Genomic DNA, 56,032 nt, shown 5'->3' with positions numbered 1-56,032 from the left:
GGCATGATCGACGACTCAATCATACGAAGCTTGAGAGCGCCGTCAGGTACCAACGATTTGAAGTTGACGATGCCCTGTAAATGGCAGAACGAACCGAGATGTGCCCATGAATAGCTGCGGTCGAAGTCGGACCGTAGCTATTCGCCGTGTTGCAACCAGTCAGCCGGGCAAAATGATCCGACCCTTTTATTTTCCGAGCGCGTTACTGTGGAAAACTCAGGAATGCTCAATAATCAATATCAGCTGTTTAGCCGGATCAGGCTAGCTGGGTTGGGCCGCTAGGCTATTACTGACGTTACGCCCCAGTACAAGCACTATAACAAAACCACAGCCAACCAAAATCGTAGCCAGACTCAACAACACCGAGCTGCCCAGATGATCGACGATCTGCCCGCCGAAGAACGAGCCCAGCGCAATAATTACCTGGAACAAGGCGACAAATAGTGGCATGCCGCGTTCGACATCCTTGGGCGCTACGACAAACATCCAAATGCTGGAGCAGGCCGGGAAGGCGCCGAAGGCAAAGCCCCAGAGCGCGATCAGCATCGCCGCGCCGGTCATGCCGGTGGCGAAATAGGGGAAAAGGGCGGTGCTGCTGCCGATCATCAATGCGACCAGTAACAGGGTGTACCGCACGCTACGGTTGGCGGCGAAACCGGCGAAAATATTACCCATAACCCCTGCCACGCCATAGAGCAGCAGCAGTGAGCCAATAGTCGGCCCATCGAAGCCAGCACTATGTTTAAAGAAGGGGGCAACGTAGGTGTACGCGGCAAAGTGCGCCAGGCCAATCAGCAATACAGCGATCAAGCCAACCCGAGCTTGTGGATTGATAAACAAGGCTGGGAGGTCACTGATGCGAATGGCCTTGTCCGGGTTGAGCCGCGGTAGCAGGAAGATCTGCGCCAGTAGCACTGGTACGCCCACCAGCGCGGTTACCAGGAAGGTCATGCGCCAGCCCATCAGGCCACTCAGCCAAGTACCTACCGGCACGCCCAGTACGGTGGCCAAGGTCACACCGACCATGATGATTGAGGTAGCCTGGGCTACGCCAACTCCCCTGGGGGCCAAGCGGCCGCTGAGGGCAATGGCAGTCGCCCAAAAACCGCCGATACTGATGCCCAGTAGTACGCGACCGAACAGCAGCAGGCTGAAGTCGCTGGCGAAGGCCACCACCGAGTTGGCGATGATCATCAGCAGCGTAAGGCCGATAAGCAGATAGCGACGGTCGGAGGCACCAATGCCCACAGACAGCAAGGGGGCGGCGAGGGCAGCCGCTATGCCGGGCAGGGTAACCATCAGACCGGCGTGGCCTGCACTGATACCGAGGTCGCTGGCGACATCGTTGAGTACGCCCACCGGGAGAAACTCGCTGGTAACCAAGGCGAAGGCACCCACGGCGACTGAGAGAATCGCCAGCCACTGCTGTTTGACACTCTGTTGATTATGTTCGGGTAGGCCGTGATGGGCCGGGCTGGCGCTTGGCATAGTGCTGGGTTCCAAGGAGGAGTGTCGCCTGAGGACAGGCGGGGGAAGCGGGGAGAAATCGGAGGCGATTATATGGGCCAGTTTGGCAACCAAACAGGCGGGCCTTTCGATAGTAATCATCAGCGCAATCGATGAGCGGCCCTGAAGAGAGCGCTATCTTTTGGCCGTTTTCTGCCTGTGGTGGCCGGCTGAAAACGACCCAAAGCTGCCGTTGACCAAAGGCAGATATCGGCCAAAAGCTGCTTTTCACATTAGCGCTGAATCAGTGTGTCTAGTCGTGATCTCATAGAGTTGTCGTAGCAATCCTATGCAAGCCATCAAGTGGAGGGATCGTCTACCGTAATTCTATTTTTCTTTTAATTACAATGACTTACGATATTTTACGAGCGGACATGGGGTGCTAGGGGCGAGTGTTCGAATCACTCCGTCCTGACCATATTCTGTAAGGGAGTCAATGGTTTAGGCCTTTGATTCCCTTTCTCGTTTTTGCCTTGTGCAAAATGGGCGCAAACTAACCAGTAATTTCGCTGATATTCAGGTCCGGAATCGCATCCGACCGAATCACATCGGTGTGGTCTTTCTGGTGGTTTTTGGTCATGGCCGCGCTGGCATGTCCCGCGATGGATTGGCCATCTTTATCGGCTCTTTTGTACAGGTGCAGCAATAACGCGCGCACTTCGTGCAAGCCTGGCATTTCCTCTTCTTTCCAATTCGCATAACAGCCAGCAAGTTCCCGCGCCTCTTTGGAACCAGCTCTGGTTTCGTAGGAGAGAACAGCGACCGTTTTTCGTTGGCCAAAGCCAAAATCTCCCTGGAGCTGTGCGGCCCCACTTTGAAGCGTGGAGCCGAAAGGCCGACGAACGCTTGCTGCAGACCCTCAAGCAAGAGATGAACTACGAGCTGCAGAAATACTTGAAAGGGATGCGCCGTGTCTGAGCCAATATTCAGTCTCGATCTGTTATATCAGGCCATCGAACAGCACATCCAACGGAAATACGCCCAACCACAAACATTGAGTGACCGAATATATCGATGACCGACCGAGGGGCCGGTACTTGAAATAGACGGTCACTGACCTGTGTGCTGAGGAAATCGCTTAAAGCTGCTTTAGGGTTTCCTGAGTAATGGCTTCAAGGCCGGCTTCGGTAATTGTCTTCCAGTCGGTATTAGTAGCCACTTTCACCTTCTTGCTGACCAGCGTTTTTACGGAGTGTTCAGGCGTACCAGGGGCTTTTATCTGCAATAACGATTTGTTGCTTAGTGCCTTATCGAGCACCCCCTCTGTTGAAGACCATGACCAGAACTCAATGATTTTCACTTTCACTTCACTGATATCACGGGCACCGGGAGTACTAACTACTTCGTAGCCAGCCTGCCGGTAAGCGCTGGCAACGGCATCACCCACCAGCTTTGAAACGGTTTTCCCTTCAGGCAACAGCACGTCGCCGATCGCCATGTTGTAGTTATTGCGCTTACGCGCGATCGCCCGCTCGGTAATCGGCTTATCGTCGATCTCGTCGTACTTCAGTGAAGGTATATCGAAGCTGGAAGGTTTTATCTCAAAAACTCGGTCATCAACGGCGCTGATATAAACCTTCTTGCCATTGCTGGGGGCAGGTGTCTGAGTATTGCCAGGCGGCAAAACATCTACATCCACTTCTGCTCTGTTGGTGGCACAACCGGCTAACAGCACTAATGCCGCAATTGCCAAAATTCTGCGAACCATCTTCGTTCCTCCCTTTTATATTTTGCCTTCACAGGCATGTCCAAAAGCTGGCCGGAAAAGAGTATAGAAGACAAAACGCAGCTCAACCGCTCGACTGCAACCGTGCGATTGGAGATGCCCGGGCGTACCGACCTGTTTGCCGAACGCTCAATCAATGCCTTGGGGTTCAAGTCTGGACTCGATGGCGAGTATCTGATGGATTCGGTGGAACAAGTTTTCACCCAGAGTGGCTGGAGTACCAGTGTCGAATGCAATGCCGGCAAGAACGGCAAAGCCAAGGCCAAAGGCAAAAAGCCCGCGAAGACCCTGGAAGCCATTCAGCTTTGATCCACTTTTCGCATCCCGGCTGGTGCGCTTTTTACACCGGATATTTTTTTTGGGGGGGCAGCCTCTCGTCACTATCTTGAAACAGTTCTATGGTCAGATAAAAACAATACGACTAAGGAGTGATCCCCATGCCTAGCATTTCAAGAGTTGCAATATACATGACGGTTTTATTTGCCCTGATGTGCGCATGGGTGGTGTCTTCTGGCTGGGAGCGACAGGTGATGAGCTCGCTGTAGATTAATTATTCCGGCGAAGCTCCAAGTCATAGCCAAGCAATACAATTCAATCCCGGTCAGTTCGGGGTTTTCTTGGCTTGGAGCCTGAAGAAGAGAAATCCATTCACATTGCCTCCATCCGAAATGACCGAGCACCAACTAACAACTCGAATAGCCCGCCACTGAGCGGGTATTTTTTCGCCCGGAGAAACTAATGACCATCACGGCGCAGCAGTTGATGCAGGTCTTTCCAAACGCCGGCCCATCAGCCGGCGTTTTTGTGTCCGCATTAAACACCGCTATGAACCACGACCCAATCGTTGGCCTGCACTGCGTAGCGGCCTTCATCGCTCAGATCGGACATGAGTCTGGCCAGCTCATGTGTGTGAGAGACATTTGGGGTCTAACCAACGCTCAGGCCAAATACGAGGGTAGAGCAGGCCTGGGCAATACCCTTCAGGGTGAAGGCTCCAAGTACCGTGGTGAGGTGTCATGGGTAGTGGGCCAGCGTTGCGTCGGCGTGTGGGTCAGATCTGGATCAGCAGACAGATGCGCGAACTCAGAGACCACGACAAAACCAGCGTTTCTAGCGGGTAAATCGGCCTTTTCAATATAGCTTGAATGCAGTCGCTTATTCCATAAAGCCAGTACAAACTATTTTTATAGTGCGTTTTAATCTATTCAGTGTTTTTGAATCGATTGGAGCTCGTATCTGTGAAAACTCAGGCGCTTTTACCTTTTAGTCTGGCATTGCTGGCTACCTGCTCGACGGCTTTCGCGGGTGCCACGCTGGATCGTGTGACCAGCAGCGGGGAGCTGACCGGCGTTCTGATGGAAAGCTATCCGCCGTTCTCCTTTCTCAATGAACAGAACCAGCTGGACGGTTTTGACGTGGATGTCGCCAAGGCCGTTGCGCAGCGGCTAGGGGTGAAGCTGAAGCTGCAAACACCTTCTTGGGATGTCATCGCGGCCGGGCACTGGAACGGACGGTATGACATCTGCGTCTGCTCGATGACGCCGAGCAAGGCGCGGGCTGAGGTGTTCGATTTTCCGGTGGCGTATTACCAGTCACCGGCGGTGATCGTGGTGAATGCCAAAGACAAGGACATTGCCACGGGCAAGGATCTGTCCGGTAAAAAAGTCGGTGTGATCAGTGCGTCGACCTATGAAGCCTATTTGAACAAGGCTCTGGTGATCGAGGGCGCTGAGGACAAGCCGTTGAGTTATCCATTCGACAGCGTCCAGGTCGCGCCGTACGACAACGAAACGGTCGCGTTCCAGGATCTGGCCTTGGGTGCGGGCGTGCGTCTCGATGCCATGGTCACCAACCTAATCACGGCTCGCGAACGTATCGCCTAGGATCCGCGTTTTAAAATCGCCGGCGATACGCTGTACGCGGAGCCCAACGTGGTCGCGATCGAAAAGGGTGATCCGCAATGGAACGCCAAAGTCACTGAGGTCGTCACGCAACTCAAGGCCGATGGCACGTTAAGCCGGATTTCACAGAAGTGGATCGGTGCCGATATCAGCCAATGACAGCCCTTAACCCATACCCTGCCAAGGCGGCTGCCGCCTCCGAAACTGAGCCGCATCGATTCAGCCCGCTATTGGGTTTTCGCACTCGCCTGTATTTGACCTGGGCGGTGCTGTTCGGCCTGTGTGTCACGTTTTTCATGAGCTTCGATCTGAAGTTCTCGATCATTTTGCAGAAGTTGCCCAATCTGGTCGGTCTGCACCTGGGGCCTGACGGTTTCTTGCAAGGTGCCGCGCTGACGCTGTTCTTGTGTTTCTGCTCGATCTGGTTTTCGTTGCTCCTTGGCTTCGTGACGGCGCTGGCACGGCTGTCTCGCAGTGCGGTAGCGTTCGGTATTGCCAGTTTCTATGCGTCCTTTTTCCGCGGTACTCCACTGCTGATTCAGATCCTGTTGATCTACTTGGGGCTGCCGCAGCTGGGGTTGGTTCCGGGGGCCATCAGCGCGGGGATCATTGCGCTCTCGCTCAATTATGGTGCTTACCTCAGCGAGATTTTCCGTGCCGGCATCATGGCTGTTGCACCCGGGCAGCGCGAAGCGGCGATGGCGCTGGGTCTGAAGCCTACCGCAACGTTTCTGCACATCATCCTGCCGCAAGCCATGCGCACGATCATTCCGCCGACAACCAGTCAGTTCATTTCAATGCTCAAGGACTCATCGTTGATATCGGTGATGGGCGTTTGGGAAGTGATGTTTCTGGCGCAGTCGTACGGTCGCTCGTCCTATCGCTACATCGAAATGCTCACCACCGCAGCCGTTATCTATTGGCTCCTGTCCATTGGGCTGGAGTTGATACAGAACCGTCTTGAACGCCACTACGGCAAGGGTTTCAAGCATCAGCGCTGACCCGCCCGCTTAATGACTTTTTACAGGTACTACGATGTCCGATCCAAAACCTCTTTTGTTTGCGTTATACGAGCAAGCCAGTGTTGGCTGCGGTGGCGCCCCGAGTCTGTGGACGCACCCGGCGGACGAGCGACTGAGCATCAACTCATTAGGCTACTGGTCGAACCTGGCGCGTATCGCTGACCAGGCTCATCTGGACATGCTGTTTTTTGGTGATGTGCTGGGTTTCTACGATGTGTTTGGCGGTAACGCCGATGCGGCCATGAAGTGGGCGGTGGAAGCACCGGCCAACGATCCGTTGATGATCATTCCGGCATTGGCCGCGGTGACGGAAAACCTGGCCTTCGGCGTGACGGTCACCACCAGTTACGAGCATCCGTTCACCCATGCCCGGCGCTTCAGTACGCTGGATCACCTGACCAATGGCCGGATTGGCTGGAACATCGTCACCTCCTATTTGACCAGTGCCGCTCGCAACTTCGGCCTGGAGGAGATGATCAAGCACGATGATCGCTATGATCGCGCTGATGAGTTTCTTGATGTGGTGTACAAGCTCTGGGAAGGCAGCTGGGCAAACGATGCCGTTGTGGCCGATAAGTCTCGCCAGGTGTATGCCAAGGGCGATCGTGTGCGACCGATTAATCATGTCGGCGAGCATTACCGGGTAGCCGGCCCGCATTTGACGTCTCCGTCACCGCAACGCACGCCCTTGCTGATCCAGGCGGGTTGGTCGGGCCGTGGGCGTGAGTTTGCGGCCAGGCACGCCGAGCTGATATTCATCGCCAAGTCCAACCCGCTGGAAATTCGCCAGGGACTGGAAGATATATGGACGCAGGCGAGGGCGCGGGGGCGTCGCGCTGAAGATGTTAAATCACTGACGGTGCTGCGCATTGTCACGGCCAGGACCGAGATCGAAGCCCAGCGCAAATATGACGAACTGCAAAGCAACTATCACTTGCAGGCGCAGCTGGTGAGTTATGCCGGTGATACCGGTATCGACATCAGCCGCTACGCGGACAGTGACGCGTTGTCCACTCACACCGAAGGCATGACCTCCTATGTGATGCGTCCGGATGGCAGCGGCAAGCCCTTGACCGCCGGCGATGTCAAACAGCGCTTTGCCAACGTCACCCGCGGCAGTGATCTGATTCTGGTGGGAACGCCGCAACAGGTGGCCGACCGGATCGAAGAGCACGCCCGTATTTCCGGCACCAGCGGTTACATGCTCAACCCGCTGATCAGCCCGGGCAGCCTTGAGGACTTCGTTGAGCTGATCATTCCTGAACTGCAAAAACGTGGCTTGTATCGCACCCAGCCCCAGAGCGGTACTTTCCGTTCTCGGTTACGCGACGATGGCGCCAGTCATTTACCGGATTCTGCCTACGGCGCTTCGTTCCGCTTTGATAAAGGTATTTAGGATGAGCTGCCTGTGCTGTTGAATACAGGCGCCTTCCCCTGACGTAGCTCCGTTGTCATCAATCGACACAGTGTTGCCAGCTCAGTGGCTGAGGCCTTCGAAAGCACCTCACTCTGTCCCGACCCTGTTTTCCACTGACCTAGCCCAACTTTTGCGAGTTGGGCTTTTTCATGCGCGTGATTTTTGCGAGGCCCTTCACGCCTGCCGCCCCGGAGGTGCCGCCCAAGCGGGTGTTCAAATCGTGCTTCGGACGTGTAATGAGCAAGCCGTGCTATCGAATTGCCATCCATTCTTTATAATCTGCCCTGGCTGAGTCTCAGCCAAGCCAATATTACTCAGGATGTGCTGAAGCAGCTTTGATTCGTTGATACATGGGCTGCTTGGGCGAGGTGTGGGTTACCTCGCCCTTGAATAGGCAGTGCGCTCTACCAGAGCGCAATGTCATAAGTCAGGTAGAGCCGGTTGCTGTCCCGGCCCCGGGAAAAGTCCGAGCGGTAGACATAGTTACGCAGTTTCACTCCCAGGCCTTTGAAGCTGCCTTGCTGCACAACATAGGCAATTTCTGCGTCACGCTCCCATTCTTTGACAGTGCTGTTTGACTTGCCATCGTTACCGCTGAGGTAGCGTGTGGAAAAGGTCAGGCCCGGCACGCCTGCGGCGGCGAAGTTGTAGCCGTAGTTGAGCATCCAGGTTCTCTCGTCTTCCTCAATGAATTTGCCAATGCCGGCATTACTGAACGAGTAGACGGTTGCACCGCTGATGTAGGGCAGGCCGGCATCGCCGTTCAGGGCTTGATAGCCTGCGCCGAGGGTATGGCCAGAGATGGCGTAGGACAGCAGCCCGCTGAGCATGGTGTTGTCAATTTTGCCAGCGTAGGCCGAGCCTGAGTCGACACTGTTGAAGTAACGCAGGTCGCTGGTCAGTGTTCCGGGGCCGAGCGGCAGGTCGTGCTGGATACCCGCGAAGTTCTGGCGATAAAAGTTCTCGAGTTCTCCATAGAAGTAGCTAAGGCGGACGCTTTTACCCCATTTGTAGTCGGCCCCGGCGTAGTTGAAGTCCCCTGACTTATCACCGCCATAGCCATCAGGTACGATCGGTACGCTGTCTGTCGAGTCGCGCAATTTAAAGCGTTCGAGGTACCCGCCGCTGAGGGTCAGGTTCTCCAGGTCACTGCTACTGATTTGGCTGCCCTGGTAGGTCTGGGGCAGCAATCGCGCATCGTTGTAAATCAGCACAGGGGTCTTTGGCAGCAACGTGCCATATTTGAGTGTGGTCTTTGCCAGCCGTGCTTTTGCTGTAACCCCGGCACTGGCAAACTCATCGGCGGCCCGGCCACCATCATGCACCGGCAACAGTCCGGTACCGCTACGCCCGCGGCCTGAGTCCAGCTTGAGTCCCAGCAGCCCCAGGGCATCCATGCCAAAACCGACAGTGCCCGGGGTAAATCCGGACTGATAGTCCAGCAGGAACCCTTGAGCCCACTCGGTGCGCTCACTCTTTGCCGTCGCTGCCGCTTTCGTACTCAAACCATGCTCGTCGCGAAAGTTTTCGTTGAAATACACATTTCGCAGTTGCAGTTTGAGCGTGCTGTCATCGACGAAACCTTCGGCACTGGCACCGAACACGGGCAACAAGCCTAGCGCGCAGAATAACGTCTGACGGGAATACAAAGTGCTCATGACAAACCACTCATTGTTGTTATTGGGGGGTGCAGCAAAGCCCGCGCCTCGCTGTTTGAGGCGCGTTGGGAGGCGGTGCAAAACGTTGGGTGGATCAGGTGAACAGGCTGATTGCCCCGGTGAGCAAAGCCAGCGCCGTTACCACCAGGGAGGTCAGCACTGCCCATTTAAAGGTGGCTTTCTGGAAGTCGCCAATGTCGCGATCGACCATACCCACCAGCAATAGGGTAGAGGCCACCAGCGGGCTCATGAGGTGTACGGGCTGTCCGAGGATAGAAGCCCGGGCGATTTCAAGCGGATCGATGCCGTAAGCGGCAGCGGCATTGGCCAGAATCGGCACCACACCAAAATAGTAAGCGTCGTTGGACAGTACGAAGGTCAGCGGCATGCTGGTAATCGCCACGACCAACGGGAACAGGTGGCCCCAGGAGGGCGGAATCCAGTCGACGAGGGTTTGCGCCAGGGCATCGACCATTTTCGTCCCGGAGAAAATCCCGGCGAAGATGCCCGCGGCAAACACCAGCAGAACCACCGTCATGGCGTTGCCCGAATGGGCGAGGATGCGTTCCTTCTGAATATTCAGTTGCGGATAATTGATCATCAGCGCCAGGACAAAGCCGATCAAAAACAGGATGGCAGCGTGCATTAGTCCCATCACCAGCGCGGCCATCACTGCAATCACAAGCACAAGATTGACGTAGGCCAGCTTTGGACGCTTGTGCGGTGTGTCTTCAAGAATCGCCTTGATGTAGCAATCGCCGCCGCCACTTTGCAGTTGGATGTTGCCGATGCGTTTGCGCTCGGCGCGGCCCAGCAGGAACGCGGTAAAGACCACCCACATCGCACCGCCGATCATGGTGGGCAGCAAGGGCACGAAGTAGGCGCCGGCATCCAGGCCCAGTGCGGCAATCGCCCGCGTCGCCGGGCCACCCCAAGGGCTCATGCCGCTCATGATGCTCAAGGACAGCATGGAGATGGTTGCCAGGATCATCGGGTTCATGCCAATGCGCTTGTACAGAGGCAGCATGGCCGCGCACGTAATCATGTAAGTCGTAGTGCCGTCGCCGTCGAGAGCCACCAGCAAAGACAGCAGGGCAGTGCCTATCGCAATCTTCATCGGGTCACCATTGACGCGCTTCAGAATCTTGCGAATCAGTGGGTCGAACAAGCCGGCGTCGATCATCAAGCCAAAAAACAGGATCGCGAACAGCAGCAATGCGGCTGACGGTGCGACCATTTTCAGGCCATCGAGCATCATCTTGCCGGTGGTGCCGCCAAAGCCGCCGATGACAGCGAACACGATGGGCACAAGGGTGAGTGCGACGATAGGCGACAATCGCTTCGTCATGATGAGGAAGGTGAATACGACCACCATGGCCAAGCCAAGGAAAGCGAGCATAGGACGATTCTCTTGTTGTTATCGTTATAGAGGCTGATGCCGAGGCACGCGCCCCCCAACCCGCCAGGTCACACAATCAATGTGCCTGGTGGGCGGGGTAATGAGTCAGGTCGGGGGAGGGCGTTGCCCGGTCTTGTCTATCTGTTTTTAGTGACGTGCACTTCTTCCCAGGATTTTTCCGGGATCTGCTGCGCGGTCGGGAGCGCTTTCCCGTCCAGGGTCCGGATTAGCGTTTCCCGGTTGCAGGCGTTTTCAGACATCGAAATGACCACGGTCGCCACAGCGTTGCTGGCCAGGCTGGTCAGTGCCCGTGCTTCAGACATAAAACGATCAACACCAATCAGTAACGCCAGGCCGGCCAGCGGAATGTCGTGAATCACGGTCAGGGTCGAGGCCAGCGCAACAAATCCGCTGCCGGTCACACCTGCGGCACCTTTTGAGGACAAAAGCATGATCGCCAGCATGGTGATGATTTGGGTAAAGGTCAGATCGATGTTGCAGGCCTGGGCAATGAAAATGGCAGCCAGCGACAGATAGATCGCAGTACCGTCTAGGTTGAACGAGTAGCCGGTTGGCAGTACCAGGCCTACGACGCTTTTCTTGCAGCCCAGGGCCTCGAGTTTCTCCAGCATGCGGGGCATGACAGGCTCGGTGGAAGACGTCCCGAGTACCACCAGGAACTCTTCCCGGAAGTAGCGCAGCAGTTTCCAGAGGCTGAAGCCGTTAGCGCGGCAAATGCTGCCGAGTACCACGAAAACGAAGAGCCCGCAGGCGATGTACAAGGTCATGATCAACTTCGCCAGCGAGCCCAGCGAGGTGATGCCGTACTGGCCTACGGTGAAGGCCAGGGCCCCGAAGGCGCCAATCGGTGCAAAGCGCATCAGGTAGGAGAAAATCTTGAAGACCATGTGCGACGCGGATTCAAGCACGTCAAGCACCGGTTTGCCACGTTCGCCCAGTGAGGACAAGGCAAAGCCGGACAGCACCGCAATGAACAGCACCGGCAGTACTTCGCCTTTACTGAATGCGCCGACAAAGGTTTCGGGGATGATGTGCATGAAAAACTCTACAACCCCCAGCTTGGCCGCCGACTCGGTGTACTGCGCCAGGCCGCTGGTGTTCAACTGGCCTGGATCAATGTTCATGCCAGCGCCCGGCTGGAAAACATAGACCGCAACCAGGCCGATGCACAGGCTGATGACCGTCAGGCCCAGAAACAGCAGCATGGTCTTGCTCAGCAGACGACCGAGTGAGCGTTTGTCACTCATTCCGGCGATGCCCGTGACGATGGTGCAGAACACGACGGGCGCAATCATCATCTTGATGAGCTTGATGAAAGCATCACCCAGTGGCTTGAGGGCGATGGCTTGCTGGGCCCAGAAATGTCCAACGATGATCCCCAGCACGACCGCGCAAAGGATTTGGACGTAGAGCGATTTAAAATATTTCATGGCATCACTCATTTTTTAGAATTGTGCTGATGCAAAAAAATGCCGTCGACTGCAGGAGTCTACCCGGCCAGTCTCTGAGAATCAGTGGCGTAGACGTAGCCGGAAAAAAGCCGGCGTGCGGTTCGTACCACCGAGGCCTGGATGGTCTCGCCCTTGTCGCCGGTGTATGACAATACGACATCAATCCCGCCGCTTGGGTGCTCGATACGCACCTTGTCGAGACGCGGGACGCTCACGTCTCCCAGCATGTGCGCAACAATGCTGCCTTCAATGACGCAGGCAGTGGCCAGACCGATGGAGCCAGTAATGGCAAGGGCGCGGTGACAGTTGTGGGGCATGAAGTAGCGAACCTGAATCGTACCGCCCGCTTTGGCCGGCGACACTAAAACGGGTTTAGGAATCACTTTGTCGCTGACATCACCCAGGCCCATTGCGATGCCCGCTTGAAGGCGCAACGATTCAAGGCGTTGCAGAAACACGTTGTCGGCATCCAGTTCTGCGGGGCTTTCATCTCCCCGTTTACCTAATTGACTTGCCTCAACCAGCAGCATGGGCATTGCCATGTCGATGCAGGTGACAGCAATGCCATCGATCACATCCCGTGTGTTGCCTGTAGGGAAAAGCTTGCCGGTCTTGCTGCCAGCCGCATCAAGAAAGGTCAGTTGTACCGGGGCCGCGGTACCGGGCACACCGTCGATTGCGGTTTCGCCCTCATAGCTGACTTTGCCATCCGGTGTTTGCACGTCGGAATCGACGAATGTGCCTGTGTTCAAGTTGCGAATCCGTACGCGGGTTACGCCGGGTCTGGCCTTGACCAGGCCCTGTTCGATAGCAAAGGGGCCGACCGCACACAGCATGTTGCCGCAGTTGGGAGCGCTGTCTACCCGACGCTGAGAAACCATCACTTGCACGAACAGATAATCAACATCTGCATCCGGGTGCAGCGAAGGGCTGACGATTGCCACCTTGCTGGTTTGCGGGCTGCCACCGCCAATGCCATCGATTTCCAGTTCATGACCTGAGCCCATCAGATTGAGCAGCAGCTCATCTCGGTCTTGAACAGCTGCAGGCAGATCCCAGGCCAGGAATACCGGGCCTTTGGAGGTACCGCCGCGCATTAGCACACAGGGAATTCTTTGCATTGCACTGACTCTTGTTGATCAATCGAGGTAATTGATGCTTGCGGAACAAGAGTCTCAATGTTTTAAAGATGTTTCCAATGCAAAGATTTGAGGCATTATTGCGTTTTGCGCATGATAAATATGCGCCTGAGGTTGATCTGAACCGGTTTGCTGACGAGGCAAAAAATGGATTATGAGCTGAACGACATCCGATCTTTCGTAAAGATCGCCGAACTTGGCAGCTTTCACGAAGCTGCAGATGCACTGCATCTTTCTCAGCCGGCGTTGAGCCGCCGAATCAAAAAGCTGGAGGAGGGGTTGGGCACGGCATTGCTTGATCGCACCACCCGCAAGGTGAGCCTGACGAGTGTAGGCCGGGACTTTCTGCCCAAAGCACGCCGGTTACTGGACGATTTCGATGAGTCGATTCTCAATATCCGCGAACTGGCCGAGCGCCAGATCGGCAGGGTGACTTTGGCGTGCATACCCACAGCTGCTTTCTACTTCTTGCCCTCAGTGATTCGTCTCTATAACGAGCGCTACCCTAAAATCCGCATCCGTTTGCTGGACTTGAGTGCGAATGAAGGGCTTGAAGCCGTGCTGCGTGGAGAGGCCGATTTTGGCATCAACATGATGAGTGGGCAGCATCCGGACATTGAGTTTGTGCCACTGGTCATAGAACCTTTTGTCCTGGCCTGTCGGCGTGATCACGAACTGGCCGGGCGCAGTTCAGTCACCTGGTCTGAGCTCAGCGATTATCGGCTTATCGGTGTCGGTCGCCTGAGCGGGAACCGCATGCTGCTGGATCACGCCTTGTCAGGTTTGAGCTGGCGTCCACAGTGGTTCTACGAGGTGCAGCACTTGTCTACTTCTCTGGGGCTGGTGGAAGCCGGGCTGGGTGTATCAGCAATGCCAAGCCTGGCAATGCCTGCGGGGGATCACCCGACCCTGGTCAGTGTCCCGTTGATAGAGCCGGTGGTGAACCGGTCGCTGGGACTGGTTTACCGTCGGGGGGCATCGCTCTCCCCGGCGGCAGAGAAGTTCGTCTCAATACTGCTAGAACAATGGCCGCAATAGACCTGCCGAGTTTGCCTGGCGCGTGGCGGGCACAAAAAAGCCCGCCTGCTGGGGAGCAGGCGGGCCATTTCAGTTAACGTCAATCAAGGCGTTATTTCTGGGTGATGCTGTCGGGCAATGCGTAGGCAATGATGTAGTCACCGACATCAGGCGAGTGGCTCATGCCACCTGCGGAGATGACCACGTATTGCTTCCCGGTAGTGGGGGATTTGTAGATCAGCGGGGCTGCAACCGCACCAACCGGCAGGCGGGCTTTCCAGACTTCTTTGCCGGTGGCTGAATCCAGCGCTCGCAGGTAGTAGTCCTGGGTGCCGGCGAAGAACACCAGACCAGATGCCGTTGAGGTCGGGCCACCCAGTGTTGGCATGCCCAGCGGGATTGGCATGTGCGTTTTGATCCCCAGTGGGCCGGTGTCCTGGACGGTGCCCAATGGAACCTGCCAGACCAGTTTCTGGGTGTTGAGGTCAATGGCGCTCATGCTGCCGAAGGGTGGCGTGTTGCACGGTACGCCCAGTGGCGACTGCAGAATGTCGATTTTCACACCGCCATAGATACCGGCGACTTGTGGGCGAATGGTTCCCATGAAACCCGGGACTTCATCGGTCGACACGTTGAACTTCTTGGTGTCTTCCTTCTTGACCAGTGACATCCGCAGCGGCATACGCATGTCATTGACGAACATCATGCCGGTGTTTTCGTCGATGGAGATGCCACCCCAGTTCATACCGCCCAGCAAGCCAGGCCATTCGATGTACGGTTTTTCACTTGGCGGTGTAAAGGGACCCAGGTAGACGGAGTCTTTGAACATGATCCGGCAATACAGTTGGTCGAAAGTCGTCACGCCCCACATCGACTTTTCGGTCAGCGGGTCGACACCAATGGTCGGCATCCCGACCGAGAACGGTTGGGTAGGCGACAGGTGCTCGCCTTCTGCGGCTGGAGAGGTAGGAACCGCGCGTTCTTCAACTTCTGTAACCGGCTTGCCGGTACGACGATCGAGCACAAAGATGTTGCCGGTCTTGCTGGTCTGGATCAAGACCGGCGTCTTTTCGCCCTGGGCGTTTTTGATGTCATAGAGGACAGGCTGCGAAGGCAGGTCATAGTCCCAGACGTCGTGGTGAACGATCTGATACACCCATTTGGCTTTACCGGTTGATGCATCGACTGCAACGACGGCCGTGCCAAACTTCTCTTTAACCTGGTTGCGATCACCACCCCAGTAATCGGGCGGGCCATTGCCCGTAGGCAGGTAGACCAGATTCAACTCTTTATCGTAGGTCGGAATTGTCCAGACGTTAGGCGTCTCCAGAGCGAACTGATGATCGTCTGCCGCTGTGTTCTTGCCCTCTGGAGCACCGACGTCCCAGGCCCACACCAACGCACCTGTCAGAACGTCGAATGCGCGCACGGCACCGGAAGGTTCGCCCGCCACAATGTCCCGTACCCAGCCACCGACCACGGTAAGGTGGCCCATGACAACCGGCAGTGAGGTCGGGTGATAGCGCTTGCTGTTTTCAGTCGGGCCCATGCCTTTTTTGAGATCGACATAACCGTTGTCACCAAAGCTCGGGCACAGGGTGCCGGTATGCGCATCAAGCGCAAACAAACGGGCATCTACAGACGACACCAGAATACGCTGGCGGCACTGCTGTTCATTGCTATATGACGCCTTGACCTCAGCGCTCAGGCTGTCGTCTTTATCGATGTCGTAATAGCCCACGCCGCGGCAAGTCACGTGCTCTTCGCTTTTGGCTTTGGGATCGAATTTCCAGAGCAGGGTCCCGGTATCACCGTCCAGGGCGGTAATCAGGTTCTCCGGTGTGCACGAGTACAGAACGTTGCCGATCTGCAACGGCGTGTTTTCGTCTACACCCGCGCCGGCACCCGTGGTGCGGCGGCCTGTTCTGTAGGTCCAGGCAACCTGCAGGTCCTTGACGTTGTCCGGGGTGATTTGGGTGTAAGGAGCAAACCGTGTTCCCGAGGCATTACGCCCAAAGAACTCCCAGTTTTCAGGGGCGTTGGAGGGCTCTTCGGCCTTGGGTGCGTCAGTGGCGGCGATCGGGTTCGAGATCCCGCCGTGGGGGTAGAACGCAGCGATGAATGTCGCGACCAGCGCCAGGAATACGGCAAATCCGAACCGGTTAGCGACGCGCCGGGTGCTCAGGGACGTGTCCGGCAACGCGGCGCCGACCCACAGACTGAGTGTCAGGATGATGGCCGGAATGACCAGGCGTGGCAGCAGTTCCCAATAGCTGAACTGACCCACTTCATAAAAGGCCCAGGCACAGGTTGCAAGGAATATGGCAACGGAGAGCGTGAGACCAATGCGCTTGCGCAACAGAAAGAGCGCTGCCAGAACCAGATAAGCCAGGCCCGCGATCAAGTAATAACTTGACCCGCCCAGCGCCACCAGTTTGATCCCGCCATAAATCAAAGCCAGTGCCACGGCAAATACAAACAGGGAAAACAGCACCCTCGCGATAGTACTCATTGAGCGTCTTGCAGTTTGAGATGGTTTGTCATTCGTCATTTTCGTGAATGCTCTGTGGGTGAATACAAAACTGCCCGCACGGTGTGCGAACAGCTGGATCGAATGTTCAGTTCGAGCCGTAATGGGCTGGGCATGGCACGTGTCGGAATCCTGGCTGCTGTCGTGCCGGCAGCAAGCGAGCATTGGAGATCAGCTCAGCAGGAGGCTGCAGTCGCAATGGATACGCTGAAGGCTCTAAGAAACGTGGAGGAGGTGTTTGTCTGTGCACTGCTGGCTCGACGTTCCGAGGTTGGGCTGGAGACGCAGAGTTAGTTTATACGGGGGGGGGGCTGGATAAATCCGAAGGTTTGAGAAACATTGTTGGTGAAATAGTAATAATCCAGAGCGGCGCTGGGTTTGCTGACCTCTTCATGTTTTCACTTGACTCGACGTCAAGGTGATCTCAAAAGCAAGGGGTTTTGAGATCAGGCGATCACCATTTTTGGAAGCCAGGGCCCCGAGATGGCCGCCGGATTGTTACTGGCTCACCAACAATGTTTATCAATTCCCTGGATTTATCCAAAAAAACATCGGCATAAACTTAGCCTTACGGCTCCCACCGGACGACATTCATCAGCCCTGTTACTTTCAGGCCCTGTTAGTCGTGTGAGGCGAGGATCCGAACGGCTTCGAGCACCTGCAATCCCGTCAGAAGCCCGATCATGGACACCCCCTTGTACACCCAAGGAGGGACCAGCTCGGCCCGGGATCAGGTGCTGACACTGCAGTTCTCACGACGGTATCAGGCCAGAAAAGCAAGAGCTGGCCAGTTTCCTGCCAGCGTGTAGCTGAGCGCTGCACCAACATTTTTTGCAACGGAGCACTCCCCAATGTTTTTATCTTTCCGCGCGCTGCTGACCACCAGCCTGTGCAGCGGTTTGTCGCTGTGTATCTTGAGCCCGTCCTCAGCACTGGCTGACTCATCCGATCTGATGAGTCGTTCGACACTTACTGGCGATTGGGGCGGTGAGCGCCAAAAACTGGCTGACAAGGGCATCACGCTGACCGGTGACTACAGCTCTGAAACGATTTCCAACCTGCATGGCGGGATCAAGCGCGGTACGCGTTACGCGCAACAAATACGCGTGGGTGCCAGGTTTGATCTGAGTAAATTGCTCGACACCCCGGACGCCGGATTTGTGCAAATTCTGGTTAACGACCGTCGCGGCCATAGCGCCACGGAAGACTTGCTCGGCAACCGCCTGTCTGCGCAAGAAAACTACGGTGGCGAATACACGCGACTGACCGAGTTCAGTTACCAGCGCAATCTGTTTTCTGCGGACGTGTCTGCCAAAATCGGTTACATGGTGATGGGCACCGATTTTGGTGGCATGCCGATCCTGACCAACTTTGTGAGCGCCGGCTTTTGTGCGCACCCATTGACCATGTCCAGCGGCAGCGGGTGGGGCAACTACCCGACGGCTCACTGGGGTGGAGAGTTGCGTTACGACGTCAACGATTCACTGACGCTGCAAACCGCGGTATTCCAGGTCAACCCGGAGCACAACAGCCTTCCCTCCGAAGCGTTTTCCATGCCCAGCCACGACTCCACCGGGGCCATTCTGCCGCTGGAAGCCATCTTCAATAACAGCGCCTTTCTCAATGGCCAATACAAGGTCGGCTGGTACTACGACAGCTCTGACTCGCCAAAAATTGGCAGCACAGAAAAAAGCAGCAACCGCACCGGGGCCTACGTGTTGATGGACCAGGCAATCTGGAGGGATGAGCAAGACCCTGAAAGCGTGCTGCGTCTGTTCGGCCAGGCGGCCACCAGCAACGCCGCCACCTCGCCAATGCGCCGCTGGTACTCGGTAGGGTTGGTCAAGCAAAAGCCTTTTGCCAGCCGCCCGCATGACAGCATTTCCTTTGGTTACGGCCGAGCCGTACTCAACTCGCGTACGCGGGATGTACAAGAAGCGGCGGCGACCAGCTTCGGCGAATCCGAGATGATCGCCAACCTCGACAATGGCGAGCAGATGATTGAGCTTAACTATGGTGCGCAGGTCACCCCTTGGCTGCTGCTGCGTCCTGACCTGCAGTATTACATTGAGCCTGGTGCGTTCTCCGGCAAAAAAAGAGGCAACGCATTGGCCGTGGGCTTACAGATCAAAGCGACCTTTTAAACGGCTCGCTTGTGTGAGTTTTCAGCGAAAATCTGTGGCGCTTTAGCGATGAAATCGCTGCAGCGCCCTCGACGCTTCTCCCCCTGATCACAGCTTTTTTGCATACCGCGCTTTTTCACGGCAACAAATCCTGAGACAATAATTGTTAATGATTCGCATAATCATTATGTCTATATATTAACAATATCGGGATCTCACCTATGTCGTGCGTCACACCGCTGCGTTTTTTCAACCCTTCGCGTGATCTTTTGGCCGTGGCCATTTGCATGGCTACTCTGACGCCGGCCTTGGCTGAAGACAGCAGTGCAGGGCAGGAGAAAACCGGGTCGACGACTTTGGAACTGGGCGCCACTGAAGTCACCAGCACTCAACTGGGCAGCACTACCGAAGGTTCCAGTTCCTACACCACTGGCTCAATGTCGACGGCGACCAAGCTGCCGATGACGATGCGCGAAACGCCACAGGCCGTCACCGTCATTACGCGTCAGCGCATGGACGATCTGGCAATGACTGACATCAACGACGTGGTGAAGGCTACCCCTGGGTTGTTTCTCGATTTTTCCAGCGGACCGGGCCGACAGAAATACTCGGCCCGCGGTTTCGACATCGACAACCTGATGTACGACGGTATCCCGAGCGGCTACCAAGGCGCGATTGTCGGCGCCCAGCCGAACCTGGCGATGTTCGACAGGGTTGAGGTAGTGCGCGGCGCCACAGGCCTGGTGACCGGTGCAGGCAACCCTTCGGCGGCCATCAACCTGGTGCGCAAACGGCCACTGGCCGAGCAGAAAGTCACCCTGACCGGAGCCGCCGGAAGCTGGGACGACTACCGCGGCGAACTCGACGCCTCCAGCCCGCTCAATGACAATGGCACCCTGCGTGGCCGGGTCGTGACGTCTTATCGTGACGCCAACAGCTTTGTCGATGGGGCAGAAGAGCAGCACGGTCTGTTCTATGCGGTCACCGAAGCCGACCTCAGCGATGACACCACTCTGACCCTGGGTTTTTCGCACCAGAAGGACAAGACCAATTACTTCTGGGGCGCTTCGATGATCGGCCTGGATGGCCATCATCTGGACCTGCCGCGTTCGTACAATCCCGGCACTGACTGGGAGAACAAGGACCAGGAGATCAACACGGTTTTTGCCGAGCTCCGTCATTATCTCGCCAATGGCTGGCAGCTTCAGCTCAACGCCAATTACGCCGAACAGAACGCGCTGTTCACCGGCTCTTACCAGTCGCGCTGGGTCGACAACACACTGGCCCGCACGGTCTATCAGTCTGCTTACGATGAAAACCAGGCTGGCCTGGATGCGTTTGCCAGTGGTCCTTTCGAAGCATTCGGGCGTACCCATGAACTGGTGGTGGGGGCCAGCAAGCGCATCTACGACATGGACACCCGCGACTACGCCCCGTACGACACCAACTGGCCGATCAATGCTGGCAAACCGGACTTCGTGCACACGGGCAATGTCCGCGAAGTGACCACTCAGGAAGGTTTGTACATGACCACTCGCCTGAGCCTGGCCGACCCGTTGAAGTTGATCCTCGGCGGACGCCTGGACTGGTATGAATACGATAACCGGGATGCCGAAGGCGACTACAAGGTCACCCGTAACGTCACCCGCTACGCAGGCCTGATCTACGATCTGGACGATCATCACTCGGTCTACGCCAGTTACAGCGATATCTTCACCCCGCAGAGCTCCAAGGACATTTCCGCGACGCCGGTCAAGCCGATTATTGGCAAGAACTACGAAGTGGGCATCAAGGGTGAGTACTTCGACGGCGGGCTGAATGCGAGCCTGGCGCTGTTCCGCATCGACCAGGAAAATCGCGCCGTGCAGGTGTTCGTACCGGACTGCCCGCAGTCTTCCTGCTATGAGGCCTCCGGTGAGATTCGCAGCCAGGGTATCGACTTCGAACTGCAAGGCGCCTTGACCGAGAACTGGCAGGTAGGCGGTGGCTATACCTACGCCCGTGTGCACACCCTCAAGGATGCCGCCAACCCGCAAAACGAGAACCAGCGCTTTGACACTGACACGCCAGAGCACATGTTCAAGATGTCCACGGTCTATCACTTCCAGGGCCCGCTGGAAAAACTGCGTATCGGCGGCAACATTTCCTGGCAGAGCCGCATGTACAACGACGTCGAACTGCTCGATGGCAGCCACTACCGGCTCAAGCAGGGTGCCTACGCCACAACCGACCTGATGGCCGGTTATCGGGTCAGCCAGCACCTGGACCTGCAGCTCAACGCCAACAACATTTTCGACCGCGAGTACTACTCGTCCATCTCCAACTCCGTGAAGTATGGGGGCGACACCTACGGCAGTCCCCGCAACCTGCTGCTGACCGCCAAGTACAGCTTCTGAGTTGGCCTGGCGCAGGGACGCGCCATGCAATGGGGACTGACCACATCACCAGGGTTTCTATCTCCCTTTCAGAATCGCAGCACCTGCACAAATCTTCTAAACGGTTTTTTCCAAAGCGCGGTAACGTAGTGGTTCGCCCACTTCAACGCTGAACGATCGCCTTTGGAGCTTTCCATGGATAAGCGCAACTGGATCGAGCTTTCCCAGGATGCCGATACCGGGATTGAGTCGATTCGTGCTCATTTTCAGGGGCATGCCTACGATCCGCACTGGCATGACAGCTTTCTGGTGGGGGTGACCGAGCAGGGGGTGCAGCAGTTCAATTGCCGACGGGTTCGTCACCTCAGTACTCCGGGCAAGGTATTCATGCTGGAGCCGGGGGAGATCCATGACGGACATGCGCCGACTGACGAGGGGTTCACTTACTCCATGCTTTATCTCGATCCGCGCTGGCTGGAGCGGGAGGTGTTCGCGTTGTTTGAAGACGCTCCGGCCAACAGTCAGCCTGGCTTTGCCGACACCCTGAGCCAGGACCCGGGCCTGGCCACTGCCATTTATCAAGCCTTCCAGGTGCTCCATGAAGGTGACTTGCGCATCGTGCGCCAGAGCGCGCTCGATGCCTTGCTGGGTTCGCTGACGTGTCACCTTGACTGGCGCAAACGCCAGGGCGTTGATCCGCGCCTGCCGTTGGTGGCTCAGGTTGCGCGTGACTATCTGCATGCTCATGCCTACGAGGACATCGGGCTGGATGATGTGGCCCAAGCCTGTGGTGTTGATCGCTTTCGCTTGACCCGGGCCTTCAAGGCCGCCTTTGGCTTGGCGCCTCACGCGTATCTGATCCAGCTGCGCCTGGCCAAGGCCCGGCAGTTGCTGGCGCGGGGTGGTTCACCCGCGCAGGTGGCCAGTGCGCTCGGTTTTGCTGATCAAAGCCATATGGGGCGCTGGTTCCGTCGTGCTTATCAGCTTACTCCAGCGGATTACCGCAAGCGCTGCTCAAACCTTCCAGACTGAATCCCGCTGATCCGTGACCATGGCTTCCTGTTTGATCAAGGAGTCATGCCATGCTGTTTTCATCAATCATTCCTGCGCTGCTGTTGCGCCTTCAGGGAGTCTGAACCGTGGAGTCGTTGCTGCCTTTTCTGTTGTTTGCATTCGTCGCCTCGATTACCCCGGGGCCGACCAATATTCTGGTGTTGAGCCACAGTTCGCGGCGCGGACTGAGTGCCACCTTGCCGATCATTTTTTCAGCATGCCTGGCGGCGGCGCTGATAGTGTTTGCCGTAGGGCTCGGCATGGGCGAGACACTGCTGCGCTTTGCGCGGGTGCAGCAGGTGATGGCCTGGGTCGGGGTGCTTTGGTTGAGTTGGCTGGCCTGGCAGATATTTCAAAGCGCGTCGCCATCCCTGGAGCCGGCCGCCTCGCGTGGCGAGGGACTTGGCGTGTTCGGTGCCGCCACCCTGCAATTGGTCAACCCCAAGGTCTGGATGATGGCGGTGGCGGTGGCGAGCGTGTTTGTCGGGGGCGGCGACAAGACCGTGCGGCTGGCGATGTTGTCGTTGGTGTTTCTACTGGTTTCGTTGCCGTGCATGACGCTCTGGGCATTACTCGGCGTGGGCAGTGCCCGGGCTTTTGGTTCGCCACGGGCATTCAGGCACATGAACCGTGCATTGGCCGTTCTGCTGCTGACGTCGGCCTGGCTGACCATGCTGGTATAGCTCGGTTCCGCGGCGGCAGGAGGGCAGGTTCGTGATCATGCCCTCAAGCGCTTCTCCGCATTCAAATGGAACGCTGATTGACCCGCCGGGTCAGTTCTTCCGCTGACTCCTTGCGCTCCGAATACCGGTCAACCAGATCCGGTCGATCCCGCAGCAACAGGGTGAACTTCACCAGTTCTTCCATGACATCCACCACCCGGTCGTACAGTGCGGAGGGTTTCATGCGGTTCTCTTCGTCAAATTCCAGATAGGCCTTCGGCACGGAAGACTGATTGGGGATCGTGAACATCCGCATCCAGCGGCCCAGCACGCGCAGTTGGTTCACCACGTTAAAGGACTGGGAGCCGCCGCTGACCTGCATCACCGCGAGTGTTTTTCCCTGGGTCGGGCGTATCGCGCCTAACGCCAGCGGCACCCAGTCTATTTGCGCCTTGAACACGGCAGACATGGAGCCATGGCGCTCCGGTGAACACCAGACCTGCCCCTCAGACCACTGCATCAGTTCGAGCAGCTCCTGGACTTTCGGGTGGTCGGTGGGGGCGTCATCCGGCAGCGGCAGGCCCGAGGGGTTGAAGATCCGTGTTTCGGCACCCAGGTGGTCGAGCAAGCGGGCGGCTTCTTCGGTCAGCAGGCGGCTGAACGAGCGCTCGCGAGTCGAGCCGTACAGCAGCAGGATTCGCGGTTTGTGCGGGCCGTCGCCGTCACGGGTTTCGGGGTGAATCAATGAGGTGTCGAGATTGGGCAGCATGGCAGGCTCCGGTTACAAGGTGCTGATGCGGTCGAGTTCCCGCTGTAAGGCGGCGCGATCCAGTTGGGCAAAGGGCAGGGCGAAGAATGCCCGGCAGCGTGTTTCGATACGCGACAGGGTTGAGTGAAAGGCCGCCGAGACTGCGGCCTCGTCGCCCTGCACCTCAGACGGATCTTCCAGCCCCCAGTGGGCTTTGAGTGCCGGGCCGAAGTACACAGGGCACGCTTCGCCGGCGGCCTTGCCGCAGACGGTAATTACAATATCCGGCGGGCAGTCCTGAAAAGCATCGTTGCCTTTGCTGCTCAGCCCTTCGATGCCGATGCTGGCCTCTTGCAACGTGGTCAGGCTGCGTGGCAGCACCTGGCCTTTGGGAAAACTGCCGGAACTGACGGCCTGGAAGCCTTCTGGCGCGAGATGATTGAACATCGCTTCGGACAAAATGCTGCGGCAGCTATTGGCGGTACACATAAACAGAACGCGCATGGTGTTTACTCTTTGCCAGGTACAGGAATTAAATGCTCAGGCGCAAAGCCAGGGCAGACAAGGTGATGAGCAGAATCGGCAAGGTCAGGATCACGCCGACCTTGAGGTAGTAACCCCAGGTAATGCGGATACCCTTGCGCGCCAGAACATGCAGCCACAGCAGCGTTGCCAGGCTACCGATCGGGGTGATTTTGGGGCCGAGATCAGAGCCAATGACATTGGCGTAGATCATGGCTTCACGCACCACGCCGCTGGCATCACTCGCTTGAATCGACAGTGCCCCCAGCAATACCGCGGGCATGTTGTTCATGGCCGATGAGAGCAAGGCCATGATCACGCCGGTCCCCAGCGTGGCGCCCCAGATACCGAAGGCGGCCAGATGGTTCAGGGCCAGCGTCAGATAGGTGGTGAGGCCGGCATTTTTCAGCCCGTAGACCACCAGGTACATGCCCAGCGAGAAGGTCACAACTTGCCAGGGTGCCTCGCGCAGTACACGGCGGGTTGAAATGACATGGCCGCGCCCTGCCACAGCGAGCAACAGGGCAGCGCAGACCGCCGCAATGGCGCTGATCGGAACGCCCAATGGCTCCAGTGCGAACAGCCCGACCAGCAACAGGATCAATACAAGCCAGCCGACGAAAAAGGTCAGGGGATCGCGTATGGCGAGTCGTGGATCCGGCAGGTCGTCCAGCGAATAGTGCCGGGGGATATCACGGCGGAAAAACCCGTACAGCACGACCAGTGTGGCGCCCACGGCAACGAAGTTGACCGGCACCATGATCGATGCGTACTCGCTGAACCCCAGGCCAAAGTAGTCGGCCGACACGATGTTGACGAGGTTCGATACCACCAGCGGCAGGCTGGCAGTGTCGGCAATAAACCCGGCCGCCATGACAAATGCCAAGGTGGAGGCGGGAGAAAAGCGTAACGCGAGTAATATCGAAATAACGATGGGGGTCAGGATCAGAGCCGCGCCGTCATTGGCGAACAGTGCGCTGACACCCGCACCCAGCAGCACGGTGAAAATGAACAGGCGTCGCCCGTCGCCCTTGGCCCAACGTGCCACATGCAGGGCTGCCCATTGGAAAAAACCGGCTTCGTCGAGTAGCAGGCTGATGATAATGACGGCGATAAACGTGGCGGTGGCGTTCCAGACAATGCTCCACACCAGCGGAATATCATCCAGGGTCACGACGCCGGCAATCAGTGCCAACACCGCGCCCAGCGAGGCACTCCAGCCGACACCGAGGCCTTTGGGCTGCCAGATGACCAATATCAGGGTGAATAAAAAAATGGCGAATGCAATGAGCATGAGAAGTCTCGACGGGCGCTGGATCAGCAGCAGGCAGTGGTGTTAAGAGGGCGGTCGCCCATTGCGTTGAGCCGAACCGTGTTGGCTTCCAGCCATTCGGCGTTGGCCTTCAGGGTTGTCTGCAGCACGGCCCGTACCCATTCCGGCAATTCGGGATTGAGACGGTAGTACACCCACTGACCCTGACGACGGTCGAGCAGCAACCCGCACCCACGGAGCTGAGCGAGATGGCGGGATATTTTCGGCTGGCTATCGTCCAGGGCGCAGACCAGCTCACACACGCATAGCTCACCTTCACGGGCAATGAGCAGAGTGGCCCGTGCACGGGTTTCGTCAGACAGGCATTTGAAGAGGGCGGCCGGGTTTAGCATGGGAGGTGCGACTCAATATATATGGTTGTCCGAATATACGGATATCCATATGTATAGTGCAAGCCTGTCCAGATAAGAGACAGAGAGGACATGCTGTTGAACACGTCGAATTTCAGTCCGTCAGAGAGCAGGTGCAACCATCCGTGAGCACCTGCTTATCTCGTCGAGTTGCTGCGTTAATCGTTGATTCAGGGTCAACGCGGCTTTGATGCAAACGCTTCAAGCTGGTCAATTACGCAATTCCAGCCCTCAAAGAAGCCCATCTTTTCGTGACGCTCCCGTGTCGCATCATCGGGGTGCATGACCTTGACGTCGTAACGGCATCCAGTGCCTTCGTCGGTCATCGTAATAATTGCAGTGAACCCAAGCCACGGTGTAGCAGGGCGCCATCCAGCGGTCAGCATCGAGGTGACAACCAGGCACGATTGGGGAATGACGTGCAGGAAACTGCCGGGGTTATCACTGGTCTGGCCATCAGGGCCGCTCATGAGGGTGTGGAAAGCGCCACCCGGCTGCAAGTCAAAGGCGAGAACCTCGGTCGTCCAGGGCTTGGGGCACCACCATTCCCTGAGCCGCTCCGGCTCGGACCATGCTTGCCATAACGCGGCACGCGACGCGTTTAACACGCGGGAAATAATCAGGTCATGAGTCTCAGCGCTTGCGGTTTGTTCTGTAGACATTGCTCCGCCCTCTTGAGCGATCGACAAAATAGGGCAGGCAGACGGATCGCACGCACTGCCATTACCCGGCCTGCTGGCATCGGAACGCTTCACTGAACCAGCAATTATAGTCAACCGCCGAATAATGCAGGGCTCACGGAGCTGTGCTTTTATTCCTTTACGGAATGCATTATATAAATTTAATGAATTTTTATTATTTGAATGGCTGGCGTAGTGTTGCCTGACGACAGGGAGAATCCTCTTGAAATCATCCTCTACCCACACCTCATCAAAATTTGATGCCTCACGGGCCAATGAGTACGCCAGGCAGAGTCGTATTGCCTTGGCGGGATATGACGCCTGCCATGAGTTGGCGGCATGCATGCTGGCGGCAAGCCTTGGCAACGTGCCCACGGCCAATGTTCTGGTGGTCGGCGCTGGAGGCACGGCCCAAGAAATTATCGCGATGGCAGCGCTGGAACCGGGTTGGCGTTTCACGGCCGTCGACCCTTCCGAGCCGATGCTGGAAGCCGCAGCGCAGCAGTTAAAGGCAAGCGGATTGCTTGCACGCGTGGACATGCAGCTTGGCCATGTTCATGACCTGCCCGCAGACCGGCGATATGACGCGGCCACCTTGATCGGTGTGCTCCACCATGTGCCGGGCGATGAGGCCAAGGGGGCGCTTCTGCAATCCATTCAGGTACTTCTGAAATCCGGTGCGCCGCTGGTGGTGGCGGGCAACCAATACGCCTATGCCAGCCAGCCGCTGTTGCTCGATGCCTGGGGTCAACGTTGGCGGCAGCAGGGTGCCAGCGCCGATGAAGTGAAGGCCAGGCTCGGGAAGATTCTCCAGGGCGCCGACCCTCCACATTCCGAGGCCGCCGTTCAACAGCTGCTGCATGAAGCCGGATTCGGCGACGCGACCCGGTTTTTCAGCAGTTTGTTCTGGGGCGCCTGGCTGACCTGCAAGGTCTGACAGACAATGGGTCGGCTGCCGGGGTCTACCCAGGACAGGCCTCAGACGTTACAGGCAAGCTATCGAGAAATGCGGCGACATCCCGGTTGCCTCGCAAGTGAACGACAGGAATCTGCGGGCCTATGGCCAAGCGTATCGCCTCGATGCCCGGGCGGTAGTCACGATCGAAACGCCATACATACTTAAGGAAGACCCGGTCCCACTTTTCTGCACAACCTGCGGCAAGGTCAGGGCGAGAGTGGTTAGTGATACTGCGCATCACCACGCGGGTCATACAGGTAAGCCGTTGTGTATCGAGCCAGATGATCAGGTCGGCACGGGGCAGGCGCAGGTCGAAGGTGCGCCGTGCATAGTTGCCTTCACAAACCCATGTGTCGGTTGCGATTGCTTCGCTGACCCGCGTGCGGAACTGTTCAGCGTCAGGCTCGGCCCAACCGGGCTCCCAGAACAGTGTGTCCAGGTGCACCACGGGCAGGGCCAGACGCTGACCGAGGGCACGCGCAAGGGTAGACTTTCCGCTACCGCCATTACCCAGAATTACAATCCGTTGCATGGAGACTTCCTGTCGAAAAAAGCCGCCGATTTTGCAGGTTTTGCAGCGTAAGTCAAAGGCTTGGGGAGGGCGCTGGCGCGAAGCCGCCAGGCTTTTCTAAATCAGCTCTCGGCCGGCACGATGGCGTCAGGAGTTGCTTCTTCCGCCAGCTTCAACCGGTCAGCTTTGCTGATGTATTTAGACTTGCTCGCAGGGGCCAGTTTGGCACTCGCTTTTTTGGCGTGAGCCTTCAATAGCTGCGTGATTTTCTTGCGGCGATTCATGTTTCTCTGCTCGGCACGGTAAATGCCTGAATGATATCAGCTTGAAATACGCAGCGGATTCCGCTGGCCAAATAAACGGGAGACACGGACCGTATCAGTCTGAGGTGCACGGCCAAAGCGCTATGAACGCCTGCTGGCGATTGGGTGGTCCGACCCAGTGGCTCATCCAGTGGCACGCGTCATCGAAGCACAGTTGGTAGTCACCGGCCTCGGGCGCTCGTCCCAGGCTTAGGGGCTGAAGCGGCGGCAACTGACGCTGGTAGTGCCAGCTGCCGTTTTCCAGTCGGGCATCCTGCGGTATCTCCATGCCAGCGCCGCTTCCGCGAATCCGGGCCTGTTCCAGCACCAGGCCCTGTTCAGTGACGCGGTAGTCTTCCTCCCAACGGATTTTTTCGACCGTGTGGTTCCACGCCAGCGTGAAGCTGGAAACGGGGAGTTGGGCCCAGACAACACCTGCAAGGCCCAGGCACAAGCCGATCATGCGTTGGCCAGGCGAGACTGACGAGAGCGCCAAATGTGGTGCCCGATAATCATCGCGCCCATTACGAAGCCGATTTCATCGGTGAGCGGTAGCGCCACCACCAGCATGGCCCCGGCACTAAAACTCAGCAGACGCTCCCATATCGGCATGCTCTGTTGCAGATACCCGGTAGACGCCATGCCCCACAGGCCGACAGCCAGGGTTGTCTTGACCAGCATGTAGGCGGTCATCCACAGATTGTCACCTTGCAACATGAGTGCCGGGTTATAGACGGCCATGAACGGAATGACAAAACCTGCCAAGGCGATCCGCACCGCCCATAGACTGATCTTGAAACCGGACTCCTTGGCTATCGGTGCGGCCGCAAAACAGGCCAGTGCGACCGGAGGCGTGAGGTCAGCGAGGATGCCGAAATAGAACACGAACATGTGCGACACAATCAGCGGCACGCCCAGTTCCAGCAGCGCCGGTGCGGCGATCGAACTGGTGATGATGTAGTTGGGAATAGTCGGGATGCCCATGCCCAGTACCAGGCAGGTGATCATCGTCAAAATCAGTGACAGCAGCAGGTTGTCCCGGCCAATCGCCAGGATATAACCCGCAAAAGTCGACGCCACCCCGGTCAACGACACAACGCCAATGATGATCCCGACCAACGCGCAGGCTATCCCTACAGGTACGGCGTGGCGTGCACCATCCACCAGTGCGTAAAGGCAGACAGTCAGGGTGTCGCGGCCACCTTTGAGGCACCAGCAGACGCCCACCAATACCGCGATGACCGCAAAGATCACACCGATTCCCAGCTGGAAAAAGCCGACGCACAGCACGCCCAACGCGATCCAGAAGGCGCAGCGCAAGGCGAAGTTCGACACCCTGAGGATGATTGCCGAGCCGAGGATCACGATGGCCGTGAGCGCCAGTCCGACCATCCCGGAGAACAAGGGCGTGCGCCCGGAAAACAGCAGATAAACCAGCACGAGCAAGGGGATGAGCAAGTACCAGCTTTTCTTGACAGCCCCCAGGGCGCTGGGGCATTGATCTTTGGATAACCCTTTGAGGTTGGAACGCTTGGCCTCCAGATGAACCATCCAGAAGACCGAGCCGAAGTAGAGGAGGGCGGGAATCAGTGCCGCTTTGGCAATTTCAACGAACGGCACGTTGATGGTTTCCGCCATGATGAACGCGACAGCGCCCATCACCGGCGGCATCAACTGGCTGCCCATGCTGGAAGTGGCCTCTACGCCTCCGGCAAACGCGGCCCGATAGCCGAAGCGTTTCATCAGGGGAATGGTGAATTGCCCCGTGGTGACCACGTTGGCAATACCCGAACCGGTGATGGTTCCCATCAGCGCGGACGAGACGACCGCCACCTTGGCCGGCCCGCCCAGCTTGTGGCCGAACAGCCCCATGGCAAAGTCTGTGAACAGCTTGATCATTCCGGCCTGCTCGAGAAAGGCGCCAAACAGGATGAACAGAAAGATGTAGGTGGCGGATACATAAGTCGGGGTTCCGTAGAGCCCCTCGGTGCCGAACGAAAGCTGGTTGATGATCTGATCGAAGCCATACCCACGGTGCGCCAGATCACCGGGCAGGTGCTCCCCTAACAAACCATAGGCCAGGAACAGGCCGCAGATGATCGGCAGGGCAATGCCCATGACCCGGCGGGCTGCCTCGAACACCAGGACGATCAATATCAGGCCGATTACCGTATCGGCGGGTGTCAGGTCGCCTGAGCGCTGGATCAGATCGCCTTCAAATACCCATTGGTACAGCGCGGTGGCAATCCCGGCCAGGCTGAGTATCCAGGCCAATGGCTGCCACGGACGAGTGTGTCCGTAAGCCGGGTAACTCAGAAATACGACCCAGAGCAAAAAACCGACGTGTATGGCCCGCAATACCTGGCTCGAAACCGGCGAGAACGCAGCGGTGACGATTTGAAAGATCGAAAATGCCAACGCCACATAAAACAAGGCTTTTGGCCAGTCTCGTGGGTTCGCGGGAATACCGTGATGACCTTCACTCATGGGGTGCCTGCCTTAAGTCCACTGATCAAAAGAAGCTTGGTCTGCAAGCGCAGCGGCGACTCGCGCCACTGCGTCTTGCTGCGTTACAAGGCTCCCTTTTCCTTGTAATAACGCTCGGCTCCAGGATGCAGCGGGATAGGCAGGCTTTTGGCGGCATTGCTGAGCTTTATATCTTTTGCCGCGGAGTGAGCGTTGCCCAGGCGGGTGAGGTTTTCGAACATCAAACGGGTCATCTCGTAGGCCATCTCATCTGGCACGTCCGCACGCGTCACGAGGATATTGGTGATCGCAACGGTCGGCACTGCCTGAGTTTGCCCGTCATAGGTATTGGCTGGAATCATTGCGCTCTGATAAGCAGGATTGCCAATGTTCGCGACTACCTCCGCAGGAATGGCGACATAGTTCAGCGGCATGACGGAGGCCAGGTCACGAATCGCGGCCATGCCCAGGCCCGAAGACTGCAAAGTGGCGTCGAGTTGCCGGTTCTTGATCAATTCGACCGATTCGGCGAACGGCAGGTATTGCACTTTGCTCATGTCTTCGTACGTCAGTCCGGCAGCTTTGAGGATTGCCCGGGCGTTCAGCTCGGTGCCGGATTTAGGTGCACCTACCGATAGGGTCTTGCCTTTGAGGTCCGCCAGCGTTTTGATCCCCGATTCTTGGCTAGCGACAATCTGAATGTAGTTGGGGTAGGCGCCGGCAATGGCCCTGAGCTTGGTGAGCGGGGCCTTGAAGCCTGCTTCCTCGACACCGTTCTTGGCATCTGCGACCGAGTCACCCAGTGCCAGGGCGAGCTCTCCGCGGCCGGCTTGCAGCAAATTCAAGTTTTCCACTGACGCTTTGGTGGCTTGCACCGAGGTTTTCGCCCCGGGGATACCGTCACTGTAGATTTGCGACAGTCCAACCCCAATCGGGTAATACACCCCGCTGGTGCCTCCGGTCAGGATGTTGATAAACACGGGGGCGGCATGTGCAGGGCTCGCGGCAGCCAGAACGGCGGCCACCAGAAGGGTAAAGCGGCTTGTTACTCGCATGGGAATTTCTCCGTCTTGTTATGGCTTTTATGCAGAGTCATTCAAATGTAGTTGATACACGCGCATTGGGGGGCGTGGGGGGTGAAAGTCACCGGGCACCCGTCTCATCGTGATCTGGCGCCCGGGCGGTCCTGTGCAGGGCATCTAAACCGAAAGGTATTGCTCCACCGATCTGACGCGAGCGTAACCAAACTCGAACGCGGCCATCATCGAGGCATGGACCTGTGCTGCAGGCACCGTCACACCGTTAAAGGCCAGATCAAGGGTCGCGCAGGCATCATGCAGCACCGTCACCGGGTAGCCCATGTCCGCCGCAGCGCGCACCACCGCGTCGATGCACATGTGGCTCATTGCACCTACGACGACGATCTCCTCGATCCCGAATGCCTCCAGCTGATGCTTGAGGTCGGTTTCCCGGAAGGCATTGATGTGGTGTTTAACGATGACGGGTTCTTCGCCATCGGGTGCTACGGCTGCCTGAATCTGCGCACCGATGGATCCCTTGACGAAAATACCCGCACCGTCGTTGTCCGATTCGTGCTGGACATGAAAAACGGGAATGCCTGTACGCCGGGCATCCGTCATGACCCGGCCCGCCTTCGCAACAGCGGCCTCAATACCGGTTAACGGCAGTTTGCCAGTGGGCAGGTACTCGTTTTGCAGATCAACAACAATAAGACCACGTTTCATAAACACTCTCCTGACTCTTGGTTAAGGTGAGGGGGCGGCTGCAGGTCATGGCCTGAGCAGCGCTGCAGCCGCACTGTCACCTGATTAAAACGTCAGTGTTGCACCGTCTTCCGGTATCTCGACGCGAGCCTCGATAGGCCAGCGGGAGTGTGCGGAATTTCATTGGATAAACCTTGTTGATTCTTCGTTAGCCCTATTCTTGCCCGGCACCTGAATGGCCAACAGTGGCCCGAATGACATATTTCGATATAATCGGGCCATTGCTCATACGCACAGAGGCAGGCCAATGCCCTCCATACGTGTTGCTGTTCTGGCCTTCAACGGCGTGAGCATGTTTCATCTTTCTGTCCCCGGGATTGTGTTGGGCGCCGTGGAGGCTACAACCGGTGAGCCTGCGTACCAGGTCAGCTACTGTGCCGAAGTGCCGGGTATGGTTGAGAGCGACCAGGGGATCGGCATCGCTGTTTCACACGGGCTGGAGCTGATGCGGGCATCTGACGTGATCATCATTCCGGCCTGGAGCGATCCCGCGGACGTCGCGTCAGCGCCGCTTGTGCAAGCGCTGCAACTCGCCAACAGCGAAGGCAAACTGATCGTGGGTTTGTGCCTGGGTGCCTTCGTACTGGGGGATGCCGGCCTGCTTGATGACAAAGAAGCCACAACGCACTGGATGGCCCGCGACACATTCGCGCGACGTTTCCCGCAGGCCCGATTTCGTCCCGAAGTACTCTACGTCAGTGCCGACAACATCGTGACCTCGGCGGGAACCATGGCCGCGATTGACTGCTGCTTGCATCTGGTCCGTCAGCGCAACGGCGCCGATGCGGCGAACCGCGCCGCAAAAATGCTGGTGACCCCGCCCCACAGGCTGGGTGGCCAGGCACAGTACGTAGAGCACCTGGTACCCCAGCTTGCGACCGAGACCCATTTGTCCGATGTGTTGGTGTGGGCAAGAGCCAACCTGGCAAGCCAGCTGTCGCTTGATGTCCTTGCCGAAAGGGCAAAGATGAGTCGACGAACATTTACTCGCCGCTTCAAGGAGGCCACGGGCAGTACCGTGTCCAGCTGGTTGAACGCTGAACGGGTTGCCAGAGCGCAACAGCTGCTGGAAACCACCGACTTGCCCATCGAATGCATCGCGGGCGAATCAGGCTTCGGCACGCCATTATCGTTAAGGCAACAGTTTGGCGTTCACCTCGGTACATCACCTTCTGATTATCGCCGGATGTTTTTTCGTGACATGAATCCCGGGACCCGGGCGAAAGCCCCTTAATCGCCGGTCCAGCGCATTGTCTGCAGCGTGATATGGGGATGACTCTCTAACGGCTCCCATTCATCCAGAAAAACAAAACCTTGTTTCAGGTAGAAGTGTGCGGCCCTTGCATTGTCAGGGCAGACGTCGAGAAAAACGCGATTAAGCCCTTTTTCCAACGCCCGCGCTTTCACGGCGTCTACCAGCTGTGTTGCCGCGCCAGAGCCCCGTGCAGCGGGCTCAACCCACATGCCGATCAAGTTATAGCGGTTCGTACTGCTGACAGCGGCACCGACCATGCCGACGGGCCGGTCGCTCTCGAAGGCAAGCCAGAATTCCGTTCCGCTGGATGAGGCTCTTTGTTGCCACTGCTGGTCAGCGTAGCGGGCGGCGGTTTCATAACTCACGCCAAATGCCATTGGGGCGTCCAGAAGTGCAGCGAGCCGGATTTGCTTGAGCCGCTTCCAGTCAGTTGTTTGCGTCGATCGAACGTCCATGATCCTCCTTGGTCAGTTGGGTGACCTCAACGTCTCACACGCGTGTCTTTTGCGTAAACAGGCAATGTGCTTGATCATCCCCGCCAAAGCCCTCAACTCAGGCATGACGATGCCGGAACGAGCAGCATCAACAGCCATCCCGCCACAAACAGCCCCAGTCCGAACGTCAGGTGCGCAATCATGCTTCTGCGCCTGGCCGCGTTAGGCGCCGCGGTCTTCGACGCGGCAACGCCGAGCCCGAACGCGGGCTGCATGATGCAGAAGGGCGCAATCACACTGACAAATCCCGTCACCAGTGCAGGCAGCAGCGTCGGCTTGCATACCCACCCGAGGCCTTGAGCACCGATCAGCACCATCGCGAAGACAATGCCCGTAGCGTAATGGAACACCCACCCCATCAGACGTTCGTTCCTGACAGGCGCCGCCTTTGTAATCGCGGCATGCCGAAACCGCCCTTGCCGCATGTGGCCCAGCCAACGCCCGACCAGAGCATAGTCAGGGGACGACAGGCCAAACACGCGTGCTTGAATAAAAGCCGATACATCCATGATCAGCGTGGCCCCCATTCCAACAAACAGAATGCGCAGTGCTGTCTCAAGTGCTTCCATGGTATTGCTCCTTGCCTTGAACCTGTTTTGGCGGTTTGATTCGAGCAGTCTGCAGGTTCAAGTCGACTTGAGGTCAAGCATGAAAGAGCTGGATATTGGCGAGGTGGCACGACGTTCCGGTCTACCGGCTTCAACGCTGCGTTACTACGAAGAGAAAGGTCTGATCAGTTCGATAGGTCGTCGTGGCCTGAGTCGTGTGTTTCATGCCGATGTACTCCAGCGACTTTCCTTGATCGTGCTCGGGCAATCGGCGGAATTTTCACTGGACGAACTCGTCGCCATGCTCGGCCCGGAAGGTCAACCTGACATCGATCGCCAGCGGCTTAACCAAAAGGCAGACGAGCTGGACCGTACCATCGCGCGACTCAGTGCCCTCAGCGACGCGCTTCGTCGAGTCGCATCCTGCCCTGCTGCGCGCCACATAGAGTGTTCAAAGTTTCAGAAAATGCTGAGCGCCATCGGCACCGGATCTCTCAAGAGGAAAACCGGAAAAATAGCCCTGCACAGACGTGGGACATGAAGGGGGAGGGGCCGGTTTGCGCCGGCAAACCTCGCGAGAAAACCTTTGCTACCCTGACTCAGCCATTGCGCCACGACCCGGCATATGGACAAGACACCGAGAGCAGACGTAATGATTGAGACTCGCCTGTTACGACAGTTTGTGGTTGTTGCCGAGGAGCTGCATTTCAGCCGCGCCGCAGAGCGACTGCACATGGCACAACCTCCGCTCAGTCAGGCGATCAAACGGCTGGAAGAACACATCGGCTATCCGCTTTTCATTCGCGACAAGCGCAGCGTGGAACTCACGAGCGCAGGGTTGGCCCTGCTGGACAAGGCACACGAGCTCCTGAATACCCTGGACGAAAGCGTGGCTTACACGCGCAGAGTGGCTCAAGGCATTGCGGGCCACCTCGTGGTGGCCATGATTAATCTCAACCATCATCCAGAATTCTGGCGAGCCCTGGGGGTGTTCAGGGAGCAGATGCCTGCTGTCGAGATCCGATTTGTCGAGGCGACGACAAGTGAACAGGTCGCGCTTTTGGAAAGCGGCGAAGCCGATGTCGGGTTTATGCGTACGCCGGGGACAACAGCGCCCTCATTGACCATCGAGCGCGTGTTGCTTGACCCCATACACCTGGCCTTACCGTGCAATCACCGGTTGGCGGCAGCCAGTGCGGTCAAGCTTGAGGCGCTTGCCGGCGAATCATTTGTCATGTCGTCCCGCGCATTAGGCCAGGGATTTCACGATCAGATACTCACGCTCTGCAAAACGGCCGGAGTCACGCCACGGATTGCTCAACACGCTCGGCAAATACAGACGCTTCTGGGTCTGGTCGCGGCGGGGTATGGCGTAGCGCTGGTTCCGGCGTCGTTCGAAAGCGTTGCCATGCAAGGCGTGAGTTTTCGCCCACTGTTGCATGAGGCGCCGCCGGAACTCGGCTGCGTGGCACTCAACATTGCCAGCAATTGCACGGTTCGCTCGCCCTTGCGCGATGCGTTTATCGACACCATCAAACGGTACCTCTGAGACCTCTAGCGTATTGCCAGCCGACATAAACGGTATTTCACGCCGAACCTTGCGAAACGCAGCATGTCGCTGTCTTTTCTTACTGGAGGTCGGTCATGCTATATCGCTCATTGGGCAGCTCTTCTTTGCAGCTTTCCGTGTTGTCATTCGGCAGCTGGATCACTTTCGGTACGCGCCTTGATCAACGCGGCGCTAACGAGTGCCTCGCTTGCGCCTACGACCATGGCATCAACTTTTTCGACAGCGCCGAGGTTTATCTCGGTGGCCAAGCGGAGCGCATGCTCGGCGAAGGCATCCGCACGCTTGGCTGGCCTCGTGACGGTTACTGCATTTCCAGCAAAGTCTTGTTCGGCACAGGCGACAATCACGACGTCAGGAGCCCGGCACGCCCCACTCAGCAAGGGCTGAGTCGAAAACACATCACTGAGGCCTGCCATCAGTCGCTGCGGCGCTTCGGGGTCGAGTATCTCGACTTTTTCCTGTGCCATCGTCCCGAGCCCGGCATGTCGATAGCGGAAATTGCCTGGACGATGAATACCCTGATCCAACAAGGCAAAGTGTTGTATTGGGGAACATCTGAATGGCCTGTCGCGGATGTTCTGGCGCTGATCGCTTTTTGCAAGCACCACCACCTGATACCGCCGCAACTGGAACAGCCGCAATACAATCTTTTTCATCGCCAACGCGTTGAAGATGAGTATCAACCCCTTGTCCAGGAACACGGCTTTGGGCTGACCACCTGGTCTCCGCTGGCATCAGGCATTCTGGCCGGCCGTTACGATGTAGGAACGGCCCCCGGCAGCCGACTGACAACCGAAGGTTTCGCGTGGCTTGAAGCGTTTATTTTCGAGAACAAACGTGAAGCACGTATCGCGGCGGCCAGGCAGTTGAAGGACATTGCTGACGAGCTGGGGGCGACACGCGCACAGCTCGCGCTGGCCTGGGCGCTGCAAAACCGTTCGGTCACATCGGTATTGATCGGTGCCTCAAGCCTGAAACAGCTGCAAGAGAACCTTGGCGCACTCGACGTCATGCCGCACCTGGACTCGTCACTGCGCAGCAAAATCGAACAGGTCATGGAGAGTTCATCACCGATAATGAGGTGAGTGGCTCACCCCTTCACGAAGGGCTGCTCCCGGCCAGGAGCGGTCACTCGCAGACGCGTTGAGGTACGTAAGCTTAATCGCGGATGGTCAAGAGCAAGACCTCTACGCACAGTTTGGTTTCATCCCTACGGCACCACGTTCTGTAGGTATGGCTTACAGTGGACTTCAAGGTAAGCCTACCGCCCAAAGACGTTGATTCTATGCACACCGCAGGTGATAGGCGCAGACGCTTACCGAGTTTAAATGCTTGCTCATCTGATTTTTGCCGCTGACATTGTTATCGCTGGGCAACCGCGATCAATGCGGTAGAGGGAATGGGCAAGACAGGCTGATTGCCTGCCATTTCCCTGACGTGCGCGATCACTGCTGCCTTTTCCGTATCGGTCAGGCTCGTCCAGTCGGGCGACATGCCAAACAGTGTGTCAGGGTCATCGAGCAGCTTCACATCCAATTGATAGGCATGTGTCACGCTCTCGATGGCAGGATCCCGGAACCCGGCGGCGATCAGTTCGCGGGCGAAATCCAGTGGGTTGCTCAGCGCTTTGACTGCCTCGGGCATCGCCATGCCCTCGCGCTCCGGGAAAAGCTTTCGCCTGACATTGCCCAATAACAGAAACGTCGCCGCACCCATTTCCTGCCACGTTGCGACAATGCCATAGCCCCCGATGGCAGTGACGCGTTGCATTTCGGCCAGGCCCTTGCGCCAGTCAGGAAACATGATCACACCGAAGATCGAGAACGTTGCATCGAAGCATGCATCTGGCAGATCGAGGGATTGGCCGTCCATGACCCGGGCCTCCACATTGGGAAGTCCTGCGTTTTTCACACAAGCCACCATGGCGGGGGAGAAGTCCGTCGCCAGCACCTGTGCACCGGTTCGGGCGGCCGCCAGTGCGAGGGCTCCGGTGCCAGTGGCGACATCCAGCACGCGGCTTTGCGGCGTAAGCGAGATCCTTGCGAGCGCCGCCTCTGCGAAATGTGCTGTGAAGGGGTGCGCCGTTTTCTGATAGTGCTTTGCTGCAACGTCCCAATGATCAGCCTTCTCAAATTCACGCATCGCGCCGCCCTCAAAATTCATGTAACTTTACAAGTATCATGAGTGGGTGCTTTCTGCCAAGTATCAGCAACAAAAGGGGCAAACGATGCGTTACGACAGCCGTCTTTCGCGAATGCTACATATCCTGGTCCACATGGCGCGGCAAGCGGGGCCATTAACGTCGGAAGGGATAGCCGCAATGCTTGGAACGAATCCAGTGGTTGTTCGCAGAGCGTTGTCTGGCTTGCGGGACGCAGGCTACGTTCATTCGCAGAAAGGGCATGGTGGAGGATGGGTGATCACTTGCAATCTTGAGCAAGTCACGCTATTGGATATCTATAACGCGGTGGGACAGCCCTCGCTGTTCGCCATCGGCAATGAGCGTTCCAACCCCGACTGCATGATCGAGCAGGTGGTCAATCTTGCGGTCGACGACGCTTTACGCGAAGCAGAGTCGGTGCTGGTAGAGCGGTTGCGCACCCTTAGTCTGGGTGAACTTAATCGCTTGTTCGATGCACGTCGTGCTGCGGGTCATGACGGCTCCCTTTCATGTGAGGCAAGCCTGTAGGGTTGCCGTGAAGCTGAGTTGAGAGGGGCAGTGGTCCCCGGCCTTGCTGAAATCGCGACGGATTGTCTCAATGGCTGCGGCATGCGGATATAGCCCGGCGCATGAGGGGCGTGACGCAGCGGATGTTGACCCGCAGCTTGCGCCAGTTGGATAGAGACGGCTTGGTCACACGCCAGGATTACAACGAGGTGCCGCCACGTGTCGATTACGAATTATCCGAGCTGGGGCGGGGCCTGCTGGCGCAGATGATTCCATTGTGGATGTGGGTGGCAGAGAACGCTGAAGGTTTTCGCGAGGCTCGTATTCTCTACGACTCTGACAATTCGAGCGACACGAAGTGACCCCTTCTGGCCGATTGCAGCCTTTCGTGACAGACAGCAATCGGCCAATAGCGGACATTTAAGGTACGAGTTCAGCTGCCGTTTTGCAGTAGTGCGGACAGCGCAATATGCCGGCTCGATCTACGCACTCGAGTGAGAGGTGGCGTCCTATGAAAAGGGGACAGATTTATTTTGCTAACGGTTTTCGATATCAGGGCAGGGATCATTGTCGACCAAGCAGCCTTGAGAGCGGTGCAGACGTATATCAGGGATGTCTGCAAGCGACCCTGGGAGGCCCGGTTTTCGCTTTGTCTTTTTGCGGCCAGCTCTTTTTGACGGTTCTTCTTATCCAATTGGTAGCCCAGCCAGAGTGTGGCGATACCGAAAAAAAACAGTAATGCTATCTGGTATATGGGCACTATTTTCTCTCTGAAAAATTAGACGCGCAGAAGGACTTGGCTGCATCGTGCACTGTTTTTCCGAAGCGCTCAAATGCGTGACGAGTGAGCGGCGATTTGATGGTGGGCTGATCAGGGCTTAAAGAAAAGAAAGACCTGCGAGCAGGCCATGGTGGCCTGCTGCAGTAACATTCAGGAGTAGCGAGGGCAATAGTGTTTTTTGCTTTTGTAGAGGCTTGGGTCGCTACTCTCTTATGTTGCTTTATTGTATTTAAGATGCGCTTCGGCAGCTCTCGCAGCGCCATCCCTTATAACTTTCTGATTTCTCAAGCGCTGCAATCAAATCACGACCGCCTATACTGTTTTGGCAGTTGTTATGTTTTTTATTGGGTTCTTTTATCCCCTCGCATTGTTTTTTCAAGAAGGGGTTTACCACCGCCTGCTGTCTTGACGAAAGCGCTCTAAACCCCTTGTCCACAGCTAGCTGGGCGAAGCTTTGTACGCTTGGCTTTTCACCTTGGAATGCGTTTTGCGCGATAAGGGCCGAGAAAATCTCTCGCTCGATAGTCATTCGTTAATCCTTTATTCAATCAACAAGTTTGCTCATGTTTTTTCTTGTTCTGAGCAATGCGAAAGCATACGTTACCATTGGGTGTAGTTTTATTGAACTGGGTTTCCATCCAGCTATAAAAGGCAGGCTTCTCATTTTTGGTCAGTGAATATTGGTTTCTTGGTATTTGGAATATTTCAATAGATCTTTGTTGCAATTTATTTCTTGTTCGAGAGAGTTAAGAAGTTTCGCTTTTCACTTTAATGAGGTCGTGCGCCGTGGGAGGCTCCTGTCTTACGCACTAAATTTAAGAATGACGATACTTCTTATGAGCTTCTATAAAGTTCCGCGATTCCCTATTCCGGGCTGTCGACAAAATTTCCACGGCAGGTACTGTGTGCGAAGCGACCTAAACTGCCTTGACTAACTAACAGGGGTACGAAACTCTCTAGTCTCCACAGACAGGGCGTGTCTACGCTGTGATCATTGCAGATGGTTCTGAAAGAAGTTCGCCAGCTTGTTGAAAGGGATGAGGTCGACGCGATCATAAAGATCAACATGGCCAGCGTCTGGAATGATGACCAGTTCCTTGGGTTGGCCAGCCAGCTTGTAAGCTTCTTCGCTGAACTCTCTGGAGTGCGCGTTGGCGCCGGCAATGAACAGCATCGGACGAGGTGAGATCGTCTCGATGTCATTGAACGGGTAGAAGTTCATGAACTTGACGTTGCTGGTCAGCGTCGGGTGCGTGGTCAGCGCTTTGGTCGAGCTGGCGGGCGTGTATTCGCCGCGCGGTGTGCGGTAGAAATCATAGAACTCACGCTGGATCGGGTGAGTGCTCTCGTCCAGTTGGTGCACCGTACCGCTGGTGTAAAGGGTTTCACCGCCCGAGAACTCCTCATCGCGCTGCTGTGCTGCTTGCGCGATGATCGCCTGGCGTTGTTCGGGTGTCTGCGAGTGCTTCAAACCATTTCGATTGGCTGCACCCATGTCGTACATGCTGACCGTTGCGATGGCTTTCATGCGAGGGTCGATCTTGGCTGCGCTGATCACGAAGCTGCCGCTTCCACAAATGCCGAGTACGCCAATCCGTTCCTTGTCGACAAAAGGCCGGGTACCGAGAAAATCCACCGCCGCGCTGAAGTCCTCGGCATACATCTCCGGCGAGACGGCATTGCGGGGCAGCCCCTCGCTTTCGCCCCAGAATGAAAGGTCCAGGGACAGGGTCACGAAGCCTTTTTCGGCCAGTTTCGCGGCATACAAGTTAGCGCTTTGCTCCTTGACTGCGCCCATCGGATGGCCAACCACAATCGCCGGGCTTGCGGTTTTGCCGTCGAGGTTTTTGGGGATGAACAGATTGCCTGCCACCTTCATCTGGTACTGGTTTTTAAAGCTGACCTTGTGCACGGTCACACTGTCGCTGGTGTAAAAATTATCCGCGCCGTTGGACATGTCTGCGCCTACCGCTGAGAGTGAACTGAAAAGAAGCGTGAGTAGAACAATGAGCTTTTTCATGGGAGGGCCTGTCGAGGAGGAGTCATCAGTTTTGGGGGTGAATCACTTGCCGAGCGTGAGGTCAGCACGCTCACCCATGCACCAATCAGCAGCACGGCGGCGCTCGCGATAAACGTGCTCGGGTAACCGCGACTGTCGAACAGCAGTCCACCCACGGTGGAGCCCAGTGCAATGGCCAGTTGAATCACCGCCACCATCAGACCGCCGCCGGCTTCGGCATTGTTTGGCAAGGCTTGTGCGATCCAGCTCCACCAGCCCACCGGGGCCGCAGTCGCCAACAGCCCCCACAAGCCGAGCAGCACAGCCACTGCAAGGGTCGAGTGGCCAAAAGGGATCAGTGTCAGCGCGATCACGGCCATCAAGACCGGAATGATGATCAATGTCCGGAACAGGCTGCGCTTTAGAAACCGGCCGATGATCAGGGTGCCGATAAAGCCTGCTACACCGATGACCAGCAAGATCAGCGACAAGGTGAAGACATCCACCCGCGTCACCGTTTCAAGGAAGGGCCGCAAATAGGTGAACAGTGCAAACTGCCCCATGAAGAAGGCCCCGCAAGCGAGCATGCCCAGCGTCACTGTTCGGCTCTTGAACAGGTTGAACACGTTCCCGGAACCGTGTTTACCCGGCTCCAGCTTCATGGCCGGCAGGCTGATGCACATCCAGATAAAGGCAATGGCTGCGATGGGCACCACGCACAAAAAAGCGCCACGCCAACCTATGATCGAGCCTAGATAACTGCCCAGCGGTGCAGCAATGACGGTCGCCAGCGCGTTACCGCCATTGAAGATGGCCAGCGCCTTCGGCACCTGCGGGGCGGGTACCAGGCGCATGGCCGTTGCTGCGGACATCGACCAGAAACCGCCAATGACCACCCCGATAAGCGCCCGGCCAACCATGTAAGTCGGGTAGTCAGGAGCCAGCCCGACGATCACGCCCGAGACAGCCATCAACCCGGCCAATGCCAGCAACAGCGTCTTGCGATCGAGGGTTCTGGCAATCCACGATATCGACAGGCTGGTCAGCACGGCAAATGCCCCGGAAATCGCAATGCCTTGCCCGGCCATCCCCTCGGTAACATGAAGATCTGCCGCCATCGGCGTCAGCAGGCTGACAGGCATGAACTCCGATGCGATCAGGACAAAAACACACAGCGTCATGGCAAAGACACCGCTCCAGCAGGCGGGAGCCTCGTTGCGGGGTGAAACAGTGTCCATCGGGACCTCGTCGTCATGGGTGTTCATACCGGTAATGGTGACGAACGACGACTTCTGCGACTAGCTAATGAATCCTTAATAAGGCTATAAGTACTGCTAATCAATAAGTCGCACAGGCGCCTCACACCATGGCCAGAAGAAACCTCAATGATCTGCTGTCTTTCGTGACAGTGGCACGTGAAGGCAGCTTCACCCGTGCCGCCGGGGTGCTGGGTGTTACCCAGTCTGCGCTGAGCCAGGCCATCAGCGGCCTGGAAGCACGCCTGCAAATCAGGCTGCTGACGCGGACCACCCGCAGTCTCTCGACGACCGTTGCCGGGGAGCGGCTGCTGCAAGCGATCGGTAATCGCTTCGATGAAATTGAAGCGGAGCTGGATGTGCTCACGGAACTGCGCGACAAGCCTGCGGGCACCGTACGCATCACTTGCGGCGATCATGTGCTGCGCACCACGTTGCTGCCCAAACTCACCGCGCTGCTGCATGAGTACCCGGACATCAATGTTGAATTCGACGTCAATTATGGGTTCAGAGACATCGTGGCGGATCGTTTTGATGCTGGCGTGCGCATGGGTGACACCATCGACAAAGACATGATCGCCGTGCCGATAGGCCCGCTATTGCGGATGGCGGTCGTCGCTTCGCCAGCGTACTTTGCGGCCCGGGGGATTCCGAAAAAACCGCGCGACTTGATGGACCATAACTGTATCAACCAGCGCATGCAGACATCAGGCGGGCTCTATGTCTGGGACTTTGAGCGGCGAGGCAAACAGGTGAACGTACGGGTCGATGGCCAGCTTGTTTTCAACACCTCGCCGCCTATCGTGGAGGCGACAGTGGCGGGACTGGGCATTGCGTACCTGCCGGAGGAGGAGTTTGAACCGCATCTGCAGGAAGGCGGGCTGATACGGGTACTGGAAGATTGGTGCCTGCCGTTCTCGGGCTACTACTTGTATTACCCCAGCCGCCGCCAACCTTCACCTGCATTTACCCTGGTTGCCAATGCATTGCGCAAAGACGTGTAGAGGGCAGGGCGCGGGGGCCGGTTTCAGCCAGTCGTTCCTGGCTGAAACCGGTTATTAACCTAGCGACGATAGTAGCGGTGTTCGCCGTCGTAGTGGTGCCGCATGGCCCGGTCATGGCGACGTTCCCAGTCACGACGGCGCTCGGCTTCCCGGCGGTACTGCTCTCTGCGCGCTTGTTCTCTGCGCCAGTCGTATCGACGGTCGTACCGGCGATGGTCATGCCGGTAGCGATCGTCATGGGCCAGCAACGGCTGTGTGCCCGCCACGCTGGCCAGGTCAGGCCAAGGGTTGCCGGCAGCCGGGGCCTGCGCAGCTGCGACTTCAGTGACGAACGCCGGGTTCGAGGTTTTCATCTGTGATGCTGATGCCGAGCTCACTGCCGCAAACGCGAACAGGCCGAAGAGCACCATCCGTGGGACATGAAATTTCATGAGCGAAGACAACCTCTGATAGACAATTGGACATAGGGCCATCTGGCTGAGGGAAACCTTCGAGTCGCGTTTACCAAGCCTTATGTGCGTACTCACATAGACCGGTAAAAAAGGAAAAGTTCTATGATCAGGTCGAGACGGCCTCCGCAAAGTGCGGAAACTTGCCGAAATACTCGATCAGGAGTTCGGTGAGCACTCGAATTTTCCGGGCCGGATGCTGGCCTGCCGGGCGAACCAAATAAGCACCTGCCGGGGGAGGCGGATAATCGGTCATGATCGGCACCAGTGCCCCGGAGATGATGCTTTCGTGGGTGAGACAGTCGGGCAGGTAAGCAACCCCCAACCCTGCTACTGCGGCGGCGACCAGCGCGACGCCGTTGTCGGCCTTGAAGCGTCCCCGGGGGCGAACCGAGGTGACCTTGTCGCCATCCATGAATTGCCAGGCTTCCGTGCTCTGCATCAGGGCTTGATGGGTGGCAAGCTGATCTGGCCGCTCAGGTGAGCCGTTGCTCGTGATATAGCCAGGGCTCGCAACCAGTTTGACCTCGATCGGGCCAACGCGTCGCCCGATCAGGTTGGAGTCTGGCAGGTAGCCAACCCGTATCCCGCAGTCGTAACCCTCGGCAATCAGATCGACGAAGCGATCGGTGTAGCAGGTCTGAATATGCAGCTGAGGATGGCGGCGCGCCATTTCCGCCAGCACCGGAGCGAAGTGCGTGGGCCCGAAAGAAAGCGGCGCTGCAATGCGCAAGCGGCCGCGCAGCGCGCCCATGGGCAGAATCGCTTCCCTGGCCATGTCCATTTCGGCGCAGACCCTGGCGGCATGCTCGCGAAATGTAGTCCCGGCTTCTGTCAGCGCCGCGCCGCGGGTGGAACGTGCCAGTAACTGTACGCCAAGCTCCGCTTCCAGCCGTGCCAGCCTGCGACTGACGATCGACTTGGACACGCCCAGCCGAAGCGCAGCAGGTGAAATACCCCCGGCATCGGCCACCTCGACGAAGGTCTGTAGCTCTTCCATATCCACTTTTGCGTTCCTCTTTTTGCGACACAGCTAGCCGCGTAATGCGACTACCCGTACGGATAAGGGAGTAACAGTATGCAGTACTCCAGGCAACGACGCCGCTGAAGCTGGCTGCGAACGCCCCCGTGTTCGGCTCGCAGCTGCGTCTGATTCACGGCCGTCACCTGAGGATATCCAGCCATGCATACGCGGGCATCACAACCATAAAAAGGATCCAGCAATGACCAGCGAGACTCTGCGCAACCCCCACACTGACCAGCTCCTGACCCCCGACAATTCGGCGCTGATCATCATCGACTACCAGCCGCTCCAGGTGTCCTCGATCCGCTCGATGTCCCGCGATGAACTGGTGTTCAACATCACCAGCGTTGCCAAGGCGGCGGTCAACTACAACCTCCCCATCATCCATTCCACCGTCAACGTTGGCACTGGCCGCAACAAGCCGCCGATTCAGCAACTGCAAGATGTGCTCGGTCACTTGCCGACCTACGACCGCACCTCGATCAACAGCTGGGAAGACACCGAGTTCAAGCAAGCGGTCAAGGCGCTGGGCCGCCGCAAGCTGATCATGACCGCACTGTGGACCGAGGCCTGCCTGACTTTCCCGGTACTCGACGCAATCCAGGAAGGGTATGAGGTCTATGTACCGATTGATGCCGTCGGTGGAACCTCGCCGGCCGCACACGAAGCCGCGTTGCGACGAATTGAACAAGCGGGCGCAAAACTGATCAGTCGCGTGCAGATGTATTGCGAGCTGCAACGCGACTGGGCGCGTGAGGCCAGTATCCCGGGCTTTATGGGCGTTTTTGAAAACTTCGACGGCTTTAACGTGGAGAAAGCCGTTTAAGCGGCACAGGCGGTTGAAGGTGGCGCTCGCCGATGCGGCCGTCACCTTCATCAGGGACAGGGCTAGCGGTCCTGGCAGGAGCAATGTCCCCAGGAGTTAAAGCCCGGAAGCCCTCAACAGGCTGGCTGTCCGCTGGCGCTCGTTTCCCTGAAGATCCTCCCGACATCCTGTGCAGGAGGCAGTCCAAACACCCGTGAATAATCCCTGCTGAATTGTGTCGCACTTTCATAGCCAACCTCGAAAGCTGCAGCCATGACGCTCTTGGCATGGGCCACCATCAGTGTTCTGGCCTGGAGCAGGCGAACCCGTTTCTGATACTGCAAGGGGCTCAGGCTGGTGACTGCCTTGAAGTGGCGGTGAAACGCCGAGACGCTCATTGATGCTCGTTCCGCCAAGCGTTCCACCCCGATTGGCTCGGCGAAGTCACGGCGGATCCACTGGATCGCCATGTTGACTCGGGCCATCGCCGTGTCCGGTGCTGCGATCTCCCGCAGTATCCAGCCATGGGGACCCTGGAGCACACGGAAGATGATTTCCCGTTCATAAACCGGGGCCAGGGCTGCGATGGCGTCCGGGTCGCCCATCAATCGCAACATTCGCACCCACGCATCCATCAGGTCGGGTGTGACAGGCGCTACGGAAAACCCGAGCGTGTTGTCAACGCGGCTGGCAGGTTCGGGCAGGTCGGCAAATAGCGTCGACAGCACGGTCGGGTCAAGCGTCAGACTGACTGCCAGGTAAGGCTCTCCCGATACGCTTGGATGCACAGCCCCCACCGCGGGTAAATCAATGGACATGACGAAATAGGTCGCAGGGTCATACCGAAGCGTCCGATCACCCACGCTCATGCTCTTGCTGCCTTGCAGGATCACATTGATCATCGGGTCATAGACTGCCGCCAGCATGTGTTCGGGGATTTTTCCCTGAACCATGGCCACGCGGGGGATGCCCGTTTCGGTACGGCGGTTTTCAGCCTTGGCCGCGAGCGACCTGAGTTCGTTCAATGGATTGTCCATGCCGGGCATGTGACGGCAAAACTCGGCATCCTGCAAGCGAAAAGCAGAAACAGGCAGGTTTCGAGTAGAAATGGGTACGACCCAGGCGATCGTGATGAGTACTGTGGGGACACACATGAACCACAGAGGATCATCAGATGAGCGTCATCGTCATTACCGGTGGCAGCCGTGGAATCGGTGCCAGTGCCGCCGAGCACATTGCCCGGCGCGGCATGGGAGTCATCCTGACCTATAACGCTGATTCCCAGGCTGCCGCCACTGTTGTGGAACGCATTGAGCGAGTCGGTGGCAAGGCTGTCGCTCTCAAGCTCGACGTGTCAGATGTCGGCAGCTTCGAGGCATTTCGGCAGTCCGTGGTACTGACCTTGCGGGACACCTGGGATGCCACCACGCTGAGTGGACTGGTCAACAACGCCGGCTACGGTCTGTTCAATCCCTTGGCAACGGTTACCCAGGCGCAGTTCGATGGCTTGTTCAACGTGCACCTCAAAGGGCCGTTTTTCCTCACCCAAACCCTGCTGCCACTGTTCTCGGAAAACGCCAGCATCGTCAATCTCAGCAGTGCCACCACCCGCGTCGCCACCGCTGGCGTGGCGCCCTATGCGGCCTTCAAGGGCGGGCTCGAAGTGCTAACCCGTTACATGGCCAAAGAGTTCGGCGAGCGGCGAATACGGGCCAACGCTGTATCACCCGGTGCCATCCGTACCGAATTGGGCGGCGGGCTGAATGCTGAGTTCGAGGCACAGCTGAGGGCGCAAACGGCACTCGGCCGGGTCGGCGAGCCGGAAGACGTCGCGCACGTTATCGCCATGTTACTGTCAGAGGAGGGCGCCTGGATCAATGCCCAGACCCTCGAAGTCTCCGGCGGCTACAACATCTGACTACATGAGGGTATTGCCATGCTGGACCACATCTTTTTATCCGTGAGCGACATCGCACGCTCCATCCGTTTCTATGAAGCGACCCTGACCCCGCTGGGTATCACCGCGCGCCTGGACTACGACGGCAAGGACGGCCCGCCGGGTCATCCTGACCTGAAAGGCTTCGGAGCCAATGGGCGGATGTTTTTCTGGCTGCGTGAGGGCGTTGTCGAAGGACGTGCGGTACATGTTGGTTTTGTCGCAAACAGCAAGGCTGAAGTTGATGCCGCTTATGCCGCTGCCATACAGCAGGGGGCGGTCGACAATGGCCGGCCTGGGGCGCGTTTGCACTACGACCCCGACTACTACGCTGCCAATGTGCTGGACCCGGATGGCTACAGCCTCGAATTCGTCTACAAAAAATGGCAGCACACCCAATGAGCATCCTTCTGATTTACGGGGCGACAGGCTATACCGGTCGTATGGCTGCAGAACGCGCGAAAGCGCTCGGCCTGACATTCGAAATCGCCGGGCGCAATCACTCGCGTCTTGCGGCACTCGCTGCGCATCTGGACGTGCCTTTTCGCGTGTTCGATACCGGCGCGGATGTCGAGAACGCTTTAACAGACATCTCGGTATTGCTCAATTTCGCGGGACCGTTTGCGCACACGGCCGAACCTTTGATGCGCGCTTGCATCAAGGCCGGGGTCGACTATCTGGACATTACCGCCGAAATCAATGTTTACCGGCTTGCCGAGAGGCTGGGTGCTGAAGCGGCCTCCAATGACGTGATGCTGCTGCCTGGTGTCGGCTGGGATGTTGTCCCTACCGACTCGCTGGCAGTGCATGTCGCCCAGCGCGTAGAGCGGCCTCTGGCGCTGAGCATCGCGCTTCAAGTCCCCGGGGCGATGTCCCGTGGGTCGGCCATGAGCGTCAGCGAAATCATCAGTGCAGGTGTGCTCGCGAGGGTCGATGGCGAACTCGTCTCAACGCCCGATGCCACGCCACGTCACTTTGATTTTGGTGACGGTCCGGTTCTCTGCGTACCGCTGTCTTTCGGTGATCTGGTAACCGGCTGGCACTCGACTGGCATTCCTGATATTGCGATGTTCGTGCATATCGCGGGCGATGCGTTTCCAGAAGGTGATCTGTCCCGACTGCCTGATGGTCCAACGGCAGAAGAGAGGGAGGCCCATCGGGCGCGCGCGGTGGTTGAGGTCACTGGCGCCGGAGGGGCAATCGCCCGGTCTGTGATCGAAACCGTGAATGGTTACTCCTATACGCCGCTGGCGGCCGTCGAAGCAGCCCGTCGCGTATTGGAAGGCGAGCGCCGGCCTGGATTTACAACCCCGGTACGGGTCTTCGGTGGTGGATTTGCCGAGAGCATTGCGGGTACGGTAATCAGTGACCTGTAAGAATGGAGGCGGTCACTCACGAGGCGGGCGACCTGAATCTTGCCGCATCCCGCGCAGGCGGCAGGCCAAATAACCGCGCGTACTCCCGATTGAATTGCGACGCGCTTTCATAGCCTACGGTGTAGGCAATGGACGTCGCGTCCAGCGTATCGAACAGCAGCAACCAGCGAGCCCTCAGCAAACGCAGGCGTTTCTGATATTGGATCGGCGTCATGGCCGTTACCGATTTGAAGTGCCGGTAAAAGGCCGCCACGCTCATGCCGGACATGAGCGCGAGCGGCTCGACGCGAAAAGGTTCGGTGTAATGCTCGCGAATCCACTGGGTGACTCGGCGGATCTGTGTCATCCGGCCATCCGGTCGCGCTACGTCACGCAGAATTCCTCCCTGTGGCCCCTGCAAGGCACGGAACAAAACCTCGCGCTCGATCATCGGTGCCAGTACCACAGCCTCATGCGGGCGATCCATGAGGCGCATCATGCGTAACCAGGCATCGATCATTTCCGCGGGTGCCAGCACACCCTCGAAACACGCATTTTGTGGCGCTCTTGGCGTCTTGCCCTCGTCCATCAGCAGCGTAGCGATTACATTCGGGTCCAGGGTCAGGCTGACCGCCAGATAGGGTTGATCCGCTGTCTCGGGCTGAATCTGGCCCGTGGCGGGCACATCGACAGGCACCAGAAAATAGCTGCCTGCCGGATACCTGACAATCTCTTCCCCTATCGACAGCGTCTTGGTGCCCTGAAGCACCAGATGCAGCATCGGCTGATAAACCTGATCCGCACAGGCCTCGGCCCGAACCATTGCCACACGGGGCAATCCGGTTTCGGTCCACGTGTCTTGTGCGCGCATCACGATGCTGCGCAGTTCTGCCATCGGTTTGTTCATGCCTCTCACCGTGAGCCATATCCTCGGGCATAGCAAGCCAGCTGAGAAGAATAGGCAAGGATGTGCGAATAACCGGCAAACGTTGGTGGGCCCGCTACCGGAATACTGATGGCACGTAGTTTGTTGCAGGCCCGTCATTCACGATCCGGCAGCAACAACGCCTCGGTTCAGTCAACGTCAAAAAGGTCAGGTTATGAAACTCGAAGGAAAAATAGCGGTTGTCACTGGTGCGTCGAAAGGCATAGGCGCCGGAATCGCCAAAGCATTGGGTGCGCAGGGCGCAACGGTCATCATCAACTATGCCTCCAGCCAGCCTGACGCGGATGCTGTGGTGGCGCATATCACAGAGCACGGCGGCTCAGCTTTCGCCATACAGGCAGACATGAGCCAGGCAGCCGATGTTGTGCGCCTGTTTGACACGGTCCGGACGAAGTACGGCAGCCTGGATATTCTGGTCAACAATGCCGGCGTGGCAGTGTTCCAGATGATCGATGACCTGACAGAAGAGGCCTTCCATACGCAATTCAACCTGAATGTGCTGGGCTACCTGCTTGCGGTGCGTGAGGCCGTCAAACTGCTAGGACCGACAGGCAGCATCATCAATATCAGCTCGATTCTCAGCACCGATCCCTACCTGGCTTCGAGCGTGTATGCGGCGACCAAGGGCGCCGTCGATACCTTGACCTTCGCCCTGGCCAGAGAGCTGGGGCCGCGTGGAATCAGAGTCAACTCGATCCTGCCCGGGCATACAAACACGCCGGCTACTGACGGAAATTTTGCCGGCGAGTTGGGCGAAAAACTTCTCGCGGGCACTCCGTTGGGGCGCTTTGGAGAGCCTGAAGACATCGCACCGCTGGCAGTGTTTTTGGCGTCCGAAGCGTCGCACTGGGTCACAGGCGAATCGATCCGTGCGTCAGGCGGTGTGCGCGGCGTTGGTTACTAACGCGACGGGTTGAACCGAAGGCGCACGGACGCGTGTGCCTGAGAAAATGATTCGAATGGTGTATACCCGTGAGTTCGGGATGTGGCGTGAACGTATTTTCGTTCTTTAAGGCGTGAAGGGCTGATTCGACCATGAGTGGGGGGATTGCCTGGTCGCGAAACCGTTCCATCATCCAGCGTGTTTATCCTCACAGGAAACTATCATGCCCGTTCGTCCTTATACCTTGGCCGTGAGCGATGCTCAGTTGAACGACCTTCAGCAGCGGCTACGCCATTCGCGTTTCCCCGACGCTTTGAAACCAGACAGCTGGGAAGAGGGCAGCAACCCGGCTTTTCTTCAGCGTCTCCATGAGCATTGGTGCAATCACTTTGATTGGCGAGCGCATGAGCAGCGGATCAACCGGTTGCCGCAGTTCATGGCGCAGGTCGATGGCCAGGCCATTCACTTCTTGCATCAGCGCGGGAAGGGCCCCAAGCCCATGCCTCTGGTTATTACTCACGGCTGGCCGGGCTCATTTCTGGAAATGGAACAGATGCTCCCTCTGCTGACGGACCCTGCAGCACACGGTGGCGATGCCGCTGATGCGTTTGATGTGGTAGTGCCGTCTCTTCCAGGCTACGGCTGCTCGCCTGCACCGACACAGGCCGGAATGAGCTCAAGACAGATTGCGGCCCTATGGAAAGCACTCATGGGGCAGCTGGGGTATGACCGTTTTGGCGCCCAAGGAGGGGATATCGGCGCTGGCGTTTCAATGTGGCTCGCCCGTGATCACCAACCACAGATTATCGGCGCTCATCTCAATTACATTCCAGGGAGTTATCGGCCACCGCTGGGCGCCGACCAAAAGGCCTTGAGCGAGCAAGAAGAGGATTTCCTGGCCCGGAGCACACACTTTGCCGCGTCAGAAGGGGCCTATGCGGCATTGCACAGCACAAAACCTCAGACACTGGCGTTCGCCTTGGCAGACTCGCCACTCGGGCTTGCAGCATGGATAGTCGAAAAGTTTCATGCGTGGGTTGATCATCCCGATGACCTGGAACAGGTCGTGTCGTTCGACACGCTTCTCACCGACATTGCCCTGTACTGGTTTAGCGGGAGCGTGCACGCAAGCCTGCGGCTCTACAAGGAGAATCGGCAAAATCCACTGACCTTCAAACCGGGGGAGCGAGTCGGCCCGCCACTGGGTGTGTCCCTGTTCCCCAAAGAATTGCCCATGCCTCCGCGCAGTTGGGTCGAACGTGTATTTGACGTGCGTCACTGGGAACAGGTCGCCCATGGAGGTCATTTTGCTGCATTGGAGCAACCTCAGATCCTGGCCAGGGAAATAAGGGCGTTCTTCAGCCCTTTGCGTGGGGGCGCGGGGTTTTAAAACGCGTTGTGTCGTTATAATGGCCGATTGCGTGAAAAGGAACTGCAGTTGAACGAACACACTTTGTCCCGGCGTCTGGAGCGGGTGGCGGCGCAGATGCCAGTCGGTGCACATCTGGCCGATATCGGCTCTGACCACGGCTACCTGCCGGTGGCCTTGATCCGCCGTGGTGCGATTGCGAGAGCGGTGGCGGGCGAGGTGGCGCTGACGCCGTTCCGTTCGGCCGAGCGCACCGTGCGTGAGACGGGCCTGGAGCAGCAGATCAGCGTGCGCCTGGCCAGTGGCCTGGCGGCGATCGAACCGCAAGACGCCATCACCGCGATCAGCCTCTGCGGCATGGGCGGCGAGACCATCCGTGACATCCTCGACAGCGGCAAGGCGCGCCTGAGCGGGCAGGAACGGTTGATCCTGCAGCCCAATGGGGGCGAGCAGCCCTTGCGCCAATGGTTGATGGACAATGGCTACTGCATCCTCCATGAAGAAGTGCTGCGCGAAAACCGCTTCGACTATGAAATCATCGTCGCCGAGCGCGCCGGGCCGGTGCTGTACAGCGCCAGGGAACTCTACTTCGGCCCGCTGTTGATGCAGGCCCGCAGCCCGGCCTTTCTGCTCAAGTGGCAGCGTCTGCTGCGCCTGAAGCAGCAGACCCTGAACAACTTCGCCCGGGCGCAGCAGGCCGTGCCCGAGGACAAGGTTCAGGACCTCTCCCGGCAAGCGCGGTGGATCTCCGAGCTGCTGGCCTGAGCCCGATGTCAGGCGCGCAAACGGTTCGTCACCTGATTCGGGTGATCATTTGAGGGTTACGATGACTTTTCCGTGGGATCTGCCTTGTTCGACATACCGCAACGCCTCTGCCGTTGATTCGAAGGCAAAGGAGCGGTCGATGACCGGTTTGATGGCGCCTGCCTCGATGAGCGTGGTGATTTCCTTCAGTTGAGCGCCGTTCGCGCGCATGAACAAAAAGGTGTAGCTGACCCCGTGCTTGCGAGCCTTTCTGCGGACTCCCCAGCTCAGCAAACGCATCACTTGCCGCAACCCCCAGGACAAACGTTGCTGCTGGGCGAACAGGGCGGTCGGCGGCCCTGAAATGGAAATGAGCTGGCCGCCAGGCTTGAGCACCTTGAGTGATTTGACCAGCACATCGGTACCGAGGCTGTTCAAGACCACGTCATAACCCTGCAATTGGGTTTCAAAGTTTTGCTTTTTGTAATCGATGACCAGATCCGCCCCGAGCGCTTTTACCCACTCGACATTCGGCGTGCTGGTGGTTGTGGCAACAAAGGCGCCAAGGTGTTTTGCAAGCTGGATAGCAAGGGTTCCGACACCGCCGGAACCGGCGTGAATCAGCACCTTCTGGCCTTTTTTCAATCCTGCAGTTTCCACGAGTGCCTGCCAGGCCGTCAGCGCGGCCAAGGGGATGGACGCGGCTTCGGCCATGTCGAGGCGGGAGGGTTTCAGCGCGAGCGCGTCCTCGTTCACGGCGATCAGCTGCGCAAAGGTCCCGATCCGGTTATCAGGAGGGCGCGCATAGACCTCGTCCCCCGGCTTGAATAGCGTTACCGACGAGCCGGTGCGAACCACGGTCCCGGCCAGGTCATTGCCGAGGATCAAGGGAAAAGAATAAGGCAGGATCAGTTTGAATTCGCCCGTCCTGATCTTCGAATCCAGCGGGTTCACGCTCGCGGCATGGACTTGAACCAAAACATCGTGGGCACCGGGTACCGGGTCGGGCACTTCGCCGATACCCCCGTTCTGCTTGCCATAGCCCTCGATAAAAAATGCTTTCATGGGAATGATGCTCTCGTTGATTCAAATGAGGATGTGGCGGTTGCCCTTGCCACAGTGCAGCGATAAGACTCGATGCGGTCAGGCTTCAAGGAACGCCAACGCCTTCGCCACGAAATCGGCATGGTGCTGGAAAATTCCGCCATGCCCGGCATCCGGGTAAATGATCAGCTGTGCGTCGGGAATGCGGTTCGACAGTGCAACAGAATTCACGGTGGGCACCATGATGTCGCTGTCTCCGTTGACGATCAGTGTCGGAGCCCGCAAGCGCGCAAGGTCTTGCGGGGCCTGTTTGCCCCACGCCCTGATGGCTTTCAACTGACGCAACAATGCACGGGGTGTTGGGCCTTTGTCCCGGTCCTGCTGGCGTTCTTTCAAGCGTTTCAAAAACGCGGACGCGGCTTGGCGCCCGTTGGCCGTCGAAGTAAAGAACAGGTAGAACTTGGGATCCCGCAGCGTCAGCAAGCCTTTGATCATCAATGGCCAGGACACCGGGCCTACCCGGTCAATGCCTGTGCCCCCGGCTGGGCCGGTTCCCGTGAGGATCAGTCGGCGCACCCGTTCGGGCGCCTTGAGGGCGATGTCTTGAGCGACGAATCCGCCAAGTGAGAAACCGAGCAGGTCAGCCTTGTCGACACCCAGGGCACGAATCAGGCTGATTGCATCGTCAGCCATTTCGCCGACGGTCAATGGCGCGGATCCTTCCGAACCGCCGATACCGCGGTAGTCGGTGGTGATGACACGGCGTTTTTTTGCCAGCCCATCGATGATCCCAGGGTCGAAGTTGTCCAGCACCGCGCCCCAATGATTGAACACCACCAGCGGGACCCCGGTCTTGGGGCCCACGTCACGATAGGCGAACGAGACGCCGTCAACCGTGATCGACTGGTTCGCGGCCTTGCTGAATGGCGTCTGCGAGCCAAAGTGATTGTGTGTATCCAAGAGGGTCATTTTGATCGGTCCGAGTGCGGGGAAGCCGGCCTGCTCTGAAAGTTCAGGCTTGAGTCAGATAGCGTTGCGCAACAGCGGACTGTCTGATCTGCGACAACAGCCCTTGCCGTGCTGTTTGCAGGGCATCCCAGCGCTCGCCTTCCTGCAGAGGCGGAATGGTCACCGCCTCGCGACGGTCGAAGCCGACCAGCGCGGCATCCACCAAATCACCCACCTCCATGACGTCGTTCAAGGTGTTGATATCGATGCCGGCACGATCCCAGATCTCAGTGCGGGTGG

At 57.6% G+C, this 56,032-nt stretch carries 52 protein-coding genes and 6 pseudogenes (1 of these 58 only partly in view); 26 read left to right on the top strand and 32 right to left on the bottom strand.

Features of this window, described 5'->3' with window-relative positions:
* Positions 1-261 precede the first annotated feature (261 nt).
* Both DQN55_RS13875 and DQN55_RS13870 read right to left on the bottom strand, forming a co-directional pair.
* Positions 262-1,488: an MFS transporter gene (locus tag DQN55_RS13875; RefSeq protein WP_048381847.1), complete on the bottom strand. Its 1,227-nt coding sequence runs from the start codon at positions 1,486-1,488 to the stop codon at positions 262-264.
* Positions 1,489-1,999: 511 nt separating this feature from the next.
* A pseudogene (locus DQN55_RS13870) lies at positions 2,000-2,254 on the bottom strand (integrase); the annotation flags it as partial.
* Between DQN55_RS13870 and DQN55_RS22455 the strand changes: the two are divergent.
* Positions 2,243-2,424, top strand: a pseudogene (locus DQN55_RS22455) (hypothetical protein); the annotation flags it as partial. The pseudogenes DQN55_RS13870 and DQN55_RS22455 overlap by 12 nt on opposite strands.
* A gap of 160 nt (positions 2,425-2,584) precedes the next feature.
* On the opposite strand, the gene DQN55_RS13860 reads toward DQN55_RS22455, so the two are convergent.
* Positions 2,585-3,214: a hypothetical protein gene (locus DQN55_RS13860; protein ID WP_048381850.1), complete on the bottom strand. Its 630-nt coding sequence runs from the start codon at positions 3,212-3,214 to the stop codon at positions 2,585-2,587.
* Positions 3,215-3,298: 84 nt separating this feature from the next.
* Between DQN55_RS13860 and DQN55_RS13855 the strand changes: the two are divergent.
* From DQN55_RS13855 to DQN55_RS13835, 5 genes and pseudogenes are all read left to right on the top strand, one after another.
* Positions 3,299-3,541 (top strand): annotated as a pseudogene (locus DQN55_RS13855) (phage late control D family protein); the annotation flags it as partial.
* A gap of 429 nt (positions 3,542-3,970) precedes the next feature.
* Positions 3,971-4,240, top strand: a pseudogene (locus DQN55_RS22450) (glycoside hydrolase family 19 protein); the annotation flags it as partial.
* A gap of 347 nt (positions 4,241-4,587) precedes the next feature.
* A pseudogene (locus DQN55_RS13845) lies at positions 4,588-5,292 on the top strand (transporter substrate-binding domain-containing protein).
* Positions 5,289-6,134: an amino acid ABC transporter permease gene (locus DQN55_RS13840; protein ID WP_048381854.1), complete on the top strand. Its 846-nt coding sequence runs from the start codon at positions 5,289-5,291 to the stop codon at positions 6,132-6,134. The pseudogene DQN55_RS13845 and the gene DQN55_RS13840 overlap by 4 nt, the downstream one beginning before the upstream one ends.
* 34 nt (positions 6,135-6,168) lie before the next feature.
* The gene (locus DQN55_RS13835) at positions 6,169-7,551 is read left to right on the top strand and encodes an LLM class flavin-dependent oxidoreductase (RefSeq protein ID WP_048381856.1); all 1,383 of its coding nucleotides are present in this window, start codon (positions 6,169-6,171) and stop codon (positions 7,549-7,551) included.
* Between the two features lie 425 nt (positions 7,552-7,976).
* On the opposite strand, the gene DQN55_RS13830 is transcribed toward DQN55_RS13835, so the two are convergent.
* The 4 genes from DQN55_RS13830 to DQN55_RS13815 all read right to left on the bottom strand — a co-directional run bounded on the left by DQN55_RS13830 (position 7,977) and on the right by DQN55_RS13815 (position 13,222).
* A complete protein-coding gene (locus DQN55_RS13830; protein WP_048381858.1) occupies positions 7,977-9,230 on the bottom strand; it encodes an OprD family porin in 1,254 nt (417 codons plus the stop codon).
* A gap of 94 nt (positions 9,231-9,324) precedes the next feature.
* Positions 9,325-10,629 carry a CitMHS family transporter gene (locus DQN55_RS13825; protein WP_048381860.1) on the bottom strand — a complete coding sequence of 435 codons (1,305 nt, stop codon included), beginning with the start codon at positions 10,627-10,629 and terminating at the stop codon, positions 9,325-9,327.
* Between the two features lie 137 nt (positions 10,630-10,766).
* Positions 10,767-12,092, bottom strand: a complete 1,326-nt coding sequence (locus tag DQN55_RS13820) for a dicarboxylate/amino acid:cation symporter (protein ID WP_048381865.1) — start codon at positions 12,090-12,092, stop codon at positions 10,767-10,769.
* 47 nt (positions 12,093-12,139) lie between these two features.
* Positions 12,140-13,222 carry a 4-oxalomesaconate tautomerase gene (locus DQN55_RS13815; protein ID WP_048381866.1) on the bottom strand — a complete coding sequence of 361 codons (1,083 nt, stop codon included), beginning with the start codon at positions 13,220-13,222 and terminating at the stop codon, positions 12,140-12,142.
* Positions 13,223-13,387: 165 nt separating this feature from the next.
* Here DQN55_RS13815 and DQN55_RS13810 point away from each other — a divergent pair, with 165 nt between their 5' ends.
* Positions 13,388-14,278 (top strand): LysR family transcriptional regulator, encoded by an 891-nt coding sequence (locus DQN55_RS13810; protein WP_048381868.1) that lies wholly within the window; start codon positions 13,388-13,390, stop codon positions 14,276-14,278.
* A gap of 91 nt (positions 14,279-14,369) precedes the next feature.
* Here the strand turns inward: DQN55_RS13810 and DQN55_RS13805 are convergent, their stop codons facing one another.
* Positions 14,370-16,769 carry a membrane-bound PQQ-dependent dehydrogenase, glucose/quinate/shikimate family gene (locus DQN55_RS13805; RefSeq protein ID WP_048381870.1) on the bottom strand — a complete coding sequence of 800 codons (2,400 nt, stop codon included), beginning with the start codon at positions 16,767-16,769 and terminating at the stop codon, positions 14,370-14,372.
* An 869-nt stretch (positions 16,770-17,638) separates the two neighbouring features.
* Between DQN55_RS13805 and DQN55_RS13795 the strand changes: the two genes are divergently transcribed.
* From DQN55_RS13795 to DQN55_RS13780, 4 genes are all read left to right on the top strand, one after another.
* On the top strand, positions 17,639-18,931 hold the full coding sequence (locus DQN55_RS13795) for a carbohydrate porin (RefSeq protein WP_048381873.1): 1,293 nt from the start codon (positions 17,639-17,641) through the stop codon (positions 18,929-18,931).
* Between the two features lie 200 nt (positions 18,932-19,131).
* A complete protein-coding gene (locus tag DQN55_RS13790) occupies positions 19,132-21,306 on the top strand; it encodes a TonB-dependent siderophore receptor (protein WP_048381875.1) in 2,175 nt (724 codons plus the stop codon).
* Between the two features lie 174 nt (positions 21,307-21,480).
* The gene (locus tag DQN55_RS13785; protein ID WP_048381877.1) at positions 21,481-22,317 is read left to right on the top strand and encodes an AraC family transcriptional regulator; all 837 of its coding nucleotides are present in this window, start codon (positions 21,481-21,483) and stop codon (positions 22,315-22,317) included.
* A gap of 107 nt (positions 22,318-22,424) precedes the next feature.
* Complete coding sequence (locus DQN55_RS13780) at positions 22,425-23,021, top strand: LysE family translocator (protein ID WP_048381879.1); 597 nt, start codon at positions 22,425-22,427, stop codon at positions 23,019-23,021.
* Positions 23,022-23,082: 61 nt separating this feature from the next.
* On the opposite strand, the gene arsH is transcribed toward DQN55_RS13780, so the two are convergent.
* From arsH to DQN55_RS22445, 5 genes are all read right to left on the bottom strand, one after another.
* A complete protein-coding gene (gene arsH, locus DQN55_RS13775; RefSeq protein WP_048381881.1) occupies positions 23,083-23,769 on the bottom strand; it encodes an arsenical resistance protein ArsH in 687 nt (228 codons plus the stop codon).
* A 12-nt stretch (positions 23,770-23,781) separates the two neighbouring features.
* Entirely contained in the window at positions 23,782-24,252 is a 471-nt protein-coding gene (locus tag DQN55_RS13770) for an arsenate reductase ArsC (protein ID WP_048381883.1), read from the bottom strand.
* Positions 24,253-24,280: 28 nt separating this feature from the next.
* Positions 24,281-25,564: an arsenic transporter gene (locus DQN55_RS13765; RefSeq protein ID WP_048381885.1), complete on the bottom strand. Its 1,284-nt coding sequence runs from the start codon at positions 25,562-25,564 to the stop codon at positions 24,281-24,283.
* Between the two features lie 23 nt (positions 25,565-25,587).
* The gene (locus DQN55_RS13760; RefSeq protein ID WP_048381887.1) at positions 25,588-25,935 is read right to left on the bottom strand and encodes a metalloregulator ArsR/SmtB family transcription factor; all 348 of its coding nucleotides are present in this window, start codon (positions 25,933-25,935) and stop codon (positions 25,588-25,590) included.
* 194 nt (positions 25,936-26,129) lie between these two features.
* The gene (locus DQN55_RS22445) at positions 26,130-26,978 is read right to left on the bottom strand and encodes an SRPBCC family protein (RefSeq protein WP_231995594.1); all 849 of its coding nucleotides are present in this window, start codon (positions 26,976-26,978) and stop codon (positions 26,130-26,132) included.
* Between DQN55_RS22445 and DQN55_RS13750 the strand changes: the two genes are divergently transcribed.
* Positions 26,977-27,570 carry an SAM-dependent methyltransferase gene (locus DQN55_RS13750; protein WP_231995593.1) on the top strand — a complete coding sequence of 198 codons (594 nt, stop codon included), beginning with the start codon at positions 26,977-26,979 and terminating at the stop codon, positions 27,568-27,570. The two genes, DQN55_RS22445 and DQN55_RS13750, sit on opposite strands and share 2 nt — an antisense overlap.
* Positions 27,571-27,595: 25 nt before the next feature.
* On the opposite strand, the gene DQN55_RS13745 is transcribed toward DQN55_RS13750, so the two are convergent.
* From DQN55_RS13745 to DQN55_RS13720, 6 genes are all read right to left on the bottom strand, one after another.
* Positions 27,596-28,123, bottom strand: a complete 528-nt coding sequence (locus DQN55_RS13745) for a P-loop NTPase family protein (protein WP_048381892.1) — start codon at positions 28,121-28,123, stop codon at positions 27,596-27,598.
* 101 nt (positions 28,124-28,224) lie between these two features.
* Positions 28,225-28,386, bottom strand: a complete 162-nt coding sequence (locus DQN55_RS13740; RefSeq protein ID WP_074702959.1) for a DUF2986 domain-containing protein — start codon at positions 28,384-28,386, stop codon at positions 28,225-28,227.
* A gap of 94 nt (positions 28,387-28,480) precedes the next feature.
* Complete coding sequence (locus DQN55_RS13735) at positions 28,481-28,867, bottom strand: DUF1850 domain-containing protein (protein ID WP_048381893.1); 387 nt, start codon at positions 28,865-28,867, stop codon at positions 28,481-28,483.
* Positions 28,864-30,891 (bottom strand): TRAP transporter permease, encoded by a 2,028-nt coding sequence (locus tag DQN55_RS13730; RefSeq protein ID WP_048381895.1) that lies wholly within the window; start codon positions 30,889-30,891, stop codon positions 28,864-28,866. Before DQN55_RS13730 ends, DQN55_RS13735 begins: the two co-directional genes overlap by 4 nt.
* Before the next feature lie 83 nt (positions 30,892-30,974).
* The gene (locus DQN55_RS13725; protein ID WP_048381898.1) at positions 30,975-31,925 is read right to left on the bottom strand and encodes a TAXI family TRAP transporter solute-binding subunit; all 951 of its coding nucleotides are present in this window, start codon (positions 31,923-31,925) and stop codon (positions 30,975-30,977) included.
* A gap of 144 nt (positions 31,926-32,069) precedes the next feature.
* Complete coding sequence (locus DQN55_RS13720; protein ID WP_048381900.1) at positions 32,070-32,615, bottom strand: cysteine hydrolase family protein; 546 nt, start codon at positions 32,613-32,615, stop codon at positions 32,070-32,072.
* A 286-nt stretch (positions 32,616-32,901) separates the two neighbouring features.
* Here DQN55_RS13720 and DQN55_RS13715 point away from each other — a divergent pair, with 286 nt between their 5' ends.
* Positions 32,902-33,888: a GlxA family transcriptional regulator gene (locus DQN55_RS13715; protein ID WP_048381902.1), complete on the top strand. Its 987-nt coding sequence runs from the start codon at positions 32,902-32,904 to the stop codon at positions 33,886-33,888.
* Here the strand turns inward: DQN55_RS13715 and DQN55_RS13710 are convergent.
* Both DQN55_RS13710 and DQN55_RS13705 read right to left on the bottom strand, forming a co-directional pair.
* Entirely contained in the window at positions 33,885-34,364 is a 480-nt protein-coding gene (locus tag DQN55_RS13710; protein WP_048381904.1) for a GNAT family N-acetyltransferase, read from the bottom strand. The genes DQN55_RS13715 and DQN55_RS13710 overlap by 4 nt on opposite strands.
* A gap of 92 nt (positions 34,365-34,456) precedes the next feature.
* Complete coding sequence (locus DQN55_RS13705) at positions 34,457-34,972, bottom strand: DUF2938 domain-containing protein (RefSeq protein WP_048381906.1); 516 nt, start codon at positions 34,970-34,972, stop codon at positions 34,457-34,459.
* A gap of 79 nt (positions 34,973-35,051) precedes the next feature.
* Between DQN55_RS13705 and DQN55_RS13700 the strand changes: the two genes are divergently transcribed.
* The 3 genes from DQN55_RS13700 (at position 35,052) to DQN55_RS13690 (ending at position 37,606) form a co-directional block, all read left to right on the top strand.
* On the top strand, positions 35,052-35,492 hold the full coding sequence (locus tag DQN55_RS13700; protein WP_048382227.1) for a helix-turn-helix domain-containing protein: 441 nt from the start codon (positions 35,052-35,054) through the stop codon (positions 35,490-35,492).
* Positions 35,493-35,633: 141 nt separating this feature from the next.
* Positions 35,634-36,500, top strand: coding sequence for a LysR substrate-binding domain-containing protein (locus tag DQN55_RS13695; protein ID WP_197714155.1), 867 nt, complete (start codon positions 35,634-35,636; stop codon positions 36,498-36,500).
* 95 nt (positions 36,501-36,595) lie between these two features.
* Entirely contained in the window at positions 36,596-37,606 is a 1,011-nt protein-coding gene (locus tag DQN55_RS13690; protein ID WP_048381909.1) for an aldo/keto reductase, read from the top strand.
* 277 nt (positions 37,607-37,883) lie between these two features.
* On the opposite strand, the gene DQN55_RS13680 is transcribed toward DQN55_RS13690, so the two are convergent.
* Positions 37,884-38,684, bottom strand: coding sequence for a class I SAM-dependent methyltransferase (locus DQN55_RS13680; RefSeq protein WP_197714154.1), 801 nt, complete (start codon positions 38,682-38,684; stop codon positions 37,884-37,886).
* Positions 38,685-38,748: 64 nt separating this feature from the next.
* On the opposite strand from DQN55_RS13680, the gene DQN55_RS13675 reads away from it, so the two are divergent.
* Entirely contained in the window at positions 38,749-39,210 is a 462-nt protein-coding gene (locus DQN55_RS13675) for an Rrf2 family transcriptional regulator (RefSeq protein WP_048382229.1), read from the top strand.
* A gap of 59 nt (positions 39,211-39,269) precedes the next feature.
* A pseudogene (locus DQN55_RS13670) lies at positions 39,270-39,551 on the top strand (winged helix-turn-helix transcriptional regulator); the annotation flags it as partial.
* 648 nt (positions 39,552-40,199) lie between these two features.
* On the opposite strand, the gene DQN55_RS13665 reads toward DQN55_RS13670, so the two are convergent.
* The 3 genes from DQN55_RS13665 to DQN55_RS13655 all read right to left on the bottom strand — a co-directional run bounded on the left by DQN55_RS13665 (position 40,200) and on the right by DQN55_RS13655 (position 43,207).
* Entirely contained in the window at positions 40,200-40,499 is a 300-nt protein-coding gene (locus tag DQN55_RS13665) for a hypothetical protein (protein WP_048381912.1), read from the bottom strand.
* Between the two features lie 462 nt (positions 40,500-40,961).
* The gene (locus DQN55_RS13660) at positions 40,962-41,990 is read right to left on the bottom strand and encodes an alpha/beta hydrolase (RefSeq protein ID WP_048381916.1); all 1,029 of its coding nucleotides are present in this window, start codon (positions 41,988-41,990) and stop codon (positions 40,962-40,964) included.
* The gene (locus DQN55_RS13655) at positions 41,987-43,207 is read right to left on the bottom strand and encodes an MFS transporter (protein WP_048382231.1); all 1,221 of its coding nucleotides are present in this window, start codon (positions 43,205-43,207) and stop codon (positions 41,987-41,989) included. Before DQN55_RS13655 ends, DQN55_RS13660 begins: the two co-directional genes overlap by 4 nt.
* Positions 43,208-43,335: 128 nt before the next feature.
* On the opposite strand from DQN55_RS13655, the gene DQN55_RS13650 reads away from it, so the two are divergent.
* The gene (locus tag DQN55_RS13650; RefSeq protein ID WP_048381917.1) at positions 43,336-44,229 is read left to right on the top strand and encodes a LysR family transcriptional regulator; all 894 of its coding nucleotides are present in this window, start codon (positions 43,336-43,338) and stop codon (positions 44,227-44,229) included.
* 59 nt (positions 44,230-44,288) lie between these two features.
* On the opposite strand, the gene DQN55_RS13645 is transcribed toward DQN55_RS13650, so the two are convergent.
* Together DQN55_RS13645 and DQN55_RS13640 are read right to left on the bottom strand one after the other, a co-directional pair.
* Positions 44,289-44,660 carry a hypothetical protein gene (locus tag DQN55_RS13645; RefSeq protein WP_048381918.1) on the bottom strand — a complete coding sequence of 124 codons (372 nt, stop codon included), beginning with the start codon at positions 44,658-44,660 and terminating at the stop codon, positions 44,289-44,291.
* 127 nt (positions 44,661-44,787) lie between these two features.
* Positions 44,788-45,684 carry a LysR family transcriptional regulator gene (locus DQN55_RS13640; RefSeq protein WP_048381920.1) on the bottom strand — a complete coding sequence of 299 codons (897 nt, stop codon included), beginning with the start codon at positions 45,682-45,684 and terminating at the stop codon, positions 44,788-44,790.
* 217 nt (positions 45,685-45,901) lie between these two features.
* Between DQN55_RS13640 and DQN55_RS13635 the strand changes: the two genes are divergently transcribed.
* Entirely contained in the window at positions 45,902-46,528 is a 627-nt protein-coding gene (locus DQN55_RS13635) for a hydrolase (RefSeq protein WP_048381922.1), read from the top strand.
* Between the two features lie 113 nt (positions 46,529-46,641).
* Here DQN55_RS13635 and DQN55_RS13630 read toward each other — a convergent pair whose 3' ends face one another.
* Positions 46,642-47,544, bottom strand: a complete 903-nt coding sequence (locus DQN55_RS13630; protein ID WP_048381923.1) for an AraC family transcriptional regulator — start codon at positions 47,542-47,544, stop codon at positions 46,642-46,644.
* Positions 47,545-47,681: 137 nt separating this feature from the next.
* Between DQN55_RS13630 and DQN55_RS13625 the strand changes: the two genes are divergently transcribed.
* From DQN55_RS13625 to DQN55_RS13615, 3 genes are read left to right on the top strand one after another with little or no spacing between them, the layout of a single operon-like run.
* A complete protein-coding gene (locus tag DQN55_RS13625; RefSeq protein ID WP_048381925.1) occupies positions 47,682-48,425 on the top strand; it encodes an SDR family NAD(P)-dependent oxidoreductase in 744 nt (247 codons plus the stop codon).
* A gap of 18 nt (positions 48,426-48,443) precedes the next feature.
* A complete protein-coding gene (locus DQN55_RS13620; protein WP_048381926.1) occupies positions 48,444-48,845 on the top strand; it encodes a VOC family protein in 402 nt (133 codons plus the stop codon).
* On the top strand, positions 48,842-49,819 hold the full coding sequence (locus tag DQN55_RS13615) for a saccharopine dehydrogenase family protein (protein ID WP_048381927.1): 978 nt from the start codon (positions 48,842-48,844) through the stop codon (positions 49,817-49,819). Before DQN55_RS13620 ends, DQN55_RS13615 begins: the two co-directional genes overlap by 4 nt.
* Positions 49,820-49,835: 16 nt before the next feature.
* Here DQN55_RS13615 and DQN55_RS13610 read toward each other — a convergent pair whose 3' ends face one another.
* Positions 49,836-50,705, bottom strand: a complete 870-nt coding sequence (locus DQN55_RS13610) for an AraC family transcriptional regulator (RefSeq protein WP_048381928.1) — start codon at positions 50,703-50,705, stop codon at positions 49,836-49,838.
* A 193-nt stretch (positions 50,706-50,898) separates the two neighbouring features.
* Here DQN55_RS13610 and DQN55_RS13605 point away from each other — a divergent pair, with 193 nt between their 5' ends.
* The 3 genes from DQN55_RS13605 to DQN55_RS13595 all read left to right on the top strand — a co-directional run bounded on the left by DQN55_RS13605 (position 50,899) and on the right by DQN55_RS13595 (position 53,761).
* Positions 50,899-51,648 carry a glucose 1-dehydrogenase gene (locus tag DQN55_RS13605; RefSeq protein WP_048381929.1) on the top strand — a complete coding sequence of 250 codons (750 nt, stop codon included), beginning with the start codon at positions 50,899-50,901 and terminating at the stop codon, positions 51,646-51,648.
* A 202-nt stretch (positions 51,649-51,850) separates the two neighbouring features.
* Positions 51,851-53,017 (top strand): epoxide hydrolase family protein, encoded by a 1,167-nt coding sequence (locus DQN55_RS13600; protein WP_048381931.1) that lies wholly within the window; start codon positions 51,851-51,853, stop codon positions 53,015-53,017.
* Positions 53,018-53,065: 48 nt separating this feature from the next.
* Positions 53,066-53,761 (top strand): tRNA (adenine(22)-N(1))-methyltransferase, encoded by a 696-nt coding sequence (locus tag DQN55_RS13595; protein ID WP_048381932.1) that lies wholly within the window; start codon positions 53,066-53,068, stop codon positions 53,759-53,761.
* Positions 53,762-53,806: 45 nt separating this feature from the next.
* Here DQN55_RS13595 and DQN55_RS13590 read toward each other — a convergent pair whose 3' ends face one another.
* The 3 genes from DQN55_RS13590 to DQN55_RS13580 all read right to left on the bottom strand — a co-directional run.
* A complete protein-coding gene (locus DQN55_RS13590; protein WP_048381933.1) occupies positions 53,807-54,805 on the bottom strand; it encodes an NADP-dependent oxidoreductase in 999 nt (332 codons plus the stop codon).
* Positions 54,806-54,883: 78 nt separating this feature from the next.
* Complete coding sequence (locus DQN55_RS13585; RefSeq protein ID WP_048381935.1) at positions 54,884-55,753, bottom strand: alpha/beta fold hydrolase; 870 nt, start codon at positions 55,751-55,753, stop codon at positions 54,884-54,886.
* A 43-nt stretch (positions 55,754-55,796) separates the two neighbouring features.
* Positions 55,797-56,032, bottom strand: partial view of an SDR family NAD(P)-dependent oxidoreductase gene (locus tag DQN55_RS13580; protein ID WP_048381937.1) — the end only. Its footprint extends 553 nt past the window's final position; only the last 236 of its 789 coding nucleotides appear in the window; its start codon lies beyond the right edge, outside the window; its stop codon occupies positions 55,797-55,799.

Source organism: Pseudomonas taetrolens (assembly GCF_900475285.1).
GTDB classification, from domain to species: Bacteria; Pseudomonadota; Gammaproteobacteria; order Pseudomonadales; family Pseudomonadaceae; genus Aquipseudomonas; species Aquipseudomonas taetrolens.
Note: the sequence above shows the minus strand (reverse complement) of the source record. Positions and strands in the feature narration are given on the sequence as shown.

Bases quoted from the DNA above. Each gene is read 5' to 3' on its own strand.
- DQN55_RS13875 (WP_048381847.1), bottom strand. From the start codon at position 1,488: ATGCCAAGCGCCAGCCCGGCCCATCACGGCCTACCCGAACATAATCAA.
- DQN55_RS13860 (WP_048381850.1), bottom strand. From the start codon at position 3,214: ATGGTTCGCAGAATTTTGGCAATTGCGGCATTAGTGCTGTTAGCCGGT.
- DQN55_RS13840 (WP_048381854.1), top strand. From the start codon at position 5,289: ATGACAGCCCTTAACCCATACCCTGCCAAGGCGGCTGCCGCCTCCGAA.
- DQN55_RS13835 (WP_048381856.1), top strand. From the start codon at position 6,169: ATGTCCGATCCAAAACCTCTTTTGTTTGCGTTATACGAGCAAGCCAGT.
- DQN55_RS13830 (WP_048381858.1), bottom strand. From the start codon at position 9,230: ATGAGCACTTTGTATTCCCGTCAGACGTTATTCTGCGCGCTAGGCTTG.
- DQN55_RS13825 (WP_048381860.1), bottom strand. From the start codon at position 10,629: ATGCTCGCTTTCCTTGGCTTGGCCATGGTGGTCGTATTCACCTTCCTC.
- DQN55_RS13820 (WP_048381865.1), bottom strand. From the start codon at position 12,092: ATGAGTGATGCCATGAAATATTTTAAATCGCTCTACGTCCAAATCCTT.
- DQN55_RS13815 (WP_048381866.1), bottom strand. From the start codon at position 13,222: ATGCAAAGAATTCCCTGTGTGCTAATGCGCGGCGGTACCTCCAAAGGC.
- DQN55_RS13810 (WP_048381868.1), top strand. From the start codon at position 13,388: ATGGATTATGAGCTGAACGACATCCGATCTTTCGTAAAGATCGCCGAA.
- DQN55_RS13805 (WP_048381870.1), bottom strand. From the start codon at position 16,769: ATGAGTACTATCGCGAGGGTGCTGTTTTCCCTGTTTGTATTTGCCGTG.
- DQN55_RS13795 (WP_048381873.1), top strand. From the start codon at position 17,639: ATGTTTTTATCTTTCCGCGCGCTGCTGACCACCAGCCTGTGCAGCGGT.
- DQN55_RS13790 (WP_048381875.1), top strand. From the start codon at position 19,132: ATGTCGTGCGTCACACCGCTGCGTTTTTTCAACCCTTCGCGTGATCTT.
- DQN55_RS13785 (WP_048381877.1), top strand. From the start codon at position 21,481: ATGGATAAGCGCAACTGGATCGAGCTTTCCCAGGATGCCGATACCGGG.
- arsH (WP_048381881.1), bottom strand. From the start codon at position 23,769: ATGCTGCCCAATCTCGACACCTCATTGATTCACCCCGAAACCCGTGAC.
- DQN55_RS13770 (WP_048381883.1), bottom strand. From the start codon at position 24,252: ATGCGCGTTCTGTTTATGTGTACCGCCAATAGCTGCCGCAGCATTTTG.
- DQN55_RS13765 (WP_048381885.1), bottom strand. From the start codon at position 25,564: ATGCTCATTGCATTCGCCATTTTTTTATTCACCCTGATATTGGTCATC.
- DQN55_RS13760 (WP_048381887.1), bottom strand. From the start codon at position 25,935: ATGCTAAACCCGGCCGCCCTCTTCAAATGCCTGTCTGACGAAACCCGT.
- DQN55_RS13750 (WP_231995593.1), top strand. From the start codon at position 26,977: ATGCTGGCGGCAAGCCTTGGCAACGTGCCCACGGCCAATGTTCTGGTG.
- DQN55_RS22445 (WP_231995594.1), bottom strand. From the start codon at position 26,978: ATGCATGCCGCCAACTCATGGCAGGCGTCATATCCCGCCAAGGCAATA.
- DQN55_RS13745 (WP_048381892.1), bottom strand. From the start codon at position 28,123: ATGCAACGGATTGTAATTCTGGGTAATGGCGGTAGCGGAAAGTCTACC.
- DQN55_RS13740 (WP_074702959.1), bottom strand. From the start codon at position 28,386: ATGAATCGCCGCAAGAAAATCACGCAGCTATTGAAGGCTCACGCCAAA.
- DQN55_RS13735 (WP_048381893.1), bottom strand. From the start codon at position 28,867: ATGATCGGCTTGTGCCTGGGCCTTGCAGGTGTTGTCTGGGCCCAACTC.
- DQN55_RS13730 (WP_048381895.1), bottom strand. From the start codon at position 30,891: ATGAGTGAAGGTCATCACGGTATTCCCGCGAACCCACGAGACTGGCCA.
- DQN55_RS13725 (WP_048381898.1), bottom strand. From the start codon at position 31,925: ATGCGAGTAACAAGCCGCTTTACCCTTCTGGTGGCCGCCGTTCTGGCT.
- DQN55_RS13720 (WP_048381900.1), bottom strand. From the start codon at position 32,615: ATGAAACGTGGTCTTATTGTTGTTGATCTGCAAAACGAGTACCTGCCC.
- DQN55_RS13715 (WP_048381902.1), top strand. From the start codon at position 32,902: ATGCCCTCCATACGTGTTGCTGTTCTGGCCTTCAACGGCGTGAGCATG.
- DQN55_RS13710 (WP_048381904.1), bottom strand. From the start codon at position 34,364: ATGGACGTTCGATCGACGCAAACAACTGACTGGAAGCGGCTCAAGCAA.
- DQN55_RS13705 (WP_048381906.1), bottom strand. From the start codon at position 34,972: ATGGAAGCACTTGAGACAGCACTGCGCATTCTGTTTGTTGGAATGGGG.
- DQN55_RS13700 (WP_048382227.1), top strand. From the start codon at position 35,052: ATGAAAGAGCTGGATATTGGCGAGGTGGCACGACGTTCCGGTCTACCG.
- DQN55_RS13690 (WP_048381909.1), top strand. From the start codon at position 36,596: ATGCTATATCGCTCATTGGGCAGCTCTTCTTTGCAGCTTTCCGTGTTG.
- DQN55_RS13680 (WP_197714154.1), bottom strand. From the start codon at position 38,684: ATGAATTTTGAGGGCGGCGCGATGCGTGAATTTGAGAAGGCTGATCAT.
- DQN55_RS13675 (WP_048382229.1), top strand. From the start codon at position 38,749: ATGCGTTACGACAGCCGTCTTTCGCGAATGCTACATATCCTGGTCCAC.
- DQN55_RS13665 (WP_048381912.1), bottom strand. From the start codon at position 40,499: ATGACTATCGAGCGAGAGATTTTCTCGGCCCTTATCGCGCAAAACGCA.
- DQN55_RS13660 (WP_048381916.1), bottom strand. From the start codon at position 41,990: ATGAAAAAGCTCATTGTTCTACTCACGCTTCTTTTCAGTTCACTCTCA.
- DQN55_RS13655 (WP_048382231.1), bottom strand. From the start codon at position 43,207: ATGGACACTGTTTCACCCCGCAACGAGGCTCCCGCCTGCTGGAGCGGT.
- DQN55_RS13650 (WP_048381917.1), top strand. From the start codon at position 43,336: ATGGCCAGAAGAAACCTCAATGATCTGCTGTCTTTCGTGACAGTGGCA.
- DQN55_RS13645 (WP_048381918.1), bottom strand. From the start codon at position 44,660: ATGAAATTTCATGTCCCACGGATGGTGCTCTTCGGCCTGTTCGCGTTT.
- DQN55_RS13635 (WP_048381922.1), top strand. From the start codon at position 45,902: ATGACCAGCGAGACTCTGCGCAACCCCCACACTGACCAGCTCCTGACC.
- DQN55_RS13630 (WP_048381923.1), bottom strand. From the start codon at position 47,544: ATGGACAATCCATTGAACGAACTCAGGTCGCTCGCGGCCAAGGCTGAA.
- DQN55_RS13625 (WP_048381925.1), top strand. From the start codon at position 47,682: ATGAGCGTCATCGTCATTACCGGTGGCAGCCGTGGAATCGGTGCCAGT.
- DQN55_RS13620 (WP_048381926.1), top strand. From the start codon at position 48,444: ATGCTGGACCACATCTTTTTATCCGTGAGCGACATCGCACGCTCCATC.
- DQN55_RS13615 (WP_048381927.1), top strand. From the start codon at position 48,842: ATGAGCATCCTTCTGATTTACGGGGCGACAGGCTATACCGGTCGTATG.
- DQN55_RS13610 (WP_048381928.1), bottom strand. From the start codon at position 50,705: ATGAACAAACCGATGGCAGAACTGCGCAGCATCGTGATGCGCGCACAA.
- DQN55_RS13605 (WP_048381929.1), top strand. From the start codon at position 50,899: ATGAAACTCGAAGGAAAAATAGCGGTTGTCACTGGTGCGTCGAAAGGC.
- DQN55_RS13600 (WP_048381931.1), top strand. From the start codon at position 51,851: ATGCCCGTTCGTCCTTATACCTTGGCCGTGAGCGATGCTCAGTTGAAC.
- DQN55_RS13590 (WP_048381933.1), bottom strand. From the start codon at position 54,805: ATGAAAGCATTTTTTATCGAGGGCTATGGCAAGCAGAACGGGGGTATC.
- DQN55_RS13585 (WP_048381935.1), bottom strand. From the start codon at position 55,753: ATGACCCTCTTGGATACACACAATCACTTTGGCTCGCAGACGCCATTC.